General features: G+C 66.5%; 55 protein-coding genes (2 of these 55 cut by a window edge). 23 read left to right on the top strand and 32 right to left on the bottom strand.

Annotation, left to right across the window (positions count from 1 at the left end):
- The 4 genes from ACORJG_RS04320 to gyrA all read right to left on the bottom strand — a co-directional run.
- Positions 1–471: the 5' portion of a peptidylprolyl isomerase gene (locus ACORJG_RS04320; RefSeq protein WP_427791924.1), read on the bottom strand. Its footprint begins 369 nt before the window's first position; only the first 471 of its 840 coding nucleotides appear in the window; it begins with the start codon at positions 469–471; the stop codon falls past the left edge of the window.
- Positions 472–479: 8 nt separating this feature from the next.
- The gene (coaD, locus tag ACORJG_RS04315; RefSeq protein WP_427791922.1) at positions 480–965 is read right to left on the bottom strand and encodes a pantetheine-phosphate adenylyltransferase; all 486 of its coding nucleotides are present in this window, start codon (positions 963–965) and stop codon (positions 480–482) included.
- Between the two features lie 54 nt (positions 966–1,019).
- Entirely contained in the window at positions 1,020–1,817 is a 798-nt protein-coding gene (locus ACORJG_RS04310) for an aminotransferase class IV (protein WP_427791920.1), read from the bottom strand.
- Positions 1,818–1,965: 148 nt separating this feature from the next.
- A complete protein-coding gene (gene gyrA, locus ACORJG_RS04305; RefSeq protein ID WP_427791919.1) occupies positions 1,966–4,740 on the bottom strand; it encodes a DNA gyrase subunit A in 2,775 nt (924 codons plus the stop codon).
- Between the two features lie 121 nt (positions 4,741–4,861).
- On the opposite strand from gyrA, the gene ACORJG_RS04300 reads away from it, so the two are divergent.
- Positions 4,862–5,473 carry a superoxide dismutase family protein gene (locus tag ACORJG_RS04300; RefSeq protein WP_427791918.1) on the top strand — a complete coding sequence of 204 codons (612 nt, stop codon included), beginning with the start codon at positions 4,862–4,864 and terminating at the stop codon, positions 5,471–5,473.
- A 6-nt stretch (positions 5,474–5,479) separates the two neighbouring features.
- On the opposite strand, the gene ACORJG_RS04295 is transcribed toward ACORJG_RS04300, so the two are convergent.
- Positions 5,480–6,388 carry a DMT family transporter gene (locus ACORJG_RS04295; RefSeq protein ID WP_427791916.1) on the bottom strand — a complete coding sequence of 303 codons (909 nt, stop codon included), beginning with the start codon at positions 6,386–6,388 and terminating at the stop codon, positions 5,480–5,482.
- A gap of 110 nt (positions 6,389–6,498) precedes the next feature.
- On the opposite strand from ACORJG_RS04295, the gene ACORJG_RS04290 reads away from it, so the two are divergent.
- Positions 6,499–7,065 (top strand): nucleoside 2-deoxyribosyltransferase domain-containing protein, encoded by a 567-nt coding sequence (locus ACORJG_RS04290; protein WP_427791914.1) that lies wholly within the window; start codon positions 6,499–6,501, stop codon positions 7,063–7,065.
- A gap of 66 nt (positions 7,066–7,131) precedes the next feature.
- Here the strand turns inward: ACORJG_RS04290 and ssb are convergent, their stop codons facing one another.
- From ssb to ACORJG_RS04225, 13 genes are all read right to left on the bottom strand, one after another.
- Positions 7,132–7,638, bottom strand: coding sequence for a single-stranded DNA-binding protein (gene ssb, locus ACORJG_RS04285; RefSeq protein ID WP_427791912.1), 507 nt, complete (start codon positions 7,636–7,638; stop codon positions 7,132–7,134).
- 87 nt (positions 7,639–7,725) lie between these two features.
- On the bottom strand, positions 7,726–8,145 hold the full coding sequence (locus tag ACORJG_RS04280) for a hypothetical protein (RefSeq protein WP_427791911.1): 420 nt from the start codon (positions 8,143–8,145) through the stop codon (positions 7,726–7,728).
- Positions 8,146–8,150: 5 nt separating this feature from the next.
- Positions 8,151–8,822, bottom strand: coding sequence for a hypothetical protein (locus tag ACORJG_RS04275; RefSeq protein ID WP_427791910.1), 672 nt, complete (start codon positions 8,820–8,822; stop codon positions 8,151–8,153).
- Positions 8,823–8,901: 79 nt separating this feature from the next.
- Positions 8,902–11,613: a transcriptional regulator gene (locus tag ACORJG_RS04270; protein ID WP_427791909.1), complete on the bottom strand. Its 2,712-nt coding sequence runs from the start codon at positions 11,611–11,613 to the stop codon at positions 8,902–8,904.
- Between the two features lie 243 nt (positions 11,614–11,856).
- On the bottom strand, positions 11,857–12,756 hold the full coding sequence (locus ACORJG_RS04265; RefSeq protein WP_427791908.1) for a flagellin: 900 nt from the start codon (positions 12,754–12,756) through the stop codon (positions 11,857–11,859).
- Between the two features lie 135 nt (positions 12,757–12,891).
- Entirely contained in the window at positions 12,892–13,173 is a 282-nt protein-coding gene (locus tag ACORJG_RS04260; RefSeq protein WP_427791907.1) for a flagellar protein FlaG, read from the bottom strand.
- A 95-nt stretch (positions 13,174–13,268) separates the two neighbouring features.
- Positions 13,269–14,084 carry a flagellin gene (locus ACORJG_RS04255; protein WP_427791906.1) on the bottom strand — a complete coding sequence of 272 codons (816 nt, stop codon included), beginning with the start codon at positions 14,082–14,084 and terminating at the stop codon, positions 13,269–13,271.
- A gap of 226 nt (positions 14,085–14,310) precedes the next feature.
- Entirely contained in the window at positions 14,311–14,463 is a 153-nt protein-coding gene (locus ACORJG_RS04250; RefSeq protein ID WP_427791904.1) for a hypothetical protein, read from the bottom strand.
- A gap of 31 nt (positions 14,464–14,494) precedes the next feature.
- Positions 14,495–14,917: a hypothetical protein gene (locus tag ACORJG_RS04245; protein ID WP_427791902.1), complete on the bottom strand. Its 423-nt coding sequence runs from the start codon at positions 14,915–14,917 to the stop codon at positions 14,495–14,497.
- Entirely contained in the window at positions 14,914–15,297 is a 384-nt protein-coding gene (locus ACORJG_RS04240) for a M15 family metallopeptidase (RefSeq protein ID WP_427791901.1), read from the bottom strand. The genes ACORJG_RS04245 and ACORJG_RS04240 overlap by 4 nt, the downstream gene beginning before the upstream one ends.
- Entirely contained in the window at positions 15,294–15,566 is a 273-nt protein-coding gene (locus ACORJG_RS04235; protein ID WP_427791899.1) for a hypothetical protein, read from the bottom strand. The genes ACORJG_RS04240 and ACORJG_RS04235 overlap by 4 nt, the downstream gene beginning before the upstream one ends.
- Positions 15,563–15,748, bottom strand: a complete 186-nt coding sequence (locus ACORJG_RS04230; RefSeq protein WP_427791897.1) for a hypothetical protein — start codon at positions 15,746–15,748, stop codon at positions 15,563–15,565. The genes ACORJG_RS04235 and ACORJG_RS04230 overlap by 4 nt, the downstream gene beginning before the upstream one ends.
- 5 nt (positions 15,749–15,753) lie before the next feature.
- Positions 15,754–17,241, bottom strand: coding sequence for a DUF2793 domain-containing protein (locus tag ACORJG_RS04225; protein WP_427791895.1), 1,488 nt, complete (start codon positions 17,239–17,241; stop codon positions 15,754–15,756).
- Positions 17,242–17,466: 225 nt separating this feature from the next.
- On the opposite strand from ACORJG_RS04225, the gene ACORJG_RS04220 reads away from it, so the two are divergent.
- Complete coding sequence (locus tag ACORJG_RS04220; protein ID WP_427791893.1) at positions 17,467–18,414, top strand: endonuclease/exonuclease/phosphatase family protein; 948 nt, start codon at positions 17,467–17,469, stop codon at positions 18,412–18,414.
- Here the strand turns inward: ACORJG_RS04220 and ACORJG_RS04215 are convergent.
- The 6 genes from ACORJG_RS04215 to ACORJG_RS04190 are packed head-to-tail and all read right to left on the bottom strand — an operon-like array spanning position 18,395 to position 23,293.
- A complete protein-coding gene (locus tag ACORJG_RS04215; protein ID WP_427791891.1) occupies positions 18,395–19,603 on the bottom strand; it encodes a CCA tRNA nucleotidyltransferase in 1,209 nt (402 codons plus the stop codon). The genes ACORJG_RS04220 and ACORJG_RS04215 overlap by 20 nt on opposite strands.
- Positions 19,600–20,274: a CoA pyrophosphatase gene (locus ACORJG_RS04210; protein WP_427791890.1), complete on the bottom strand. Its 675-nt coding sequence runs from the start codon at positions 20,272–20,274 to the stop codon at positions 19,600–19,602. Before ACORJG_RS04210 ends, ACORJG_RS04215 begins: the two co-directional genes overlap by 4 nt.
- Positions 20,271–20,837 carry a DUF1285 domain-containing protein gene (locus ACORJG_RS04205; RefSeq protein ID WP_427791888.1) on the bottom strand — a complete coding sequence of 189 codons (567 nt, stop codon included), beginning with the start codon at positions 20,835–20,837 and terminating at the stop codon, positions 20,271–20,273. The genes ACORJG_RS04210 and ACORJG_RS04205 overlap by 4 nt, the downstream gene beginning before the upstream one ends.
- Positions 20,838–20,885: 48 nt before the next feature.
- Positions 20,886–21,398, bottom strand: coding sequence for a GNAT family N-acetyltransferase (locus ACORJG_RS04200; protein ID WP_427791886.1), 513 nt, complete (start codon positions 21,396–21,398; stop codon positions 20,886–20,888).
- Between the two features lie 51 nt (positions 21,399–21,449).
- On the bottom strand, positions 21,450–22,223 hold the full coding sequence (locus ACORJG_RS04195) for an enoyl-CoA hydratase (RefSeq protein WP_427791884.1): 774 nt from the start codon (positions 22,221–22,223) through the stop codon (positions 21,450–21,452).
- Positions 22,220–23,293, bottom strand: a complete 1,074-nt coding sequence (locus ACORJG_RS04190; protein ID WP_427791882.1) for an MBL fold metallo-hydrolase — start codon at positions 23,291–23,293, stop codon at positions 22,220–22,222. Before ACORJG_RS04190 ends, ACORJG_RS04195 begins: the two co-directional genes overlap by 4 nt.
- Before the next feature lie 113 nt (positions 23,294–23,406).
- Between ACORJG_RS04190 and ACORJG_RS04185 the strand changes: the two genes are divergently transcribed.
- From ACORJG_RS04185 to ACORJG_RS04165, 5 genes are all read left to right on the top strand, one after another.
- On the top strand, positions 23,407–24,324 hold the full coding sequence (locus tag ACORJG_RS04185) for a hypothetical protein (RefSeq protein ID WP_427791880.1): 918 nt from the start codon (positions 23,407–23,409) through the stop codon (positions 24,322–24,324).
- Between the two features lie 108 nt (positions 24,325–24,432).
- Complete coding sequence (gene xth, locus ACORJG_RS04180; RefSeq protein ID WP_427791879.1) at positions 24,433–25,218, top strand: exodeoxyribonuclease III; 786 nt, start codon at positions 24,433–24,435, stop codon at positions 25,216–25,218.
- 3 nt (positions 25,219–25,221) lie between these two features.
- Positions 25,222–25,764 carry a hypothetical protein gene (locus tag ACORJG_RS04175; RefSeq protein ID WP_427791877.1) on the top strand — a complete coding sequence of 181 codons (543 nt, stop codon included), beginning with the start codon at positions 25,222–25,224 and terminating at the stop codon, positions 25,762–25,764.
- A gap of 73 nt (positions 25,765–25,837) precedes the next feature.
- The gene (locus tag ACORJG_RS04170; protein ID WP_427791875.1) at positions 25,838–26,758 is read left to right on the top strand and encodes a cobalamin biosynthesis protein CbiG; all 921 of its coding nucleotides are present in this window, start codon (positions 25,838–25,840) and stop codon (positions 26,756–26,758) included.
- A gap of 48 nt (positions 26,759–26,806) precedes the next feature.
- The gene (locus tag ACORJG_RS04165) at positions 26,807–27,634 is read left to right on the top strand and encodes a hypothetical protein (protein WP_427791873.1); all 828 of its coding nucleotides are present in this window, start codon (positions 26,807–26,809) and stop codon (positions 27,632–27,634) included.
- On the opposite strand, the gene recN is transcribed toward ACORJG_RS04165, so the two are convergent.
- Both recN and ACORJG_RS04155 read right to left on the bottom strand, forming a co-directional pair.
- Complete coding sequence (gene recN, locus ACORJG_RS04160; RefSeq protein ID WP_427791871.1) at positions 27,591–29,288, bottom strand: DNA repair protein RecN; 1,698 nt, start codon at positions 29,286–29,288, stop codon at positions 27,591–27,593. The genes ACORJG_RS04165 and recN overlap by 44 nt on opposite strands.
- 92 nt (positions 29,289–29,380) lie before the next feature.
- The gene (locus ACORJG_RS04155) at positions 29,381–30,241 is read right to left on the bottom strand and encodes an outer membrane protein assembly factor BamD (protein ID WP_427791870.1); all 861 of its coding nucleotides are present in this window, start codon (positions 30,239–30,241) and stop codon (positions 29,381–29,383) included.
- Positions 30,242–30,452: 211 nt separating this feature from the next.
- Between ACORJG_RS04155 and ACORJG_RS04150 the strand changes: the two genes are divergently transcribed.
- The 4 genes from ACORJG_RS04150 to pth all read left to right on the top strand — a co-directional run bounded on the left by ACORJG_RS04150 (position 30,453) and on the right by pth (position 34,043).
- Positions 30,453–31,388, top strand: a complete 936-nt coding sequence (locus ACORJG_RS04150; protein ID WP_427791868.1) for a ribose-phosphate pyrophosphokinase — start codon at positions 30,453–30,455, stop codon at positions 31,386–31,388.
- A gap of 108 nt (positions 31,389–31,496) precedes the next feature.
- Positions 31,497–32,549, top strand: coding sequence for a hypothetical protein (locus ACORJG_RS04145; protein WP_427791867.1), 1,053 nt, complete (start codon positions 31,497–31,499; stop codon positions 32,547–32,549).
- Between the two features lie 150 nt (positions 32,550–32,699).
- The gene (locus ACORJG_RS04140) at positions 32,700–33,311 is read left to right on the top strand and encodes a 50S ribosomal protein L25/general stress protein Ctc (protein ID WP_427791865.1); all 612 of its coding nucleotides are present in this window, start codon (positions 32,700–32,702) and stop codon (positions 33,309–33,311) included.
- 126 nt (positions 33,312–33,437) lie between these two features.
- Entirely contained in the window at positions 33,438–34,043 is a 606-nt protein-coding gene (gene pth / locus ACORJG_RS04135; RefSeq protein ID WP_427791863.1) for an aminoacyl-tRNA hydrolase, read from the top strand.
- A 45-nt stretch (positions 34,044–34,088) separates the two neighbouring features.
- Here the strand turns inward: pth and ACORJG_RS04130 are convergent, their stop codons facing one another.
- A complete protein-coding gene (locus ACORJG_RS04130; RefSeq protein WP_427791861.1) occupies positions 34,089–35,717 on the bottom strand; it encodes a DUF4139 domain-containing protein in 1,629 nt (542 codons plus the stop codon).
- Between the two features lie 4 nt (positions 35,718–35,721).
- On the bottom strand, positions 35,722–37,137 hold the full coding sequence (locus tag ACORJG_RS04125) for a DUF4139 domain-containing protein (protein ID WP_427791859.1): 1,416 nt from the start codon (positions 37,135–37,137) through the stop codon (positions 35,722–35,724).
- 130 nt (positions 37,138–37,267) lie between these two features.
- Here ACORJG_RS04125 and ACORJG_RS04120 point away from each other — a divergent pair, with 130 nt between their 5' ends.
- The 8 genes from ACORJG_RS04120 (at position 37,268) to ACORJG_RS04085 (ending at position 47,749) form a co-directional block, all read left to right on the top strand.
- Positions 37,268–37,654: a DUF2946 family protein gene (locus ACORJG_RS04120; protein ID WP_427791857.1), complete on the top strand. Its 387-nt coding sequence runs from the start codon at positions 37,268–37,270 to the stop codon at positions 37,652–37,654.
- A gap of 75 nt (positions 37,655–37,729) precedes the next feature.
- On the top strand, positions 37,730–39,799 hold the full coding sequence (locus ACORJG_RS04115) for a TonB-dependent receptor family protein (RefSeq protein ID WP_427791855.1): 2,070 nt from the start codon (positions 37,730–37,732) through the stop codon (positions 39,797–39,799).
- Positions 39,799–41,193 (top strand): PepSY-associated TM helix domain-containing protein, encoded by a 1,395-nt coding sequence (locus ACORJG_RS04110; RefSeq protein WP_427791853.1) that lies wholly within the window; start codon positions 39,799–39,801, stop codon positions 41,191–41,193. Before ACORJG_RS04115 ends, ACORJG_RS04110 begins: the two co-directional genes overlap by 1 nt.
- 14 nt (positions 41,194–41,207) lie before the next feature.
- Positions 41,208–41,702: a copper chaperone PCu(A)C gene (locus ACORJG_RS04105; RefSeq protein WP_427791851.1), complete on the top strand. Its 495-nt coding sequence runs from the start codon at positions 41,208–41,210 to the stop codon at positions 41,700–41,702.
- 73 nt (positions 41,703–41,775) lie between these two features.
- Positions 41,776–42,873, top strand: a complete 1,098-nt coding sequence (gene ychF, locus ACORJG_RS04100; RefSeq protein ID WP_427791849.1) for a redox-regulated ATPase YchF — start codon at positions 41,776–41,778, stop codon at positions 42,871–42,873.
- A gap of 130 nt (positions 42,874–43,003) precedes the next feature.
- Entirely contained in the window at positions 43,004–44,275 is a 1,272-nt protein-coding gene (locus ACORJG_RS04095) for an O-acetylhomoserine aminocarboxypropyltransferase/cysteine synthase family protein (protein WP_427791847.1), read from the top strand.
- 112 nt (positions 44,276–44,387) lie between these two features.
- A complete protein-coding gene (locus tag ACORJG_RS04090; RefSeq protein ID WP_427791845.1) occupies positions 44,388–46,037 on the top strand; it encodes a M28 family metallopeptidase in 1,650 nt (549 codons plus the stop codon).
- Between the two features lie 107 nt (positions 46,038–46,144).
- On the top strand, positions 46,145–47,749 hold the full coding sequence (locus tag ACORJG_RS04085; RefSeq protein ID WP_427791843.1) for a M28 family peptidase: 1,605 nt from the start codon (positions 46,145–46,147) through the stop codon (positions 47,747–47,749).
- A 144-nt stretch (positions 47,750–47,893) separates the two neighbouring features.
- On the opposite strand, the gene ACORJG_RS04080 is transcribed toward ACORJG_RS04085, so the two are convergent.
- Genes ACORJG_RS04080 through petA form a run of 3 tightly spaced genes read right to left on the bottom strand, consistent with a single transcriptional unit; the run spans position 47,894 to position 50,645 of the window.
- Positions 47,894–48,769, bottom strand: coding sequence for a cytochrome c1 (locus ACORJG_RS04080; RefSeq protein ID WP_427791841.1), 876 nt, complete (start codon positions 48,767–48,769; stop codon positions 47,894–47,896).
- A gap of 5 nt (positions 48,770–48,774) precedes the next feature.
- The gene (locus ACORJG_RS04075; RefSeq protein WP_427791839.1) at positions 48,775–50,073 is read right to left on the bottom strand and encodes a cytochrome b; all 1,299 of its coding nucleotides are present in this window, start codon (positions 50,071–50,073) and stop codon (positions 48,775–48,777) included.
- A 17-nt stretch (positions 50,074–50,090) separates the two neighbouring features.
- Positions 50,091–50,645, bottom strand: coding sequence for a ubiquinol-cytochrome c reductase iron-sulfur subunit (petA, locus tag ACORJG_RS04070; RefSeq protein ID WP_427791838.1), 555 nt, complete (start codon positions 50,643–50,645; stop codon positions 50,091–50,093).
- Positions 50,646–50,841: 196 nt separating this feature from the next.
- Between petA and ACORJG_RS04065 the strand changes: the two genes are divergently transcribed.
- Positions 50,842–51,297, top strand: coding sequence for a tRNA (cytidine(34)-2'-O)-methyltransferase (locus ACORJG_RS04065; protein WP_427791836.1), 456 nt, complete (start codon positions 50,842–50,844; stop codon positions 51,295–51,297).
- 342 nt (positions 51,298–51,639) lie between these two features.
- On the top strand, positions 51,640–53,916 hold the full coding sequence (locus ACORJG_RS04060; RefSeq protein WP_427791834.1) for a hypothetical protein: 2,277 nt from the start codon (positions 51,640–51,642) through the stop codon (positions 53,914–53,916).
- A gap of 30 nt (positions 53,917–53,946) precedes the next feature.
- On the opposite strand, the gene traA is transcribed toward ACORJG_RS04060, so the two are convergent.
- On the bottom strand, positions 53,947–56,151 hold the full coding sequence (gene traA / locus ACORJG_RS04055; protein WP_427791832.1) for a Ti-type conjugative transfer relaxase TraA: 2,205 nt from the start codon (positions 56,149–56,151) through the stop codon (positions 53,947–53,949).
- A gap of 204 nt (positions 56,152–56,355) precedes the next feature.
- On the opposite strand from traA, the gene ACORJG_RS04050 reads away from it, so the two are divergent.
- A protein-coding gene (locus tag ACORJG_RS04050; RefSeq protein WP_427791830.1) for a MucR family transcriptional regulator crosses the window boundary here: on the top strand, positions 56,356–56,663 show its 5' portion. Its footprint extends 133 nt past the window's final position; 308 of the gene's 441 nt are visible here — the first part of the coding sequence; the start codon lies at positions 56,356–56,358; the stop codon falls past the right edge of the window.

Below are 56,663 nucleotides of genomic sequence, written 5' to 3'. Positions count from 1 at the left end.
GAACAGCCCCTGGGCCGAGGTCTTGAAGTCGGCCGTCACGAACATCTGGGCGTCCGGTTGAGTCACGATGGGGATGGAACCCATGATGCCGCGCAGGCCTGCGCCGCTGTTCTCGACCGGGGCGAAGCCGCTGTCGCGGCCGCGCCGGAAGGTGAACTCGCCCTTCATGTCCGGCAGTTCGCTGCCGCCTGCCCCGGTGCCCTGGGGGTCGCCGGTCTGGGCCATGAAGTTCGGGATGACGCGGTGGAACTTCAGCCCGTCATAGAAGCCCTGATTGGTCAGGGTGCGGATGCGCTCGATGTGGTTCGGCGCCACGCGCGGCTCCAGCTCGACCAGAACGCGGCCCTTGACCGTATCGATCACCCACAGATTCTCAGGCGACACCGTGCGCCAGTCACTCGACTGAGCAACTGCTCCACCGGCCAGCAGGGTCACGCCCGCCGCCAGCGCCATCAGAGACTTGATCTTCAAACCCGACCTCAATCCTTCTTGACCTTGGCCAACACGCTCGCGGCGACTGCGGGGCTGACGAAGCTGTCGATCCGGCCGTCCAGCCGGGCGATTTCCTTCACCAGTCGCGAGGCGATGGCCTGATGCCGCGGATCGGCCATCAGAAACACCGTCTCTATGTCGCTGTTGAGGCGCTGATTCATCGCCGTCATCTGGAACTCATACTCGAAATCGGCGACCGCGCGCAGACCGCGTACGATGACGCTGGCGTCCAGTTCCTCGGCGAAATGCATCAGCAGGCTGGAAAACGGCCGCACTTCGATGTCGGCGTTGAAACGCGCGACCTCGGCCTTGATCATCTCGACCCGTTCGGCCGTCGAGAACAACGGGCCCTTGTCGTCGTTCTTGGCCACGCCGATGACCAGCCGGTCCACCAGCTTGACCGCCCGCCCGATGATATCGAGATGGCCGTTGGTGACCGGGTCGAAGGTGCCCGGATAAAGTCCGATACGCATGGCCGTCGGCCTCCCCATCGTTTGGGTTCGTTTAGCAGGTGCGAAATGAACGGCCTAGATTTTCTGACGCGGCTGTGATCGCCAAAGGGCGTTTAGATGCTGCACTGCATCAGCGGCGCCGCTGAAAACATGGTCGTCGATGGCGGCGATCCCGGCCGCAGGCGTAGCGCTGTTGCACAGAAAAGCGCCGTCAAAACGGGTCAGGTCGGTCAACCGCACCACCGCCTCACGCTGCGGCGATCCAGCGCGGTCCAGCGCCTCGCGAATCAGGGTCTGGGCCACGCCGTCCAGCATGGGCGCGTCGGGCCAGACCACCGCATCGCCCTGAATAAAGCCGACATTCCACAGAGAGCCTTCGGAAATCAGCCCCTCCGCGTCCACGAACAGGGCGTCGTCATAGCCTGCCAACCGCGCCACCCGCCGCGCTCGTAACAGGCCCATGGTGGCGACGTGTTTCAGATGCGGCGCCTCTCGCCCATAAACCTGGCTCTGCAGCCGCACCCCATCGGGCAGAGGCGACGGCGGCGGCGCAACGCTGATCATCACCTGCGGCGCGCCGATCCAGTCCGGTTGGCGCAGGGACAGTTCGCGGAAGAACAGGCTGACGCGCAGCCATGCATCGTCCCTCCCGGCCAGAGCGGTCCGAATCTGATCGCGCAGCCGATCTTCAGCGACGGCCTCGCCGAACAGTTCAACCGCCGAACGGTTCAGGCGGTCCAGATGCCGATCCAGCCCGCGCACGCCCCCCTCCTCCACGGCGAAGGAGGTCAGGGCGCCGTAGTTGATCAGGGCCTGATGGCCCAGATCCTCAATTCCAGCAGGACGGCCGTCGATCCAGAGTTCAACCGCCATCAAATCCTTTCCTCCCCGTCATTCCCGGCCTTGTGCCGGGAATCCATAGACACAACGGCTGAAGGTTCAGGTGCGGCGCCCAATTGGCGACGCTGGCGGTTATGGATCCCCGGGACAAGCCCGGGGATGACGTAAAGCAGCGAGAAACCTAGCCCTCGCCCCCCTCAACCGCCGGGGCCTCGCCCGCGCCGTCGTCTTCATCATCGCCGCCGGAATCGGCCAGACGCTCGACCGAGACGACCTTCTCGTCCTTGCCTGTGCGGAAGATGGTCACGCCCTGGCTGGAGCGGCCGACGATGCGAACCTGGCTGACCGGGGTGCGGATCATCTGGCCGCCGTCCGTGACCAGCATCAGGTCGTCCGTGTCCTCGACCGGGAAGGCGGCGGCCAGGCGCGTGCCTGCGCGGCCACCCAGACCATGGGCCGTCAGCCCCTGCCCGCCGCGACCCGTGCGGCGATACTCATAGGCCGAGGACCGCTTGCCGAAGCCGGTTTCCGTGACCGTCAGGATGAACTGCTCGGCCGCGCCCAGTTCGGCGATACGCTCCATAGACAGGGTGGCGTCGCCGGCCTCTTCGTCATCCGCCTCGACCGTGACGCCTTCGTCTTCTGCATCGGCCCCGGCAAGCGCCTTACGCATAGCGTTGGCGTGTTTGACATAGGCGGCGCGTTCTTCCGGCGTGGCGTCCACACGGCCCAGAATGGCCATGGAGATGACGGTGTCGCCGTCCTGTAGGCGAATGCCGCGAACGCCGGTCGAATCCCGGCCCTTGAACACGCGCACGTCGTCGGCCTTGAAGCGGATGGCCCGGCCCAGCGCGGTCGTCAGCAGGACATCGTCCTCGGCCGTGCACAGGCCGACGCCGACCATGCCGTCGCCGTCTTCCAGCTTCATGGCGATCTTGCCCGCGCGGTTCACCGTGGCGAAGTCGCTGAGCTTGTTGCGGCGCACGTCGCCCGAGCGGGTGGCGAACATGATGTCGTAGTCGCCCCAGGTCGTTTCATCTTCCGGCAGGGGCAGCACGTTCATGATGCTGTCGCCCGGCTCGATCGGCAGCAGGTTGACGAAGGCCTTGCCCCGCGACTGCGGATTGCCCAGCGGCAGGCGCCAGGTCTTCAGCTTATAGGCCTTGCCGTTGGTGGCGAAGAACAGGACCGGCGTGTGGGTCGAGGCGCTGAAGACGCTGGTGACGACGTCCTCATCCTTCATCGACATGCCGCTGCGGCCCTTGCCGCCGCGATGCTGGGTCCGATAGGCGTTCAGCGCCACGCGCTTTACGTAGCCGGTGTGGGTGACGGTGACGACCATGTCCTCGCGCGGGATCAGGTCTTCGTCTTCCATCTCCGCGTCGCCCTCGCCGATCAGGGTGCGGCGCTCGACCCCGAACTGCTCCTTCACCAGCAACAGGTCTTCGCGGATGATGGCCAGGACGTTGGCGCGATCCGACAGAATGGTCAGGTGGCCCTGGATGGTGTCGGCCAGAGCGCGCGCCTCGCCGAAGATGTCGTCGCGGCCCAGACCGGTCAGACGCGACAGCGTCAGGGCCAGGATGGCGCGGGCCTGTTCGTCCGTCAGACGGATCTTGTCGCCCTCGACCAGCACGGTGCGCGGGTCGGCGATCAGTTCGACCAGGGCCATCATGTCCCCGACCGGCCAGGCCTTGGCCTGCAGCCGCTCGCGCGCCTCGGCGGGATCGGCCGAGCTGCGGATGATGTGGATGACTTCGTCGATGTTGGCGACGGCGACGGCCAGACCGACCAGGACGTGGCCGCGATCGCGGGCCTTGGCCAGTTCGAACTTGACCCGGCGGACCACCACTTCCTCGCGGAAGTCGAGGAAGATCTGCAGCAGGGCGCGCAGGCCCATCTGCTCAGGACGGCCGTGGTTCAGCGCCAGCATGTTGACGCCGAACGAGGATTGCAGCGCCGTATAGCGATACAGCTGGTTCAGGATCACATCGCCCGAAGCGTCGCGCTTCAACTCGATGACGATGCGCATGCCCAGACGGTCCGACTCATCGCGGACGTCAGCGATGCCTTCCAGACGCTTTTCGCGCACCATTTCGGCGATGCGCTCGATCAGGGTCTGCTTGTTCACCTGATAGGGCAGTTCGGTGATGATGATGGCGTCGCGATCCTTGCGGATCTCTTCGATCGAGGCCTTGCCGCGCACGATGACCGAGCCGCGCCCGTCGCGCAGGGCGTTGCGCGGGGCGGTGCGGCCCATGATCTCGCCGCCGGTGGGGAAGTCCGGCCCCGGCACGATATCCAGCAGGGCGTCGTCCGACACGTCCGGGTCGTCCAACAGGGCGACCGCAGCGTCGATCACTTCGCTCAGGTTGTGCGGCGGGATGTTGGTCGCCATGCCGACGGCGATGCCGCCCGCGCCGTTGACCAGCAGGTTCGGAATCCGCGCCGGCAGGACGACAGGCTCAAGTTCCTTCTCGTCGTAGTTCGGCTGGAAATCGACGGTGTCCTTGTCGATGTCGGTCAGCAGGGCCACCGCCGCCGGGGCCATCCTGGCCTCGGTGTAACGCATCGAGGCAGGCATATCGCCGTCGACCGAGCCGAAGTTGCCCTGACCGTCGACCAGCATCAGCCCCATGGAGAAGTCCTGGGCCATGCGGACCAGGGCCATATAGACCGAGGCGTCGCCGTGCGGGTGGAACCGGCCCAGCACGTCGCCGACCACGCGGGCACACTTGGAATAGGCGCGCTCGGGCGTCATGTTCAGGTCGTGCATCGAATACAGGATGCGCCGATGCACCGGCTTCAGACCGTCGCGCGCGTCCGGCAGGGCCCGGCTGACGATCACGCTCATGGCGTAGTCGAGGTAGGAGCGTTTCAGCTCATCCTCGATGGTGATGGTCGAAATATCGCCCGGCGCCGAAGGGGCGGCGTTTTGATAGCTGTCGTCGGTCAAGGAAATCAGGCTTTAAATGGCCGGAATCGGAACGTGATCCGCTGTTCCGGTTTCTAGCATCCGGGGGCCGTGGTGGCAAAGAAACGCCGCTGAAATCCCCATGTCGTAAAGGAAGAAAGCCATGCGCCCGATCTCTTCGCCTCTGATCCTCTCAGGCGTGTCCGCCGCGCTGCTGATGGCGAGCGCCGCCTGCAGCCAGCAACCCGCCGAACACGCCGCCGCGCCGGACGCCGCGCACAACGCCTCGGCTCCGGCCGAGCGCGCGACGCCGGGCCAGACCGCGCAGGTCTCCATCATCAACGGACAGGGCGCAGAAATCGGCAAGGCCACCCTGACGCAGGGGGCCACAGGCCTGCTGGTCAAGGTCGAGGCCACCGGCCTGACGCCCGGCTGGCACGGCATCCACTTCCACGCCACGGGCCAGTGCGAAGCGCCCTTCACCTCGGCCGGCGCCCACATCAACCACGGCGATCCGAAGCAGCCGCACGGCCTGCTGAACGCCGAAGGCCCCGATGACGGCGACCTGCCCAACGTCTTCGCCGACGCCCGCGGCGCCGTTCACGCAGAAGTCTTCACCCCTCGCGCCCGTCTGGCCGACAAGGGTCCGGGCCAGTGGCTGCTGGACGACGACGGCTCGGCCCTGGTCATCCACGCCAACGCCGACGACCATTCCAGCCAGCCGATCGGCGGCGCGGGCGACCGCGTGGCCTGCGCCGTCATCAAGGCGCCGTAAGCATCCTCAAACCTTGGCGGGAGCGCCGGCGCGAAGGCCGCGCTCCCCCAGGGCCACGGTGACGACGCCCAGCAATGCGATCGCCACCCCGGTCATGATCTGCGGCGTCAGCACATCGCCCATGAACAGCCAGCCGATCAGGATGGACACCAGCGGCGAGCCCAGCAGATAGGGCGTCACCCGCCCGGCCTCGCGCCGCTGGACCAGCCAGAACATCAGGCTGGTGGCGAACACCGACGACACCAGCCCTGCCCAGAACAGCGTGCCCCAGACCAGCGGCGGCGCGGCCTTGGCCGCCTCCCACTGACCCGTCTCGAACAGGGCCGACCCCAGCGTCAGCACCGGAAAGGCCATCAGCGCCAGCAGCCCCTGCATCTTCAGCGGCGGGATCGAGGTCGTCCGCCGTGCGATCACCGTCGTCAGCGCCCAGGCCGATGCGCCCATCGCCCCGACCAGAATGGCCTTCCAGTCCTTCAGCGCGTGCGGGTCCAGCGTCATCCACGCTACGCCCAGGAAGGCGATCACCAACCCGGCCGTCGCCACCTTCGATATACGCTCGCCCAGCAACAGGAAGGCGAACAGCGACGTCAGCGGGATCCACAGCTGGGTCGACACCGTCACCGGGCTGACGTCATTGGCCAGCCAGAAGGCCAGGTAGATCAACCCATAGTGGATCGGACCGCCCACCACGGCGATAATCAGCAAACTCTTCCAGTTCGGAAAAGGCGGCCGCACGAACCACACCAGACAGGCGGCGGCGATGGCGAAGCGCAACGCCCCTGTCATCAGCGGCGGCAAGGCCTCGGTGGCGATCTTGGCGGCGGCGTTGTTCACCCCCCAGATGACCAGAACGGCCACGATGGCGGCGATCTCAAGCGGCGTCAGCGCGTGCGGGGAGGAAGAGGAGCTGGACACATCTCATGCTTGCCACAAGGCGCGACGTTTCGCCTCTCACGAAGCATGACCGCAGGTTACCCTGCACAACCGGCCTGCCCCACGATCGCGAACGGGCTATAGAGGCCGCCATGAAGACCCCTGCCCTGCTGTCCGCCCTCGCCGTCCTGACCGCCTGCGTCGCCGCTGCGCCCGCGCTGGCCGAGCCGACGATTGTCGTCTCGCCTCAGCCCCTGCCGATCGACGACGCCCGACCGCGCGTCTTTCTGGGCGGCAGCATCGACATGGGCGGCGCGCCGGACTGGCAGGCGGCGCTGACGGCGGCCCTGTCCGACATGGACGTCACTGTCCTGAACCCGCGCCGTCCCGACTGGAACCCCGCCTGGCGGCCCGAGGCGGACGAGCCGGAGTTCCGCCGCCAGGTCGAGTGGGAGCTGGCCGCGCTGGAAAGCGCCGACGTCATCGTCATGTATTTCGCCCCGGGGACGCAAAGCCCAATCAGCCTGCTGGAAATGGGCCTGCACGCGCGCGGGGATAAGCTGATCGTGCTGGCCCCCAAAGGCTTCTGGCGCAAGGGCAACGTCGACATCACCGCCCGCGCCTATGGCGTGCGTCAGGTGCAGACCATGGACGAACTGACCGCCGCCGTCCGTCAGTCCCTGACCGAAGCCGCCGCCAAGGGCCGCTTCGCGCGCTGACACCCATATGAAAAAAGGCCGCGCCCCCGGCAGGGACGCGGCCTTCATATTCCGGCTGATCTAACCTTAGAACGGAATGTCGTCGTTCAGGTCGTAGCTTTCCTTGGGACCCGAAGGCTTGTTCGCGCCGCCGGTCGAGAAGCCCGAAGAATAGTCGTCGTCGCGACCGCCGCCGCCTCCGCCGTAACCGCCGCGATCACCACCGCCGCCCTGGCTGTCGCTGCGACCGCCCAGCATGGTCAGCTGGCCGTTGAAGCGCTGGATGACGATCTCGGTCGTGTATTTCTCAACGCCCTGCTGATCGGTCCATTTGCGGGTCTGCAGCGAGCCTTCGACGTAAACCGTCGAGCCCTTCTTCAGATAGTTCTCGGCCACCTTGACGATGTTGTCGTTGAAGATGACGACCGAGTGCCACTCGGTCTTTTCCTTGCGCTCGCCCGTGGCCTTATCGCGCCAGGTTTCCGAGGTGGCGATACGCAGGTTGGCGACGCGGTCGCCGTTGTTCAAAGAGCGGATTTCCGGGTCGCGACCCAGGTTGCCGACCAGAATGACCTTGTTGACGCTGCCCGCCATGACCGATGTCCTTTTATTCGTCTTGTCGCCTGCTCCTTAATCGAAACAGGCGAAATGTTCCAGTTTTGTTCACCCAAACAGGGTGGATCAGTTCGGCGCCACAGCGATGGGGCGACCATCGATTTCACGCTGGATGGCGCCGGGTATGGCCAGGCGGCCGTCCCCGGTCCGCGTCAGGGCGATGAACCTCGCGCCGTCCAGGCTCTTGCTGAAGCGCACGCCCGTGCGGTCGATGAATATGTACTGCCCCTGATAGGCGCCGGTCACTTCCGTCTTGCTGCCGCCCATGCGCAGGAAGTTCAGGCGCATCTCTTCCAGTCGCGCGGCGCAGAACTCGATCTGCGGCTGATCGCGGGCGACCACGTTCAGGAGCGGCTTGCCGTCGACGACCTTGCCGACATGGTAGCAGACGCCCGGATCCAGCGGCGCCTTGTGCGGAGCCTCACCACAGGCCGACAGCGCCATCGCGCCCGCCGCCAGCCCCGTCGCGGCCATGAGAAAACGCATCTTCGTCACAGCTCCGGGAACTGACAGTTGCGGTCCTGTTGAGCCAGGGTGCGGAAGCGGTTGTTATCGGTAGACTGCTCCACCCGGCGCGGCACCAGACGCAGGGTCGTATCGCCCCAGCGGCCATACTGAGCGTCGCCCGGACGCACGCACGTCCCTGAATACAGCGCCTGAACACAGGCCCCCAGGCTCATGTCGCCCGACACCTGACGCCACTCCGACCCGGTGTGGCGCAGGCAGGCCGTGCCAGAGGTCGCCGCAGGCGCAGGCCGCGCACCCGCGTCCGCACCGGCCTGACCAGCGGGCGGCGCCTCAGCCATGGTCACGACGGGCGCTTCGGGCGGCGGTGCGAACGAAGCCGTCGGCGCCGCCACCAGCGAACCGGTGGAGTCCAGACCGACATCCAGGGCGCTGGTCGCCACGCCGTTACGCTTGGCGCAGTCGGCCAGGGTGGCCATGCCGACGAACTGTCCGTCGACGAAGCAACGCAGTTCACGCGTCGGCTCCAGGGTCGGAGCCTCGGCCACGTCGATGGTCAGGCCGCCCTTTGACGCCGGCGGCGCCTCCGTCGGTTTGTCGCGTCCCCCGCTGAACACCAGGGCGGCCGCCACGGCGCCGACGACGGCCAGGCCGGCGCCGACGATCAGGACCATACGATTGTCTTTGGAAAGGGCCATGCCGCTCTCAACGCTGAAGAAGGCCCCACTAACCCCGTCACCCCCACAGCCGTCAACCGAAAGCGCCGTTCGCCGCCCCCTAGCCTGTGAGTCGCGCCAGCGCCGCCTGATAGTTGGCCAGCTGCGCCTGCAGATAGGCGGGCGCCTTGCCGGTGACGGCCGGCTTGGACGCCTCGGGCGACAGGGCGCGATAGGCGTCGCGCATCGCCTTGATGGCCAGTTGCACCTGATCCTTGGACTTGGCGATCGCCTCCGTCGTCGACAGATTCAGCAGCGGAGACAGGTCCACGCCGAAGGTCTTCTTCTTGTCCGCCGACTTGCCGATGAAGCCCGGCGACAGACCCAGCCCTGCCAAAGCGTCCCGCCCCGCTTCGCCCGGAATCAGCACCGCGCCCGCTCGCCCATCGGCGCTGGTGATCGACAGACGCTGGACCCCGCCGCTGGTCAGGCGGGTGTCCCCGTCCAGCCCGGTCAGATAGTCGCGATCCGTCTTCAGCGTGACCTTCAGATGACGGCCAGAGGCCAGTTCGATCTTGCGCGCCAGCGACTGCAGCGTGTCCTTGGCGTCGATCGTCACCGCCGTCTTCCGCCCCGTCGTCGGGTTCTGGACATAGAAGCGATCGCCCGCGCGCAGGGCTGTCGCGTCCACCAGCGTCTTGGAATCGCTCTGGCTGATCTCGCCCTGCGGCAGGCCCAGACGGTCCAGCACGCTGGCGCCGCCGGACGACACGGTCAGGGCCAGCGGCTTCGCCTGCCCTTCCGCCGCCGTCCAGGTCTGGCTCCACTCCACCTGACCGGTCTGCACGTCCAGCCGCGCCAGATAGCCGCGCGAAGGGTCTTCCGCCTTGGCCCCGATCGGGCGGTCCGAAATACCCGTCAGCCAGACCTTGCCGTCATGCACCTTGACGTCGGCGGCGCTGTCGTCGCCCGCCCCGCCGTAATAGGTCAGCCGATCCGCGCCCGAGGCCGCCAGATCCGTCGACAGCACGGCGACGAAGGCGTCCACGCCCCCGGCATGGGCGTTGGCGACCTGACCGGCGTTCAGGCCCGCATTGCGCGTCGCGCCCGAGACGACCAGCCGCCCGTCCGCCACGGCCAGACCTGCGATCTCGCCGCCCTGAGATGTGCCCAGATCACGCACGCTCAACAATTCTGGCGCGCCCGTGGCGCCGACGCGGAAGTGACGCAGGACGAAGGACCCGTTCTCGACCCCAGCGGTATAAAGATTGTCGCCATCGACGGTCATGGCCTGAACATTGTCATCGCCCGCCGTGCCGAACTGGGCCATGCCGGTCGCGGTCGCCGTGACCGGCGCCAGACTGTGGACCTGACTTTCGCTGAAGGCCTGAACATAGCCGTCCCAGCCGCCCACGGCGACTGCGCCCGGCATGGCGGATTTCGCTCGCCCGGCCACATAGACCCGGCCATCCACGCCGAAGGAGACAGCCGTGGCCTCGTCCTCGGCCTTGGCGCCGCGCCTCTGCGTCCACTGTTCGCGGCCGTCGGCGTCAAAGACGGTGACAAAGCTGTCCGCCGTTGTGGCCGAAGCCCCGCTCTCGCCCGGAAACAGAGCGCCGACGACCGATCCAGCCACCGCCACCCGCCCGTCCGCATCCACGGCGATGGCGTAACCGCTGGCGGTCGAGGCGGCTCCCAGCGCCCGGCTGACCACCACATGACCTGCTGAATCCAGCTTCATCAGGACAACGTCCGCCTGCCCCTTGATCGGCTGGGTTGCAGAGCCTGCTTTGACGTCCGCCACGATCCACATCGAGCCGTCCGACCCTGCGGCGCTGGCGCGCACGGTCTCGACGCCCTGCGGCAGGCTGAACACGCCGCTGCGGCCCTCGACCCAGAACCCCTCGCCAGAGCCCGCCACAGGGTTGCCGTCCGGGTCGAACTTCAGCACCTCATGGCCGCCCTTGGTCCCGGCCTCCTGCACCACCTGCACGGAATTGCGCGCCTCAGCCGGGACGAAGCTGACTGTTTCAAGGGAATCGCCGTTGACCGTCAGCCCCCAGCGCGTCGGCCCCGCCGGCAGGGTGATGGTCTTGTCGCCCGCCTTCACCGTACGCGATTCGGCTTCGATCATCTGGCGATGGATACGGGTCGAAACGCCCGCCGCCTCCAGCTTGCCGTTGATGTGCTGCAACACGTTTTCCATCGTGCGCGGCGCGGCGCCCATTTCAGCCAGATCGATATCGACGGTGCGGACGCCCGCGCTGGTCTTCACCTTGACGCCAAAGCGCACATCGCCCTGAAAAGCAGCGACTTCATCGGTCAGGGCGCCGTCATGGATCGGGCCGGTCAGATATTTCGGATTGTCGCGCGCCACCGCCGCGCTGGACTGGCTCTGAGACGCCGAGACACCCTGCACGACCCGCACGCCCTCGAACTGCGCCGACGCCAGAAAGCTTGTCAGCTCCGCTACGCCCGCCGAAAAACGACGGTTCAGCTGCTCGGTTTCCATGCGCGTTACGCCACGCTCGCCCGCCCGCGACGTCAGCGCCTCCAGCATGGTCAGGCCCTGATACAGGGCGAAGATCTTGCGGTAATCGCCGGACGAAGCGCCTTTGACGTCCAGAACAGCATTGTCTTCGTTGACGAATTTTCGCCCGCTCAAAGCCGAGCGCAGCAGGTCGGACTGGCTGGGCTTTTCCTTGGCCGTCAGGGTCCACGGCGCGGTCGGCTGCGTCTTGGGCTTGGGCGCAGGCGTCGCCGACGGCAGGGCGCCCATGCCGTTTCCAGCGCCGAAAAGACCGAGCAGATAGCTGTTGTTGATCGCCGCCACGCAAACCTCCGCCCGTCATCATCGCCTGTCGCTGTAACAAACTGTTTAACAGCCGTCAGGAACAGCCGTTTGACCCTGCCGTTCCCGTCTCATCACAGCCGAAGGTGAGACTTTCCATGTCACGCGTGCGCTGGATACTGATGCGACTGATCAGCCTGTACGGACTGGTCCCACGACCACCGCGCCGTCGACCGACCGGCCCGCCACATCGTCCGATCAGTCAGCGTCCGGGCTGACGCCCCATCATCCCTTGAACAGCGACAGGATGATGTTCGGCGCCTGGTTTGCGATCGACAGCGCCTGCGCGCCCAGCTGCTGCTGGACCTGCAGGGCCTGCAGGCGGGCGCTTTCACGCGCCATGTCCGCATCGACCAGATTGCCGACGCCGACCTCCAGCGAGTCCATCAGCTTGGTGACGAACAGGGTGTGCTTCTCGATCTGCTTGGACTGGGCGCCCAGTTCCGCCAGCTTGGCGCTGGCGCCGGTCAGGGCGGTTTCAACCAACGCCAGCGCAGACTCAGCGCCCGCCTGTGTCAGCAGTTCAGGCGTAACATCCGGATCCGTCGGCGTGGCGCCCGCGACAGCTAGGCCAAGCCCCCGCAACGACATGTCCTGTCGGTTCATAGTGATGGTTTCGGTCGCGTCCGCATTAGCCAAGAAGTTAAGCGGAGTCAGTGTCGTAGGAGGCGTGGCTGAGGGATCGGGGCGCGAACCATTCACCTTGCCGTTCAGGATATTCTCGCCATCAAAGGAGGCGTTGTCCGCAAACGACTGCAGCGACTTCAGCAGCGTCTGGAACTCATCATTATAGGCCTTGCGGGTCGCCGCTGACGCCGACGGATCAGCCGCTGCGGTCGCCTTCTGACGCAGTTCGACCAGGATGTCCGAAATCTGTTGCCCTGCCGCCAAGGCCACGTCGGCAACCGACGTCGCTCGGTTCAGACTGGTCTTGACCGATTCCAGCGCATTCATATCGGCGCGCTGGTTCTGGGCGATGGCCCAGGTGGCGGCGTTGTCGCGCGCGCCCTGAACCTTCAGGCCCGTATTCACCCGGCTCTGGGTCGACGCCAACTTGGAGTTGGTGGCGTTCAGGTTCTGAAGCGCGATCAGCGCCGACGCATTGGTGATTACGCTGTTGGTCATGGCTTTCTCGCCTCAGATCCGATTCTGGCGAGGATTAATGACCGTGATTCCTGAGCGTATGGTTAACGCCGTCGCAACGCCTGTTAACGCCGCCCGGCCATGCCGAGGGGCGTCATCTCGTCAACGTCCGAGATTTCAGACCTCGGTCTTGATGACCTTCCCGACGTCATAGGCCGGGCTGTGGCGCAGTTTCAGCACGTCTTCACGCGGGAACTGACGGATCACTTCACCCGTCACGCGATCGAGGGTCTTGTAGACATATCCTGTCGCCTCACGCTCGATCGTCAAGCGATAGCGGCCAGCTTCAGCAACATCGTCGACCGCCTGCTGCACGACCGGCATCGGTTCAACCGCAGCGCCCTGCGCTTCTCGGTTCAGATAAATTAAACTGGATACGCCTGTGACATTGTCAGTCATTTCCCTCTAACGCGAACCTGCCGCGCCTCCCGTGTCAAACGACGCGCCGAAAAAGGACGGACCTGGCGGCCCATCCCTTCCCGAACTGCGTCGGATTAGCGGAACAGACCCAGCAGAATCGAGCTGGACTGGTTCGCAATAGACAGCGCCTGCACGCCCAGCTGCTGCTTGGTCTGCAGAGCCGTCAAGCGGGCGCTTTCCTTGGCCAGATCGGCGTCGACCAGGTTACCGATGCCGGTCTCCAGAGCGTCCTGCAGCTTGCCGACAAACGTCAATTGACGGCCGATCGACTTGGACTGGGTGCCGAACGTCGACAGTGCGTCCGTCACCGCCTTGATCGCCTTCTGCACGTTGTCGGCCGTTGCGGCGGTGGCAGCGGTTGCGCCTGTTACGGCGGTAATGTCCGCATTGGCGTTCGTAGCAGCGGTAGTGCCCAGCACCATGGTGTTGCCCGTTGCAGCCGTGCTCTTGGTCACAGTCGTGGTTGTGCCGGAAGCCGTAGTCCACAGGTTGACGCCATCAAAGGTCGCCCCAGACATGGCGTCCGCAACCTCCTTACCTAAGGCCTGGAAATCCTTAAAGTATGCAGCTTGCGTGTCACCGGTTGTAGACTGGATATTGACCGCCAGCGCCTTCATTTCTTCCAGCGCCGAAGTGATGGTGTCGCCAGCAGCCAAGGCCACATCGACGATTGATTGACCGCGTTGCAGGGAGTTCTTGACCGCATCCTGAGCGGCCATATCAGCGCGCTGGGTAGTGGCAATGGCGAAGATAGCGCCATTGTCCTTGGCCGAAGAGACCTTCATGCCGGTATTGACGCGATTTTGGGTTGTTTCGAGCGCCTTGTTGGTGGCGTTCAGATTCTGCAGCGCAATTTGGGCGCCGTAGTTCGTATTGATGCTGTTAGCCATTTTGGCTGTCCTTTGTCTTCAGACGATGTCCGACGCCATTTTGGCTGCCGGGAGCTTTCTGCTCGGAGATGTCATCCGCAAGGCTCGGGCCAGCCGCCGCACGCAGCCTAGCCGACCCAAAGCCCTGTTTTTTCACCGTTAGATTTTGATAACCATGCCCATGACCCGGCACATTCTGCCGATCCCCCAGGGCATGAGGCATATTTTGCCTGCCTACCCAGCAATATCAGCCGGGTCCGCGCGCCCAGGCCTCGATCAGGAGCCGTTCGGCCTCCAGCGTTTCAACCGCCAGACGGCGGGCGGCGTCACATGCCGCCAACTGGGCGCCGCGCCGCACATAGGCCGCCTCAAGGTCAGCCGCCGTCGGACGGGCAGGCAACCGGGCCAGTTCGCACGGCTGGCGGACGGACTCAGCCAGCGTCAGTCGCGGCGGCGCAACCGGCGACGGCAGGCGCGAGGCGGCACAGCTCGCGGTCATGGTCACGCAGGCGGCCAGCGCGATCAGCATCCAGAGGCGTATCGGCGTCATCAGCGTTCCTCGCTCGAATTTCGGCCGCAACGGCCGCCGCCGTCACAGCCCGGTTGTTTTGGTGAAAGGCGTCCAGACTCTCGATCTGACGCCCGCGCGCGGCTGCCTCCTGTGCGCGGACGCCTGCCTCGGCCTTGGCTCGACCCAGACGCTGTTCCGCCGCCTCCAACCGGCGCGCCTGCAACTGCAGCGGATCCCAGCGCAGGCCCAGTCCACGCCCCACGACGATCAGCACCGCAACGAGCAACAGCATCGTCGCCAACCACCCCAGCGGCGTCAGCACACGCAGAAAACGCCCCGTCACGGATAGGCCCGCCGATCCAGCTCAAAGTGCGGACCGTCGCGCAAGCGCGGCCAGTCTCCGCCCCAGATCAACGGCGCGCCCGCAGCCGCAGCCGCCGCCTTGAACGCCTCGGCGATACGCGGATACAGCGGCCAGTCCCAGCGCACCTGACCATCAACCCAGGCGGCCACATCCACCGCATGACCCGTCAGGTGACGCGAGTTCAGCGTCCGGCTGGCCCCGGCCCGCACCAGTTCCGCCTGACGCGCGGGCGTCCGCAGTCCCTCTGTGATCATGAAGTCCACCGGCGTCAGCAGAATCGCCGCCTCGACCACGGCGATCAGATCGGGATGGACGCCCTTCAGCCGCTCGCGCGAGCGTTGCGACAGACGAAAGCTCATGGCCTGCCTCCCGCACGCAGCCGCGCCAGATTGACGATCTGCTGGGCGCTGGGCGCCACCAGATAGAGCAGCAGCATCAGGGCGATCAGCCCCATCAACCCCTCGGCGATGCGCGGCAAGTCCGTCGCCGCCGCCCGCGTCACCGCCAGCCGCAACAGCAGCCACAGCGCCAGACTGGCCGCATAGACATACAGACGCCGCCACAGCCAGCGGCCCTCGGCCAGTTCAGCGGATTGCGCCCCCGGTTTATCGTGATGCGTAAGGGTCATCGCCCGTCCTCCGGGTCATGGGGCGCGGCCGAACTTCGCCAGTCGCCGCCCAGATGGTCGAAACAGTCGTCAGCCGACAGGCGATCGGGCGCAGCCCAGACCTCCTCATCCAACAGCGGCTCCAGCTCGCCGAGCGACAAGGCCTCCTCGGCGTCGATGATGCGGTGCAGGCGTCGGATCATGGCGCTCACCCCACCGCCGTCAGCCAGACCACGCCCGCCGCGCCTGCGCCGCCTGCGCCCGCCGCCGTCACGCCCGCGCCGCCGCCGCCGCCGCCGCCGCCATGAAGGCCGCCCGGTCCGCCTGCGTGACCGGCGCCGGACGTCCTCGCACCGCCGCCTGAGCCGCCGCCTCCGGCCCAGTGAAGGTCAGGCCAGGGCGCCGCCTGCCCCGCTGCGCCAGCCGACGCACCGCCTGCCCCGCCCGCCGCCTTCAGGAGCAGCATCGCGCCGTCGCCGCCTGCGCCTGACGCCTGCGCCGCATTGGCCGTGCTGAGACCGCCGCCCGCGCCGCCCGCACCGGGCCCGTCAGGGCGCGCCGTCGTCTGCCCGGCGCCGCCCGTCGCCGAAACGGACGACGCGCCGCCTGCGTTGGAGGGCGGCACGCCGCCGCCGCCAGCGCCGCCGACGCCTGACGCCGCAGAACCGCCCGCACCGCCGCGCCCACCCTCGCCCGTCAGCAGGATCTGCGCGCCGGTTTGCACGAGGCTCGCGGCGCCCTGACCGCCCGCCGCGCCTGATGCGACGCCGCCTGCGCCGCCCGCCCCCACCGTGATATCCAGCCCTCCCGTCAGGTTCACGGCCGGCCAGCACGCGGTCATGACGCCGCCTGCGCCGCCGCCGCCGCCGCCATGACGCGCCGTGCCGGACGCTCCGGCCAGACCGGCCCCGCCGCCGCCGCCCCCGCCCACGCACACCACCTCGATCCAGCGCGCCCAGACCGGCGGCGTCCAACTGGCCGAGGTCGTCAGCACCGTCGTCTCGCGCCGTGTCGCGCCCTGACCGAACCAGGCGCGGCCTGTGGTGCGGTCGATCCGCAGCGCCTCCCGCCAGGCGCCGCCGTCGGGGCTGACCTTCAGCGTCAGGTCGTCATCGCCGACCAGACCCAGTTCGGCCCGCCCGCCCCAGCCGCTCTGGAACAGCAGGGACAGGACGTCGCCCGCCCCCTGCTTGTTGAAGGTGAAGCGCAAGTCGCCGTCGCCGCCGCTTTCGCTTTCCAGCGCAGTCCACAGCGCCTTGTTAGCCCGCACGGCGACGACGTTCGTCGCGTCCGCCGTCGTATTCACGCCCAGGCGTGTGATCTGCTGGATCTCTTCAGGCAGGCCGAAGGACAGGGGCGTCCAGACGCTTGCGCGGCGGACCAGTATCTCCTCACTGTCCAGCACCACGGCCAGCAGGCCGTCCGGCGCCGGAACCGGCAGCCAGCCGCCTCGCTCATGCCGTAACAGGCTACCCGCCGGATGCGCCGCCCAATCCGCGCCCGTCGCCGCCTCCGGCAGGATGTAGAGCGCGCCCTCAGCCGGATCCGCGGGCTGGTCGCTCGTCGTGCGGCTGACCACCGCCGTCTGGATCAAGGCGTCCAGACGGGTCAGGGCCTCGTTCAGAGTCACATGTTTCTGCAGCTGTCCGGCCGCCAGATAAGGCAGGCCCAGCCGCGCGCTGGCGTCGTCGTTCATGGCGGTCTCCAAAGATTGAGACCTCAGTCTGCTCAGGCGCCGAACCCCGGCGCGCCGATCCGCCCCGAACCACGCCAAAGCCGGGAATTTTCAGAGATTGGCCGCGTCTGACGCGCTATCGCACCGCCCTCCGCCCGCGCATTCGGCCGCATGAGGCCACGCTCGACATGCCCGGCGCCGACGCGCTAACCGGTGCGTCCGCCCGCTCTCTTCAAAGGCCGCAGCATGACCCTGACACAGGCCCTGATGCGACTGGCCGCCCTGGCTTTGCTGGCGCCGCCCGGCCTTGTCGCCGTTTCGGCGCTCAGCCGCATCGGCCACCGCCTGCCTGACCTGCTGACCCAGTTCACCGCGCCCGCCCTGATCGCGACCGTCATGCTGTGCGGGCTCTTCCTGCTGTTCCGCCTATGGGACATGGCGGCGTTGGGCGCAGGCGTAGCGGGGCTGCTGCTTCTGGCTGTCTGGCCGCAATGGATGCCGGATCGAGGCCGCCCCGCCGGGCCGCAAACCCTGACCGTCTACGCCGCCAATCTGTGGGCGCGAAATCAGGATGTGGCGGCCATCGCCCGCTCCATCGAGCAGGCCGACGCCGATGTGGTCATGCTGATCGAACTGGGCGACGCCCCGGCCGCACAACTCGACGCGATCCTGAGCGCCTATCCGCATCGCGTCGCCACGCCTCGTAAGGACCGGCCCAGCGGCGCCGCGCGCTCAGTGATTGCTTCACGCCTGCCGCTGCATCAGATGCGCGACGCCGATGGTCAGGGTCTGGCCGCCCTGGTCGCCCGGGCCGAGACGCCGCTGGGGCCGGTCAGCCTGATCGCCGTCCACATGACGCGGCCCTGGCCCTTCCAGCATCCCTATGGCCAGATCAGTCAGGCGCAACGGCTGGCCGGACTGCGCGCCGGGCTTGAGGGGCCGGTCATCGTGGCGGGCGACTTCAACAGCGTCTCCAGCGGCCGTATCGGCCGCCAGATCAAGACTGAAACCGGCCTGATCCCCGCCCCCGCCTGGCCCGGCACATGGCCTTCAGCCCTGCCCGCCTTCCTCGGCATCACCATCGACCACGTCTGGCGCTCGCCTGATCTGGCCCTGGCCGAGCGGCGGTTGGGTCAGAAGACAGGTTCGGACCACCGCCCGGTGATCGTGCGCCTCAGCCGGGCCCAGCCATAAGGGCCTTCAGCCTCTCCTCATGCCCGTGGTCGGGGAAATCGTCGGCGATCCAGCCCTCTTCAAAGGCCTTCAGCAACCGCCCCGTCTCCGGCCCCGGCGACAGGCCCAGCCGCGCCAGATCCTTGCCCCCGACCGGCAGCTTCGGCGGCGTCCAGTCCGCCGCCAGCGCCAGCAGGCGCTGCACCGCCCCGGCATCCGCGCCTGAGGCCAATACGCGATACAGCCGATCCTCGACCGCCTGACGCCCTGTGCGCCAGACGGCGGCGCGCGCCTCGGCCTCGCTCATCGCCGGATCAATATGTTCGCCGACGGCCTCGACCAGCCGGTCCCTTTGAGCGTTCGACAGCCGCAGCCTCAAGGCCGCCGCGCGCACGGTCTCCGCGTCATCCGGCAACAGGGCCGACAGACGCAGCACCGGGTCCGGGCTGACCCCCACCATCGCCTCGAACAGCGTCAGGCTCTCCGGCTGCGGCATCACCCGCCCCAGCGCGCCCGCCTGATCCATCAACCGCACCGCCGCGCGCGGATCAGGCGCGGCCAGCAGTTTGAGCAGTTCTTTCGACACCCGCTCGGCCGACAGCCGTTCGACCCCTTCGGCCAGAGCGGCGCAGGCTTCCACCGCCGCCGCATCCGGCGCGCCGCGCCCGTACCAGGCGAAGAAACGATAGAAGCGCAGGATGCGCAGATAGTCCTCTCGGATGCGTTGTTCCGGCTCGCCAACGAAGACGATCCGCCCGGCCAGAGCGTCCTCATACCCCGCGCCCGTCGGGTCGAGGATCAGCCCGTCCGCATCGGCATAGAGGGCGTTCAGGCGGAAATCCCGCCGCGCCGCATCCTCGGCCCAGTTGTCGGTGAAGGCGACTGTGGCGCGCCGCCCGTCGGTCGACACATCCCGACGCAGGGTGGTGATCTCGAACGGCTGACGCTCCGATATGGCCGTCACCGTGCCGTGCTCCATTCCAGTCGGCACGCTCTTCAGGCCCGCCGCCTTCAACGCCCTGACCACCACCTCGGGCGTCAGGACAGTGGCGATATCCACATCGTCGATAGGCGCGCCCAGCACGGCGTTGCGCACGCATCCGCCGACGAAGCGGGCGCAATCCGCCCCGCCCGCCGCCGCCAGCGCGGCCATAACCGCCTGCGTCGCGCTGGCCGTCAGCCAGGCCTGCCCTGAAAGGACGCGGCTCATTCCACGCGCTCGGTCGCGTCAGCCTCAGCGGCCCTGTGCGGCGCGGCTTCCTCGCCATAGAGCCGGTTGAACAGCCCCTTCAGAATGCCCGCCGTCACGCCCCATATGTAGCGCTCGCGATAGGGCATGGCCCAGAACCAGCGGCGCGGCCCGTTCTCCTGATCATAGTAGTCGCGGCGATGATTCACCGGGTCCATCAGGAAGTCCCACGGCGCCTCGAACACTTCGGCCACCTCGGCGGGCGACGGCGTGACGACCGGCGGCGCCGTCAGCCAGCCGACCACCGGCGTCACCAGAAAGCCCGTGCCCGTCTCATAGGGATCGCCCAGACCCAGCGGCTCGACCACGGCGGGGTCCAGCGCGATCTCTTCCCACGCCTCGCGCAAGGCGGCGTCCAGCGCCGTCTCGCCCGGATCCAGCCGTCCGCCCGCAAAGGCGATCTGTCCCGTATGGCTGGCCAGACTGTCGGATCGGCGGGTCAGCAAGACGCTGGGCCCCTCCTCTCGCGCGATGACAGGAATCAGCACGGCGGCCGGTCTCAGCTTGACCTTCGGGCGGCTGAAGTCGGGGTTCAGGTCATAATCAGACCGCACCGCCACACGCTGCGGCGACCACGCCGACACCCGGTCCAGCCTCTGTTGCAGCCGGGCCTTCAGGCCGGAACAGGTCAAAGCCCCGCCCCTTCCGGCCCCAGCGGGAACACTACCCCGCCCGACCGTACAGCCAGCCGTCCGTCCGCCTCCTGCGCTCGCTCGACCAGTTCATAGAAGACAGGCCGCGCGATCCGCGCCCACAGGTCGCCCCGCACATGGACGCGCGGCGCAGGCTCGCCGGTCGCGGCGTCCGTCTCGACGATGATGGCGTGGTCGGGACCGGCGGCGGCCTCATCGCCCTGATCCGTGGTGAAGACCAGCGCCTCGCCCTCTTGGCGCACCGCCACGGCGCGGAACGGCAGATCTTCGACCGCGATCTTCAGCTTCTCGACCGGCGTCACCAGATGATAGCCGTCCGGGTCATTCCTCAGCACCGTCGAGAACAGCCGCACCAGCTCGGCCCGACCGATGGGCGAGCCTTCATGCATCCACACGCCGTCGGCGCGGATCAGGATGTCGATCTCGCCGCAATGTTCGGGATGCCACAGATGCACGGGCGGCAGACCTCGCCCCGGCGCCTGACGCGCGGCCTCGGCCACGCTGGCCAGACCGGAGCCGGACGATGTCGGTGGGTTCGTCATATCCGAACTATGGGATGCGTCGCCTTGCAAAGGAAGGCCGCGCCCGGCTCAGACGTCGGGGCGAACCGCTCCGACCGGCGCCGCTGCGGTGAAGGGCAGCCACATCACCCGACGCTGGTCCACCGGCCCCGACAGCATGGCGTCCGGCGCAGGCACGAAGCCGAAGCGCGAGAAGTAAGGCGGATCGCCGACCAGAAGGATGCCGTCCAGCCCCAGCGCCTTCGCCTCTTCGATGCAGGCGCGCACCAGTTCGCCGCCCAGCCCCGTGCTGCGGCTGGATTTATCCACGGCGATCGGCCCCAGAAAGACCGAACGCGCCTCGCCTGTCATGATCGACCACAGCCGCACCGAGCCGATCAGACGCCCGCCCTCATACAGGCAGAAGCCCGCCGTCAGCGGCGCGCGCTCACGCAGGCGCTCGGCCGTCTTGGCGAAGCGGCCTGGGCCGAATGCGGCGATGACCAGGGCGTCGACGGCGGCCGCATCGGCCGTCGTCTCACGCGTGATCGGCCCCACGATCTGCGGGTCGTCTGAAGGGGCGGAGGCGGGCGCGGCGTTCATGCGCGGCCCGTAGTCCCCCGCGCCCCTCGAATCAATCGCGATTTCGCGACATCAGCCCTGTTTGGAAAAGTCCGGCGCCCGCTTCTGGCTGAAGGCCATGAAGGCTTCCATCGCCTCGGGGCTGCGCATCTGCGAGCCGAACGCCTTGGCTTCAAGTTGCATCACGCTCCACAGAGCCTCAGCGTCGCGCATCAGGGCCTTCGTCTTGCGGATGGAGTTGGGCGCACGCGCCGCCAGCTTGCCCGCCAGCTCCGTCGCCGTCGCTTCGACCTGATCGGCCGCAACCGCGCGGTTGGCCAGGCCCCAGGCCAGCGCCGTCTTGCCGTCGATCGCCTCGCCAAGGGCGAACAGCTCGAACGCCCGCTGATGCCCCAGAACGCGCGGCAGCAGCAGCGACGACGCCGCCTCCGGCGCCAGCGCCAGATTGACGAAGGGCACGGACAGCAGGGCGTCCTCGGCCACCACCACCATGTCGCAATGCAGCAGCAGCGTCAGGCCGATCCCCACCGCCCGGCCGCGAACCGCCGCCACGGCGGGCTTGTCCAGATCGGCCAGCGCCTTCAGGAAGCGGAACACCCCCATCTCGACCAGATCGCCTTCGGTCTGGCCGATGGCGATGAAGTCGGCGATGTCATTGCCCGCCGAGAAGGAATCCCCCTCGCTGCGGAACAGGATGACACGCACGGCGTCGTCCGCCTTCGCCTTTTCCGTCGCATCGGCCAGCGCCGTATACATGGCCTGGGTGATGGCGTTCTTCTTGTCCGCGCGGTCGAAGACGACCGTCAGGACGCCGCCGTCCAACTGGGTCCGGATATGCTCGCTCATTGGCCTGTCTCCAAAAGGCTCCACCAGTCCACGCCGTCTCCGTCCCGCACGCGGCGGACCCGTCCCTGACGTTCGAGATAGTTGAGGTGCGCCAGCGCCTCGCCGGTCGCCATGCCCAGCACGGCGTCGCCGACCGGCCGCGCGAACAGGGCGCCGAACACGTCCACGGCGCGGCACGGCGTCCGCAGCGTCTTCTCCAGCCGCTTCAGCGCCACCTCATGACCGCGAATCAGCGCCTCCAGACGCAGGGTCACGCCGTAGAACGGCTCCCCGTGCGACGGCAGCACCAGCAGATCGCCCGGCAGCCGGTCCTTCAGCGCCGCCAGCGACCGCAGCCAGTCGCCCAGCGGATCCGCCTCCGGCTCCGTCGGCCAGATCGAGATATTCGAGGAAATGCGCGGCAGGATCTGATCCCCCGCGATGAAGACGTTATCCTTCTGGCGCCACAGGCAGACGTGTTCAGGGCTGTGCCCCTCGCCGATCACCACGCGCCAGTCATCGCCGCCGATGGTCAGGACATCGTCGTCCTGCACCCGGAGATAGTCGCGCGGGAAATCCTGAACCATGCGACCGAAACCGCCATAGCCGTCCCGCCAGCGCGCCACCTGTTCGTCCGACCAGCCCGCCGCGCGATAGAAGCTTTCGGCGCGCGCCGGCGGCCCCAGCATCTCATCCGCGATCAGCATCCGCGCCATCACATATTCCGTCCGCGACATCAGCAGCGGCGCGTCGAACCGCTCGCACAGCCAACCCGCCAGCCCGATATGATCCGGATGCATATGGGTGCAGATCACGCGCGTGACCGGCCGCGCGCCCAACACGCCCGCCAGCGCCGTCGTCCAGTCTTCCCTCGATGCGTCCGTCGCCAATCCGGCGTCGACGACAGCCCAGCCGTCGCCGTCCTTGATGGCGTAGAGATTGATATGATTCAGCGCCATCGGCAGCGGCAGGCGCAGCCACAGCACGCCGGGCGCAACAGTTGTCGCCGCGCCGGCAGAAGGCGCGCCCTCAAAGGGGTAAGTCAGGCCGCGTTCCGTCCGGGAACTTGTCAGGGTGTCGCCGTCAGCCAAGTCCGTCTCCAATTGCAACCGTCCTTTTAGATGGCCTTTTGCACGCCGTCCATTCTTGACCCGGCCCGATACCGCCGTCAGGGATAAACTCTCTGTTCAATTGGAGCGTCCCCGTGTCTCGCAATGCCCGCACCTTCGTCGCCCTGAGCGCGGCGGTCCTCATCTCCGGCCTCGCCACCCCGTCGTTCGCCCAGCGCACCGCGCAAAACCCGAACGGTCCGGAAGTGACCGAATCCTCGGGCGGTCGCGCCGCACGCGGTCGCGTGCGCCAGCCGCGCGCCGCTCAGGCGCCCACGCCCGAGCAGGTCCAGGCCGCCGCCCAAGGCGTTCTGACCGCCACCAACACCAACTGCCAGATCACCGAATCGAAGCTGCTGGGTCAGTCCGCCGCCAAGGAGTCGCTCTACGAAGTCTCCTGCGCTGCCGGCCCCGGCTATCTGCTGCTGACCTCGAACCCGCCGCAGGCCACCGACTGTCTGGTGCTGGCCGCCTCGGCCGAGCAGACGCGCGCGCGTGATCCGGAAGCCGACGTCGGCTCGCAGTGCACCCTGCCCGCCAACGACAACGCCATGGCTGTCTTCACCGCCTTCGCACAGGAAGCGGGCCTGAAGTGCACCGTCGATCAGGGCGCGGTCATCGGCGCCAAGCCGGGCGGTGCTGTGGTCTATGAGATCGGTTGCGCAGGCGTCGACGGCGCCCAGATCAACAAGGGCGCCTCGGGCTGGGAAGTCGCCTCGTGCATGGAGTTGGTCTCGGCCAACTCGACCTGCCGCTTCACCACCCCCGCCGAACAGGCCGCGACGCTGAAGGGCTGGCTGGCTGGTTCGGAAGCCGCCGCCTGCGACGTGACCCAGGCCCGCTACATGGGCAAGAACGCCAACGGCTCCTTCTACGAAGCCGTCTGCAACGGCGCCGAGGGCATGATCGTCCGCTTCGACACGGCCCAGGCCGTCCAGCAGGTCTACGCCTGCTCGGTCGCCCAACAGGTCGGCGGCGGCTGCAAGCTGTCCTCGACCGAGCCGAACAGCTGATCCTGATTTCAGCCTGAAGTTTCAGACGCCGTCGGAGCGATCCGGCGGCGTCTTTGTTTTGCCTGTCCCTCTTCCCGAACGCAGCGGCTCACCTTAGCCTTGCGTCCCATGCGCATCGCCACCTGGAACGTGAACTCGGTCAACGCCCGCCTGCCTACAGTGCTGGAGTGGATTCAGGCCGCCAACCCCGACGTCGCCTGCTTCCAGGAGATCAAATGCGTGGACGAAAAGTTCCCACGCGAGGCCTTTGAAGACCTGGGCTACAACGTCGAGACGCACGGCCAGAAGAGCTACAACGGCGTCGCCCTGCTGTCGAAATACCCGCTGTCGGACGTGCGGCGCGGCCTGCCCGGCGACGATACGGACGAACAGGCCCGCTATCTGGAAGCCCTGATCGAGGCGCCCCGCCCGATCCGCGTCGCCTCCATCTACCTGCCCAACGGCAATCCGCTGGGCACCGAAAAATTCCCCTATAAGCTGGCCTGGTTCCAACGCCTTCAGAACCATGCGCGCGAGTTGCTGGCGCTGGAAGAGCCGCTGGCCCTGTGCGGCGACTACAATGTCATCCCCGAGGCCGAGGACGCCAAGAACCCCGCCGCCTGGGCCGAGGACGCCCTGTTCCAACCGGAAAGCCGCGAGGCCTTCCGCGCGCTGAAATGGCTGGGCCTGGCCGATTCCCACGAACTGGGCCGCGAGCCCGCCGGAACCTTCACCTTCTGGGACTATCAGGCGGGCGCCTGGCAAAGGGACCACGGCATCCGCATCGATTTCGCCCTGCTGTCGCCCCAGGCCGCTGACCGCTTCCGCGCCATCGAGACGCACCGCGACGCCCGCGACATGGAAAAGCCCAGCGATCACGTCCCCGTCGTGGTCGACCTGGATCTGGAGGCCTGATCCATGGGCGACACGTTCAGGGCCATTCTGCTGATCGCCCTGATCGCCGCCTTCCTGACCACCGGCGTGTTGTTGTTTTCCTGGTGGATGGAGTCCGAGCGGCGACTGCGGCGGGCGATGAAGAAGGCGCTGGGGGCGACGGCCGACACCGTGGCCCTGTCCGCCCATGAAGGCCGCGCCGCCGGGCTGGACCTCGACGGCGGCCAATTGGTGATCCTGTGGAAGCGGGGCGCAATAGGCCTCGTCTACGCCTTCGAGGAAGTGCTGGGCGCCGAGATCATCGTCGACGGCCACCTCGTCGCCCGCGTCCTGCGCGGCCAGATGCGCAAGGAGATCGACCTGGACGCGCCCGACGCCGAACTGGTCGTGCTGCGGCTGATCTTCAGCGACCCGCACAACGCCGAGTTTGAGCTGGCCCTGTGGAACGGCACGCGCAACGCTCCCGCCTCCGAGGCCGAAAAAACCAGCGGCGCCCGTTCGCCGGGCGAGGGCCTGCGGCTGGGGCGCCGCTGGTTGTCGCACGTAGAAGCCCTGATGCAACGCTGATCGCCCTTCACGGCTTGAGTCCGGGCGGCTAGAACCCCTCGTCCTGCTTTTGCTTCTTTCTTCAGGAGCCCCCGTGGCCCGCCTTTTCGACGCCTATATCATCGCCAACTGGACCGCCGCCGAAGGCAAGAAGCTGGGCGAACAGACCCTGTGGGTCGGCGTCGCCAAGCGCGACGTGCGCTTCCGCCTGTATGCCGAGACGCACAACGTCGCCACGCGCGCCGAGGGCGAAAAGCTGATCGCCGACCTGCTGGCCGAACACCGCAAGCGCGGCGACCGCGTGCTGGTGGGCTTCGACTTCGACTTCGGCTTCCCGGCCGGAACGGCTGCTCGGCTGAAACTGGACGGCCGCCCGTGGGACGCCATGGGCAAGTTCCTGACCGCCAACATCGTCGACAAGGCCGACAACTCGAACAACCGCTATCAGGTCGCGGCCAAGATGAACCGCCTGATGACGGACGAGCCCTGGCCCTTCTGGGGCGCGCCCGCCAGCCAGGCCCAGCGCTGGCTGACTACGACCAAGCCGCCCGAAGGCGCCGGCGCCGACATCCCCGAGTTCCGCGCCACGGAACTGGCCGCGCGCAAGGACAAGCTGCCGCCCAAAAGCGTCTGGCAGATGCACGGCGCGGGCGCGATCGGCGGCCTGACGCTGGTCGGCGTGCCTATGCTGCGCCGCCTGCTGGACACGCTGGGCGCCTCGGCGGCCGTCTGGCCCTTCGGCACCGGCTGGCGCGAACTGACCGAGGCCGACATCGAACCCCTGTCGGCCGTCATCGTCGAAGTCTGGCCCGCCCTCCATGAAGCCAAGCGCGGCGTGAACGCCGAAGGCGTCAAGGAATACAAGACCCAGGCCCAGGTCCGCGCCGCCGCCGAAGCCTTCGCCCGCATGGACGACGCCGGCGACCTGCAGAAAGCCTTCGCGCCGCCGAAGGGCGCAGACGAAGCCCTGATCGCCCAGGTCGAAAGCGAAGAAGGCTGGATCCTGGGGGTCTGACCACCACAGCTGATTGAGACTGATGGCGTTGTGTGTTCACTTCGGGAAATGAACGAACGCCGTCCTTTCATCATCAAGCTCATGATGCACTGGGCCTGCCTCCTGCTGGCAGTAGCGCTGACGTCTGCGCTTCCAGCAACCGCTCACGCTGACGACGAACATTGCCGCCAGGATTCGCCGACCGTTTTCGTTATCCAGGGCGAGATCGACGATGTGATGGCCGCCTGCGTAAAGGCCCGCTTTCAACCAACAACGACTGAGTTGCTTTTGAACAGCAGAGGCGGCTCAGTCGAAGCTGCGATCACAATCGCGCAGCATTTCGAGGGACATGGCCTCAAAATGCGTGTTCTCAATGAATGCAGTTCCTCATGCGCGAACTATTTCCTGCCCCTTGCAGGTCAGCTGATCGTTGAGCCCGGCGCGCTGATCGTGATTCATGGGGGCGCAGACCCCATGCTGGTCGAAAAAATGCGCGAGGAAGGCGAACCTGAACGGGTCGTGGCGGCTTTGTCTCAACTGGCCGAACAGCAAATGGACTTCGCCAGACGAAATGGGATCCATCCGGGCTGGCTTCTATATCGTCGGTCCGGACAAGCCTCATCCGACGCGCTGTCCGGCGACTGGGAGAGCGCCTCCGCCGCAATCCGCGCTTATGTCGTCGAAGAAAGGATGGCGCGTAGTTGTCTGATCGGGGTTGAAATCCTGCCCTTTCAGGATTCACTGGACGAAGGTCTTCTCAACCCCTCTCGCGCTCAGAAGCTGCATCAGCAGGGCATCGTCCGTTCTGGCAGCATCGTCTGCAACAGCATGGGTTGGGAGGACGTGATCGCCCCTACCCGATCAGAACTCTTGCCGCCGCCCGCGCTTCATCGGTGATCTCGGCGCCCGACAGCATCCGCGCGATCTCTTCCTGACGCGGGCCTTCCTCCAGCACGTCGATGGAGGTCCGCGTATGGCCCTCGACATCGGCCTTGCGGACCTTCCAGTGGGCGTGGCCGCGCGCGGCGACCTGCGGGCTGTGCGTCACGACCAGCACCTGCGCGCCGCGTGACAGGCGTTGCAGGCGTCCGCCCACAGCCTCGGCCACGGCGCCGCCGACGCCCTGATCCACCTCGTCGAAGATCATGACCGGCTGGCGCTGGTCCTCACGGCTGGCCAACGCCGCTTTCATCGCCAGCGCAAAGCGCGCCAGTTCGCCGCCCGAGGCCACCGTATCCAGCGGTCCGAAGGCGGTCCCGGCGTTGGTCGCCACCTCGAACCGCACCGTCTCGACGCCCAGCGGACCGCGACGCCCCTCGACCGGCTCCAGCGTCACACGGAAACGCGCCCGCTCCAGCTTCAGCGGACCCAATTCATCCATGACCGCCGCGACCAGACGATCCCCGGCCGCCTCGCGCGCCGAGGTCAGCAGCATGGCCGCCACATCATAGGCCTCGATCGCTATGGCGACATCGCGGCGAGCCTTGGTCAAGGCCTCTTCGCCGTCCTCAATCAGGCGTAGCTGCTCGCGCAGACGCACGCGCAGCGCCGGCAGGGCCTCAACCGTCGTGTGCAGTTTCCGGGCGGCGGCGCGCAGGGCAAACAGCCGTTCCTCCGCCTTGTCCAGTCGGCCCGGCTCGAAGTCGAAGGCGTCGGCGGCGGCGTCGACGCAGGCCACGGCTTCCGTCGCCTCGACCAAGGCGCGATCCACCGCCTCGGCGGCGAGACCCAGTTTGGCGATGATGGGGTTGTCGCCCTCGGCGCCCGCCTGAACCGCCCGCTGACGCGCGTGTTCGACCGCGCGCAGGGCCGAGGCCAGACGCTGGCTCAGCTTGTCCCCGCCCAGCAGATTGCGCGCATCGGCCAGATCGGCCACGGCTTTTTCCGCAGCGCCCAGAATGGCGCGTTCGCCCGCGAGTTCTGTTTCTTCGTCCGGCTTGGGATCGAGGGCGTCGAGGTCCGCCAGATTCAGCGTGATCTCTTCGGCCTTGGCGGCGGCCTCGGCAGCCGACGCCTCCAGCTCATCCAGATGCGCCTGCGCCGCCTTCAGGCGCTCGGCCGCCCCGGCCACGCCCGCCAGTTGCGGTTGCAGCCCGCCGTAGTTGTCCAGCAGCGCCCGGTGCGTCTTCCAGTCCAGCAGGCCGACTGTCTCATGCTGACCATGCACCTCGACCAGCAGGGCGCCGATCTCACGCAGGGCCGTCACCCCGGCGGGCTGATCGTTGACATAGGCGCGGCTGCGGCCGTCGGCCGACACTACCCGGCGCAGGATCAGTTCCTCGCCCGGCGCGACCTCGAAACCGCGCTCGGCCAACAGGGCGATCAGGGCTTCATCATCGGGTGCGGTGAAGACGGCCGTGGCCGAGGCCTGTTTGGCGCCGTTCCGCACCAGCCCGGCGTCAGAGCGCGCGCCCAGCGCCAGGCCCAGCGCGTCGAGGATGATGGACTTGCCCGCCCCCGTCTCGCCGGTCAGCACGGTCAGGCCGTCCTCGACCTCAAGGTCCAGGGCGTCGACAAGCACGATGTCGCGGATCGAGAGGGTGGTCAGCATGGGCGATCTGATTCGATGTTTCGCCACACCTTAGCCGGAAACAGAAGGGGAACGCAGCGTCTTATTCGCCCCCCTTCCATCCGGCGTGCGGATCAACCGCCGGGGATCAGGCGCTTCAGCCAGGATTCGCGCTTGCCCTCAGGCTCGACGCCCGGGTTCTCGCCGCGCTCGCGCAGCAGGGCGTAGGCCTCGGCGTACCAGGCGCTGCCCGGATAGTTGTGACCCAGCACAGCGGCGTTTCGGGTCGCCTCTTCGGCCAGACCCAGGCTCAGATTGACCTCGACCAGACGATACAGGGCCTCGGGCACGTGCGAGGTGCGCTGGAAGTCCTGATTGTTCACCACCGTCTTGTAACGGTTCAGCGCCCCCAGCGGCTGGTTGGCGCGCTGGTAATAGCGGCCGACGGTCATTTCTTTGCCCGCCAGCTGGTCGTTGACCATGTCGATCTTGACCCGCGCGTCGGTGGCGTAGGTCGAACCCGGATAGCGGCGCACCACGTCGCGCAGACCCGCCAGGGCGGCCTCGGCATAGCCCTGGTCCCGGCCCACGTCGACGATCTGCTCGAAGTTGCAGACGGCCTTCATGTAGAAGGCGTAGCTGGCCGACGGATTGCCGGGGAACAGGGCGATGAAGCGGTCCGCCGCCGCGATCGCATCCTGATAGTTGTTGTTCTGATAATAGGCGTAGACCTGCATCAGGATCGCCCGGCGCGCCCACTCCGAATAGGGGTGCTGGCGTTCGACTTCCTGGAAATAGTCGACGGCGTCCATCCAGCGCTTGGACTGCAGGCGCTGATAACCGGTGTTGTAGAGCGCCTCGACCGGGCGCTCTTCGTAGGCCAGCTTCTGGCGCGGCTTGTTGCCCGCGCAGGCGGACAGGGACAGGGCCGCGACAGCGACCGTCAACAGGGTCAGGCCGGTACGAGACTTCGAAGCGGGCAAGGGCGACCTCATCAAGATGCCTTCGGGACGCGGACACGCGACACGCGCCCTCGTTAGCAGGATGCGTCCTCTATAACAGCGCCTGCGCCCAAGCCAATCAGGTGAAATCGCAGATACGGCCGGAACACGGCTGGACGCCGCACCGTTCGCCGCCTAGAGAGCGCGTCCAGAAACGCATCCGCGAGTATTGGCGGGGCGATGACGGCGAAAGGATGACCGGTCAATGAAGCTGCTCGCAGGCAATTCGAACCGGAGTTTGGCCCAGGCCATCGCGGCCCACCTGGACATGCCGCTGACCAAGGCTCAGGTGAAACGCTTCGCCGACAATGAAGTGTTCGCCGTGGTCGAGGAAAACGTGCGCGGCGAGGATGTTTTCATCATCCAGTCGACCTCCTATCCGGCCAACGACAACCTGATGGAAATGCTGATCATGACTGACGCGCTGGTGCGCGCCTCGGCCCGTCGCATCACCGCCGTCATGCCCTATTTCGGCTACGCCCGTCAGGACCGCAAGACCGGCGGCCGCACGCCGATCTCGGCCAAACTGGTGGCCAACCTCATCACCCGCGCGGGCGCCGACCGCGTCCTGACCATGGACCTGCACGCGGGTCAGATTCAGGGCTTCTTCGACATCCCGACCGACAATCTGGTGGCGACGCCGGTTCTGGCTCAGGACATCAAGGACCATTATCCGCGCGGCGACGATCTGATGATCGTCTCGCCCGATGTCGGCGGCGTCGTTCGGGCGCGATCGCTGGCCAAGCGCCTCGACGCCGACCTCGCCATCGTCGACAAGCGTCGCCCCAAGGCGGGCGAAAGCGAAGTCATGAACATCATCGGCGACGTCGAAGGCCGCCGCTGCATCCTGTTCGACGACATCGTTGATTCGGGCGGCACCCTGGTCAATGCGGCTCAGGCGCTGATCGATCGCGGCGCGACCGAGGTTTCAGCCTACATCAGCCATGGCGTCCTGTCCGGCCCGGCCGTCGACCGCGTCACCAACGGCCCGCTGAAGGAGCTGGTGATCACCGACTCCATCGAACAGCCTGACGAAGTTTTGAACTGCTCGAAAATCCGTCGCGTCTCCGTTGCGCCGCTGATGGGCGAGGCGATCCGGCGTATCGCCAACGAAGAGTCCGTCTCGAAACTCTTCGATTAAGGTTCGGCTAACCATTTTCTCGACGATATAAGGGCTACGATGCGGAGGCGCGCCATGCTGCGCGTCGCCGCGCTTTGTGCGTATCGCTTTATCAAGGGAAGATCGCCGATGCCCCAGGCCTTCTTGCGCCGCGGCCTCTCCGTCGCCGCTGTCGCCGCCGCCGCTGTCCTGGCCAGCTGTTCGACGCCTGAACCGGAAGCGCCGCCGCCGCCGCCGCCGCCGCCGCCGCCTGTTCTGGCCCTGAATCAGAGCGTCGCCGAGGCCGCCTCCGTTTATGTCGCGTTCGTGCGCGAAGTGAATTCGATTCGCGCAGACTTCCCCGACGCCGAATCCATTCAGGCCGCCGTCCGCAAGGGAGCAGCCGTCGAGGCCGCCCAGCTGTCGCGCGGCATGATCGCCTATGGCGCCATCCTCGCTCTGCAATCGCCCGAATATGTCGCTGGCGTGCGCCAGTTCGCCGCCGATCCCGAACAACGCCAGCAGATGGTGGCGCGGATCGTCGCCGACCCGGCCTATGCCGCCACCCTGCCAGGCGCCGACGCCGCAGCAGGCCTGATCGCCAACACCATGGGCCAGGACGCAGCCTCCATGCTGGCGCTGGCCGAGGCGGTTGAAAACGACGCCTACACCATTCAGGGCCGCCAGGACCCGCGCCGTCGCTGGGCCACCCAGCCCGTCGCCGACCGCAACGGTCGCCTGGAAGGCGCCAAGAGCCTGTCCGCCTCGCCGCGCCTGCCCTCGGCCGAGGACAGCGCCCGTCTGTTCGCCGCCGCGCACAACGGCACGGGCCTGAACCTGACCGCAGCCCAGCGCGGCGCGCCCTTCACGCCCGCCGTGGTCAACTCCCTGGCCATTGCAGCCCTGGCGGCGCTGGGCGCGGCAGGCGAAGAGGCCAAGGCCAACACCGACGCCCTGACGACCGAATCGAACAACGAGTTCTGCCTCAATATGTCCAAGCTGATGCTGTTCCAGTGTCTGGCGGCGGCCAAGCCGAACTATGAGGACATCTTCTGCGCCGGTCGTCACATCGTGCGCGACATGGCCCAGTGCACGACCCAATATACCGGCCCCATGCCGACCATCACGGTCGCCGTGCCCGGCCCGACGCCCATGGCCCAGGCCGAGAACCAGTCCTCGGCCGCCGCCGCACCCAACGGCTGAGGCTGAATATCGCTGTGGGCTGAGCCGGGGCGGTTGCGTCCGCCCTGTGTTCCGTGTAATAGCCCGCGCTCTTGAATTCGAAGGGTTCATCACCCCGCCGCGCGGGACCCGGTTCTGCGCAGGCGTTTACTTGTATTGAAGGCGAGCCCGATGGCTGAGATCATTCTGAACGTTGATGTCCGCGAAAACGTGGGCACCGGCGGCGCCCGCGCCGCGCGTCGCGAAGGCGCCGTCCCCGGCGTCCTGTACGGCGGCGACAAGGCCCCGGTGGCCATCTCCGTGAACGAGCGTGAGTTCCGCAAGTCGCTGTACACCGGCAAGCTGATCGGTCACCTGGTGACCCTGAAGCACGGTAAGGAATCGCAGCCGGTCATCGCCAAGGACATCCAGTTCGATCCGGTCACCGACCGTCCGCTGCACTTCGACCTGATGCGCGTCGGCGCCAAGGAAGAGATCAAGATCGAAATCCCGGTCGCCTTCGTCAACGCTGACGAGGCCCCCTACACCCGTCAGGGCGGCATGCTGGAAGTCGTGCGCCACACGGTCGAGATCCTGGTCCGCGCCGACCGCATCCCGGCTGAACTGGTCGTCGACCTGAAGGGTCGTGAGATCGGCGAGAACATCCGCATCTCGGACATCCAACTGCCGGAAGGCGCGACGCCGACCATCGGTGACCGCGACTTCATGATCGCCGCGATCAAGAACTCGGCCGCTGGCCAGTCGGACGCCGGCGACACCACGACGGAAGCCGAAGAAGCCTGATAGGCTTTTGCTTCCCCTATCGCCCTGCGCACGGCGCAGAGCGGCTTCAGGGGATCAGGAAATCAGCCCCGCCCGGTTCGCCCGGCGGGGCTTTTCTTTGCCTGACGCACGGGGCATGAGAACCGCATGATCATCATCGCAGGCCTGGGCAACCCCGGCGCCAAATACGAAAAGAACCGCCACAACATCGGCTTCATGGCCGTGGACGAGATCGCCAGCCGCTGGCGCTTTGGCCCGTCGCGCGCCAAGTTCCAGTCGATCGTCGCCGACGGCGAGGTCGAGGGGACCAAGGTCCTGCTGATGAAGCCCCAGACCTATATGAACGAGAGCGGCCGGGCCGTCGGCGAGGCGGCGCGTTTCTACAAGGTGAAGCCCGAGCACGTGATCGTCTTCCACGACGAGATCGACCTGGCACCCGGCCGCTTCCGCATGAAAAAGGGCGGCGGCGCAGCGGGTCAGAACGGCGTGCGCAGCCTGATCAGCCACCTGGGCGCCGACTTCCGCCGCGCCCGCATGGGCATCGGCCACCCCGGCGAACCCCAGCTCGTCCACGCCCATGTCCTCGGCGACTTCCACAAGGCGGACAAGCCCTGGCTGGACCCGATGCTGCAGGCCTGCGCCGACGCCCTGCCCTTCGCAGTGAATGGCGACGACGAACGCTATCAGGGCGAGGTGATGCGTCTGGCTCCGGCCCCCAAGTTCAGTCCAAGACAGGCCGCCAAGGGCGAATAATGCGCCGCCTCTCCCTCCCCGGGACGGGGAGGGAGAATCACAGCCTCAGTCCGTCGTCGTCCACGCGGCCTTCAGCGTCGCCGCGCCATTCGCGGGCACGATCAGCGTCCAGACCGGATAGCCGGTGTCGTCCACACGGCTGCGCACGGACTGGTTGCGAATGCGGAAGCCGCGCTGCATGGCGGCGGCGGCGACCAGTTCGACCGTCACAGGCTCAGAGCGGGCGTTGGTGACTATGGCCTCGATCTCAGTGCGTTCGGTCGTGACGGCGCCGCGCGTCGAACTGCCGGACTTCACCAGCCGCGTCTGCACCCGCACGTCCGGCGATTCGCCGAAGGTCAGCCGCACCGGCAGGCCCACGCCCTTGTCCTCGAACCGATCCTGACCGGCCAGCAACACGCCGCCCGCTCCATCCGGCTGCATCACCGCCACCGACCCGCCCGGCAGTGCAACGCCCAGCCCGGCGCTCTCCTCGTTGCGCAGCTTCATGATGATGCCGGTAGATTGCGATTCTTCGTCCGGGTTCATCACCCCGGCGCGATAGACCCGCTCATAGGCCACACCCTCGCGTTCCAGAAAGCGCACCTGCTTGGTCTGGCGCGCGGCGACCGTCGTCAACTCCGGCAGGGTATAGATCTTGTAGTCGCCCAGTTCGCCCTGACGCGCGACACGGCTGCCGGTGACAACGATGTCGGCCACCATCCGCGCTGCCGATGGTGCCGGCAAGGGCGGACCACTGTATTCAACCCGATCTTCCTTACGGGCGCCCCCTACATACGCATTGCTAAAGTCCAGCCCCGACCCGAGCGTCGTCGTCCCTTGCGGCCAGCACTGGTTCTGCTGATAGCGGACCAGCGGCTCGACAGGCGTGGTGCCTGCGTCCTTCCTCAACGTGCCCGCCACCACCTGCACCGGCGCGTCGGGGAATCCCGTCCCGCCGAAGTTGGCCAGCGTCACCCAGCCGGTCAGATCCAGCGTGCCGTCCGTCGGGTCCAGACGCGCCACATAGTCGGCCGACCACTGCAATCCTGTGGTCAGATAGGCCAGCGTCACCGTGTGCCGCCCCGCACGCTCGGCGCGTGTGCGCACCGACAGGGTCGGCTGGTCGCCCAGCCCCTCGGGCACACGATCGAATACGACCCGCTCGGTCTGGCCCGAGCAGTCCAGCGCCTCGAACCGACCGTCGATCTCCAGCACCGTCCCTTGGGCGCCCGCGCGGATGACGGCGGCCTTTTCGACCTGTTCGCCGGTCGCGGGATTGGTGCGGACGACGCGCACCACCTCGCCGATGGATTTCTCCATCAGGCTGGCGGGCGACAGCAGGTCGAAGTCGGCGTTGCGCTCGACCACATGGGCGGGAAGGCCCTCCAGCACGGCGCTCTGTGGTACGACGCCGGTGGCCAGTCCGCGAAAACGGATGATCCCCTCGCCCGCCGGAAGATCGACCGTGCGCGTCTCCACGATCAGGGCCAGCCCTTGCCGGTCCAGCCGGCTCCACGGCTGGCGCGACTGTTCCATCAGTTGGACCGTATCGACCGGCCGGTCGCGATAGATCACCACAGTCGCCCCATCCGGACGCGCGGACACGCTCTCCGTCTGCGCCCATGCCTTGGGGGTCCAGGCCGTGGGCGCCAGAAGGCTCAGCGCCGTGGTGATCGCCAGAAGGCGGCGCATGGGATCAACCGCCCGTGGTGATGGTCGCGGTCAGCTTGTTCTCGCCGTTGGCAGGCACCGGCACGCGCCAGACGACGGTGCGGGCGTCACGCATCTCACCCGTGATGCTCTGATCCGTCAGCTCCGTATCGCGGCCCAGACCGCGCTGGCGCACCTCGACCGTCACCGCCTCCGGGCGGGCGTTGCGGACCGTGTATTCCATCGCATAGCGGGTGCGGAAATAGTCGACCAGACGCTTGGAGGTGCGCTCCGACGACACCAGACGCGGCTGCACCGTCACATCGAAGGCGTCGCCCGTCGTCACCACGATTTCGGACCCGGCGGGCGAGTGGTCGACCTGGCTTTCGCCGATGAAGCGCGGCTCGCCCGCCTCATCCTTCACATAGACCCGGATCACGCCCGCAGGCAGGGCGCGGGCCGCGTTCCCCGATCCGTTGGCGAAGATGACGCCGACTTCCGCTGCGATCGGCTCCTCGGCGCTGTAGAAGCCGTCGACGACCCGTAAGTAGCGCTTGGTCGCGGGCACGCCTGCCGCGTCGATCAGGCCGACCTGTTTGGTCTGGTTGTTGGCGACCGTCACGGCCTCGGGCAGTGGATAGACATAGACGTCGGCCAGAGCGCCCTGCCCACCCGACTGGGTTCCATTGCCGCGCAACGAGCCGCCCCCGCGAACCGGCTGTCGCGGATTATAGCCGCCCTGATTGATCAGGTTGACGTCCCCTGCCACCACCCGCGTCTGGGCGTTGCTGAAGGTCGCGCCCGAGTTGTTGGTCAGCGTCACCCAGCCGGTCAGATCCAGCTTGCCTGCCTTCTCGTCGAAACGGGCGACATAGTCCGCCTTCCACGTCAGACCGCTGGTCAGATAGGACAACGTCGTCTCGCGCCGACCGGCCCCTTGGGCGTCCAGCGTCACGCTGAGCGTCGGGCGCGGGCGCAGGTTCTGCGGCACCTGGTCGAAGATGACGCGCGTCGGCACGCCGTCATCGCGCAGCACCTCGATGCGATTGCCGATCTGCAGCACCACGCCCTGATTCGCCGCCAGCACGCGCGCGCGCTCGGTCGATTGCGCGCCCGAACCGGGGTTGGTGCGGACGATGCCGATCTCATTGCCGACGGCGCTTTCCATCAGCTTGCCCGGCGTCAGCAGGTCATAGTCGAAGTTCTGCTCGACCACCGACAGGCCGCGCCCCGACAGGCCGACCGTCTCGGGCCGGATGCTGGCCGAAACGCCCGGAAACTCCTGACGCGAGCGCCCGGCGGGCACGTTCAGGTTCCGCACGTCCTCCACCAGGGCGATGTTCTGATTATAGACCGTCAGGGAGATGCGGTCGGGACCGCCCGGCCCCTCCTCGACCTGTTGCGCGTTTGCGGGCGCCGCGAGAAGCAGGGCGAGAGCGAAAGGTCCGATGGCGCGGATCATGCGTATCCTCGATGGCTGTTCGACCGCTACGCTGGCACGGGTAAAGCGGTATTGTCGAGGCGCCGCGCGACCGTCGGTCGCTCCGCATGGTCTGGCTTCCCCGTATGGGAAGGTTTAAGGGGCCTGCATCGTGACCCGCTCTCAGGCAGAAAACTGGTCGACCTGGCGCTCGCTGGCCTTCCTGGCCGCGACGTTCGCCATCGTGATCGGCAGCCTGATGCCGTTCGCGGCGCTGGCGGCCTCTACGCCCGGCCAGCCCATCGTCATCTGCTCGGCCGATGGTCCCCAGACCATCCAGTCCGGCGGCGTCGACGGCCCGATCAAGGAGCACATGGGCGCCAAGTGCGCCGCCTGCGTCATGCCGCTGCTGGCGGCCCTGCCCGCGCCCGCCGCGCCGGAACCGGCGCCGGTCGTGCGTCTGACGCAGGCCGTCGTCTACACCCCCTTCATCGCCAGCCCCCCGCCCCCGGCCCGCGCCCCGCCGCGTCCGCCGTCGCGCGCCCCGCCTCACGCCTGAAAACCAGACCCACCGACGCCGCGCGCCTGCTGAAGGCCTGCGCGGCCTTGCTTCTGTTTTCAGGATTTCATCTCCATGTCTCTCAAGACCGCTGCGGCGCCGTGCGCCCTGCTGATCGGCGCCTGCCTGGCGCCCGCCCTTGCTCACGCTGACAGCCTTCCGGGTGCTGACAGCCCTACCGTCGTCGACAGCATCATCGTCACCGGTCGCCGCAACGCCGAAGATCCGACCGTCGTGGCCGAGGCGCGCGACCGTCTCAGCCGCACCCCCGGCGCCGTCGCCGTGGTGTCGGCCGAAAGCTACTCCGACCGCTTCGTGCAGGGGTTCGCAGACACCCTGCGCAACGTCCCCGGCGTGCTGGCGCAAAAGCGGTTCGGCGAGGAAAGCCGCCTGTCCATCCGCGGCTCGGGCATCGCCCAGGGCTTCCACCAGCGCGGCGTCCTGTTCGCCCAGGACGGCGTGCCCTTCGCCGACGCCGACGGCTTTTCCGACTTCCAGAGCGTCGATTCCCTCAGCGCCCGCTATGTCGAGGTATGGAAGGGCGCCAACACCCTGCGCTTCGGCGGGGCGCAACTGGGCGGCGCCATCAACCTCGTCACCCCGACCGGCCGCACGGCCCGCCAGCGCGCCCTGATGCAGGTCGAGGGCGGCAGCTACGGCTTCGTGCGCGCCCACGGCGCCGTCGCCGAGACCTATGGCGACTGGGATGTCTATGCCGCCGCCACGGCCATGCAGGGCGACGGCTGGCGCGACCACAGCAAACAGTCGCAAGGCCGCCTGACCGTCAATGCGGGCCGTTCCTTCGGCGAGGACCGCGAGGTGCGCCTGATCGCCCAGGCCGCCGACATCAAGCAGGACATGCCCGGCTCGCTGACACTGAACGATGCGCTGAACAAGCCGCGCAAGGCCTCCGCCAGCGCCCTTTCCGGCGATCAGGCCCGCGATCTGACGGTCAAGCGGCTGACGCTGCAGACCCGCTGGCGTTTCAATGAATCCACCCTGTTCGAGGGCGCCGTCTGGGGCTGGGAGAAGTCGCTTTATCACCCGATCTTCCAGGTGATGGATCAGGACAGCGCCACGCGCGGCGCCTTCGCCCGCATCGACTGGACGGACCAGATCGGCGGCCTGCGCGCCGACGCCTTCTACGGCTTCTCGTGGCGCGAGGGAGAGGTCGAGGCCCTGCGCTATGTGAACCTGGCGGGTCAACGCGGCGCCGAGACCGCCGACGCGCGTCAGGACGCCTCCGGTCTGGACGTCTTCGCCGAAGGGCGGCTGTTCGTCACCGACCAGCTGGCCCTGGTCGCAGGCGGCTCATGGGGGCGCGCCACGCGCGACTATCTGGACCGCATGACCCCGGCCAATAACGCCAGCCGGGACTATGAGTGGTTCTCTCCGCGCATGGGCCTGTTGTGGGAAGCGGAAAGCGGCGCCCAGGTCTTCGCCAACCTGACCCGCTCGGTCGAACCGCCGACCTATGGCGCCCTTGTGCAGGCGCCGCTGACCGGCTTCACCCCGGTCGAGGTTCAGGACGCCTGGACCGGCGAGATCGGCACGCGCGGCCGTCATGGGCCTCTGGCCTGGGATCTGGTCGCCTATCGCAGCCGGATCGAGGGCGAGATGCTGAACTTCATCACCAGTCCCGATATTCCCGCCGCCACTTTCAACGCCAAGAAGACCATCCACCAGGGCATCGAGGCCGGGCTGGACTGGACCCTGCCGGTCGAACTGGCGGACGGTTCGCTGATGCTGCGTCAGGTCTATAACTGGAGCGACTTCCGCTTCGACGGCGACGCGCGCTGGGGCGACAACCGCCTGCCGGTCGTGCCGCAGCATCAGTATCGCGCCGAGCTGACCTGGCGCCACCCGACGGGCGTCTTCGTCACCCCGTCGGTCGAGTGGCGGCTGTCCAGCCCCTATGTCGACTACGCCAACACCATGAAGGCGCCGGACTACGCCGTGCTGGGCCTGACGGGCGGTTTCAACATCAACGCCAGAACCTCGGTCTACATCGACGCGCGCAACCTGACTGACAAACGCTACGTCGGCGAGTTCTCGGCCGTGACCGACGCCAGCAAGGTGCAAACCGGCGTCTTCTACCCCGGCGAGGGTCGTTCGATCTCCGTCGGCCTGCGGCTGGCCTATTGATGGGCCGTTCCGCCTCAACACAGGCCAAGGCGCCGGACGTGATGTCCGGCGCCTATCGGGCCGTCTGGCGCTGGCACTTCTACGCCGGGGTGCTGGTCATGCCGTTCCTGATGCTGCTGACGCTGACGGGCGGCCTCTATCTGTTCAAGGACGAGATCGACCACGCCGTCTATCGCTCCATGATCGAGGTTCCGGTCAGCGCCCGGCAGGCCGATCCCGATCAGTGGCTGGCCGCCGCCGCCCGCGCAGGCGAAGGCCGGGCGGCGAACGTGCTGGTGCCTGACCGCGCCGATCAGGCCGTGCGCGTTCGCGTCGACCAACCTGACGGCGCCCAGCGCACCGTCTTCGTCGATCCGCACACAGCCAAGGTCACAGGCGTCACCGCCTATGGCGGCGTAACCGAGACGATCAAGGCGCTGCACTCCCTCAGCCTGTTCGGCGGCCCCATCGGCACGGCGCTGAACATTCTGGTCGAGATCGTCGCGGGCTGGGCCATCATCCTGTGCGCCACCGGGCTCTACCTGTGGTGGCCCCGCCGCCGCACCGGCGCCGTGCTAAAACCCAGCGAGACCGACGCTAGCCGCCGTCCCTTCTGGCGCGACGTTCACGCCCTGACCGGCTTCTATGTCGGCGGGGTGATCATCTTCCTTGCGGTGACAGGGATGCCGTGGTCGGCCGTCTGGGGCGATCAGTTCATGGGCGTCATGCGCGGCACAGGTCTGGGTCGCCCGCCCGCGCCCGCCGCCGCCAGCCCCTGGAGCCACGCCAAGCCCCACGACGCCCCGGCGGGCGTGGGCTGGACGCTGGAGAACGCCGTCCTTCCCTCCCACGATCACGGCCATGGGCATGACCATGCGGCCCCCAGCCTGAACCGCGTGCTTCAAACGGCGCGCGAACAGGGCCTGCCGCGCCCCTTCACCGTCAGCATCCCCCAATCCTCCGACCTCGCCTGGACCGTCGCCCGCCAGACCCGCAAGGCCGAGGACGCCCGCAGCCTGTATGTCGACGGCGTCAGCGGAGCGGTGAAGGCCGACCTGCGCTGGAGCCAGTTCGGCGTCATGGCCAAGGGCTTTGAATGGGGCATCGCCGTCCATCAGGGGATGCAATACGGCTGGATCAACCGCATCGTCATGCTGATCGGCTGCATCGCTGTCTGGCTGCTGGCGATCAGCGGTCTGGTCATGTGGTGGAAGCGCCGCCCGCCCAGCCTGTCACGCCGCCGCACCGGCGCACCGACGGCGCCGCCCGGCCCGCGCGCGAGAATCGCCGTGCTGTGCATCGTCATCCCCCTGTCCATCCTCTATCCCTTGACGGGACTGAGCCTCGTGGCCGCCCTGCTGCTCGACCGAGCCGTGCGTGCGTTCACCGGGTCCAAGCCCGTCGCAGCCTCTTGATAAGGAGCTTCAACATGAAACGTCTGTTCGCCCTGACCGCCCTGTCGGCCGCCGCCCTCACCCTTGCCGCCTGCGGCCAGCCCGCTGAAAAATCGACCGAAGCCGCCAAGGACGCCACGGTCGCGCCCGGCACGGTCCAGGTCGCCGACGCCTGGTGCCGTCCCACCCCCAACGGCGCCAAGGCCGGGGGCTGCTACCTGTCCCTGACGGCAGGCTCCGACGACCGTCTGGTCAGCGTCTCCACCGCCCTGGCCCAGTCGGCCGAGGTGCATGAGATGAAGATGGAGAACGGGGTCATGAGCATGGCCCACCTGCACGACGGCCTGCCCCTGCCCGCCGGAACCCCGGTCGAGCTGAAGCCCGGCGGCAACCACATCATGCTGATGGGCCTGCGCGATCCGCTGGTCGACGGCAGCGTGGCCTCCTTCACCCTGACGTTCGAGAAGGCCGGCCCCATCGGCGTCCACGCGGCGATCAAGCAGCCGCCGGTGGTGGATTCGGAAGAGTAAAACCCTCTCTTGGCGGCGCGAGCCTGACAAACCGGCCCGAACCGGCTAAAGGCTCGCGCTCACGAGGAATACCATGGCTCTTAAAGTCGCGATCGTCGGCCTGCCCAACGTCGGCAAGTCCACCCTGTTCAACGCCCTGACCAAGACGGCGGCGGCCCAGGCGGCCAACTATCCGTTCTGCACCATCGAGCCGAACACCGGCGACGTGGCCGTGCCGGAACCGCGTCTGAACACCCTGGCCTCCATCGCCGGGTCCAAGGAGATCATCCCCTCGCGGATCACCTTCGTGGACATCGCCGGTCTGGTGCGCGGCGCGTCCAAGGGCGAAGGGCTGGGCAACCAGTTCCTGGCCAACATCCGCGACTGCGACGCCATCGCCTTCGTCGCCCGCTGCTTCGTCGATGACGACATCACCCACGTCGAGAATCGCATCGACCCGATCTCGGATCTCGAGATCATCGAGACGGAACTGATGCTGGCCGACCTTGAGAGCCTGGAACGCCGCCGCGTCCAGATCGAGAAGCGCGCCAAGGGCGGCGACAAGGAATCCCAGCTGAACCTGAAGCTGATCGACGCCGCGCTCGAAAAACTGCGCGACGGCAAGCCCGCACGTCTGGCCGAGGTGTCCAAGGAGGACAAGAAGGCCTGGGACATGCTGCAGTTACTGACCGCCCTGCCCGCCCTCTATGTCGCCAACGTCGAGGAAGGCTCGGCCGACAAGGGCAATGAGCTGTCCGATCTGGTCGCCAAGCGCGCCGCCGAGGACAACGCCAACTCCGTCGTCATCTCGGCCCAGATCGAGTCCGAAATCGCCGTCCTGGACGACGATGAGCAGAAGGAGTTCCTCGAGACCCTGGGTCTGGAAGAGCCCGGCCTGAACCGCCTGATCCGCGAGGCCTACAAGCTGCTGGGCCTGCAGACCTACTTCACCGTCGGCCCCAAGGAAGCGCGCGCCTGGACCATCCCCGTCGGCGCCACTGCGCCGCAGGCGGCGGGCGTGATCCACACCGACTTTGAAAAGGGCTTCATCCGCGGCGAAACCATCGCCTTCGACGACTATGTCGCACTGAAGGGCGAAGCGGGCGCCAAGGAAGCGGGCAAGATGCGCGCCGAAGGCAAGGCCTATATCGTCAAGGACGGGGATGTGATGCATTTCCTGTTCAACAACTAGGTCATTTACTCAGGGCGGTTAGAAAATCTGACCGCCCTGACAGAATTACTGGAATTCCATACCCTTGCAGGTATCGACAAAGCCCTTGATGAATCAGCTCGACTGACGCTGAAAAATCTCCAGGGACGCCATGAAGTTCGATACCCTCGCCGTGCACGCCGGTTATTCGCCGGACCCGACCACCAAATCGGTCGCCGTGCCCATCTATCAGACCACCAGCTACGCCTTCGACGACACCCAGCACGGGGCCGACCTGTTCGACCTGAAGGTGGCGGGCAACATCTACACCCGCATCATGAACCCGACGTCGGACGTGCTGGAACAGCGCATCGCGGCGCTGGAGGGCGGCATTGCGGCGCTGACCGTGGCCTCGGGTCAGGCAGCGATCACCTATGCGATCCTGACCATCGCCGAGGCGGGCGACAACATCATCGCCACCTCGACCCTGTATGGCGGCACCTACAATCTGTTCGCCCACACCCTGCCGCAGTACGGCATCACGGTGCGCTTCATCGACGCCGCCGATCCGGCCGCCATCGCCGCCAATACGGATGAGCGCACCAAGGCGGTCTTCTGCGAGTCCATCGGCAACCCGCTGGGCAATGTCGTCGACTTCGGCGCCCTGGCCGACGCGGCGCACGCGCAGGGTCTGCCGCTGATCGTCGACAACACCGTGCCGACCCCCTACCTGACCCGCCCGATCGAGCATGGGGCGGACATCGTCATCCACTCCCTGACCAAATACATCGGCGGCCACGGCACCAGCATCGGCGGCGCCATCGTGGACAGCGGCAAGTTTCCGTGGGCCGAGCACAAGGCGCGCTTCCGCCGCCTGAACGAGCCGGAAGTCAGCTACCACGGCGTCGTCTACACCGAGGCGCTTGGCCCGGCGGCCTTCATCGGCCGGGTCCGCACCGTCCTGCTGCGCAACACCGGCGCCGCCATCTCGCCGTTCAACAGCTTCCTGATCCTTCAGGGGCTGGAGACGCTGGCCCTGCGCATGGACCGCCACGTCGAGAACGCCACCGCCGTCGCCCAGTGGCTGAAGGCCCACCCCAAGGTCGAATGGGTCAATTACGCCGGGCTGGAAGACCACGCCTCCAACCCGCTGATCCAGAAGTATTTCGGCGGCAAGGCGTCCGGCCTGCTGACCTTCGGCGTGAAGGGCGGTCGTGAGGCGGGCGCCCGCTTCCAGGACGCGGTGAAGATCTTCACCCGCCTGGTCAACATCGGCGACGCCAAGTCGCTGGTCTGCCACCCGGCCTCGACCACCCACCGCCAGCTGTCGCCTGACGAACTGAAGAAGGCTGGCGTGACCGAAGACACCGTGCGTCTGTCGGTCGGCATCGAACACATCGACGATCTGATCGCCGATCTGGACCAGGCGCTGGCCGCCGTCTGATTTAACGACCTGTCCCAGCCAGGCGCCCCTGACAGGGCGCTTGGCTGTCGACACCCTCGATCAGGCTCTTTACGGTCCCCCGCAGTTATACTTACCGAGGGGTTGAGCCTGCATGCGTCTTTCATCTTCCGTCGCCGTTCTGGCGTTCGCTGTCGCCCTGGGCGGCGCAGTCGCCGTTCAGGCGCAAACGACGCCCGCCTTTGACGCCGCCCGCATTTCCGAACACATCCGCATCCTGTCGGACGACAGCTTCGAAGGGCGCGGCATCGCCACCCCGGCCGAGCAGAAGGTCATCGACTATCTGAGCCGTGAATATGCGGCCGCAGGCTTCGCCCCCGGCGGCGAGAACGGCGGCTGGACCCAGGCCGTGGGCCTGAACCGCTTCACCGTCTCCAACGTCTCGGGCCAGCTGAAGCTGGGCGACTGGAGCCAGTCGCTGACGCAGGGTCAGGAAGTCACCATCACGACCCGCCTGCCCAGCAACGGCGTCGACCTGAAGGACAAGCCGCTTGTCTTCGTCGGCTACGGCATCAGCGCACCCGAGCGTGATTGGAACGACTTCAAGACCGACGTGCGCGGCAAGGTGATCGTCGTCCTGGTCAATGACGCCGACTTTGAAGACCCGTCGCTGAACACCTTCGGCGGCGAGGCCATGACCTACTACGGCCGCTGGACCTACAAGTTCGAGGAAGCCGCGCGTCAGGGCGCCGCGGGCGTGCTGATCGTCCACGAAACCAAGCCCGCCTCCTATGGCTGGACCACGGTCGCCAACTCCTGGGGCGTGCCGCAGTTCGACATCGTCCGCGCCGATCCGTCGGCCGAGCGCGTCGCCATGGAAGGCTGGATCCAGCGCGATCTGGCCGTGGACCTGTTCCGCCGCGCGGGCCTCGACTTCGAGCAGGAGAAGATCAAGGCGCGCAGCCGCGACTTCCAGCCGGTCGAGCTGAAGGGCGCCGCCATCGACGCCCACATGGACGTGAAGTCCGAACGCATCGTCACCCACAACGTCGTGGCCAAGCTGGAAGGTTCGACCCACCCGGACGAGACGATCCTGTACACTGCTCACTGGGACCACATCGGCATGGGCGAGCCGGACGCCACCGGCGACCGCATCTTCAACGGCGCCATCGACAACGCCTCGGGCACCGCAGCCCTGCTGGAGCTGTCGCGTCACTGGGCCGCCGGTCCGCGTCCTGAGCGCACCATCGTGATGATCAGCTTCACCGGCGAGGAAAGCGGCCTGCTGGGTTCGGAATTCTACGCCGCCAACCCGCTGTATCCGCTTGAGAAGACCGTCGGCGGCTTCAACCTCGACTCGGCCGCCGTCTTCGGCCGCATGAACAAGCTGGGCGTGACCGGCTACGGCCACTCGGAACTGGACGAGCCGGTGATCGCGGCGGCGGCGGCGCAAGGGCGCGGCTTCGTCGGCGACGCCGGGGCCGCAGCGGGCATCTACTTCCGCTCGGACCACTTCCCGCTGGCCAAGAAGGGCGTGCCGATGGCCTTCCTGTCCTCGACGGGCGAGTTCGTCGACGCCCCGATCGAACCGCGTCAGGCGCGCGCCGCCGACTACCGCGCCAACCGCTATCACCAGGCGGCGGACGAGTGGGAGCCGGACTGGGACTATCGCGGCATGATTCAGGACCTCGACGTCATGTTCAGCGTCGGTCAGGACCTGGCCAACAGCCGCACCTGGCCTGAGTGGAAGGCCGGATCGGAATTCGGTCCGGAACGCGCCAAGAGCGCCGCTCAGCGCCGCTGATCCTGGTCGATCACCGCAAACATGACAAAAAAGTAAGGGGCGGCCTCGCGAGGGGCCGCCCTAACACTATGCAAAAGGCCTCGTGGGGAAGGCCGAAAGGAAACGCCATGCATCATCGCTTCATCCGCGGCGTCGCGGCCGCCGCACTGCTTCTCGTCGCCGGCGCCGCCACGGCGCAGGACTTCTCGATCCAGCGCCTGTCCGACGACATCCGCATCATCAGCGCCGACGACTTCCAGGGCCGCTATCCGGGCACGGAAGGTGAGAAGAAGACGCTGGACTGGCTGCAGGCCCAGTATGAAGCCATGGGGCTGCAGCCCGGCGGCCCCAACGGCCAGTGGCTGCAGGCCATCGACCTGAAGCGTCTGACGCCCAAGGCGCCGCCCGCCCTCAGCTGGACCGGCGCGAACGGCAAGGCCACGGCCCTGACGCCCGGCGCCGACTTCACCCTGCGCGCCATGAACAGCGCGGCGCAGGGACGGTTGACCGACGCGCCCGTCGTCTTCGCCGGTTACGGCATCCATGCGCCCGAGCGCGGCTGGGACGACTATGGCGATCTGAATGTCGCAGGCGCCGTGGTGCTGGTTGTCGCGGGCGAGCCTGATGGAGAACTGTTCAACGGCAGCTACGCCACCAACTATCAGTCCGCCGCCTATAAGGCCGACGAGGCCAAGCGGCGCGGCGCCCTGGCCGTTCTGACCGTCACCGACGGCGGCGCGGGCGAGGCCGCCTGGCGGCGCGAACTGATGGGCGCCGAACGCACCCGCACCCTGACGCCCGGCTCGGCCGAACTGGACCTGAGCGGCGCGATCAATCGTGATGCCGCCGCCGCCATGGGCGTGGATCTGGCGACCATCACGCCGCGCCTCCAGACCGGCGACTTCCGCGCCTTCCCGATGGATGTGAAGATCACCGCCTCGGCCGAGGAGACGGTCGAAATCCTGCGCACCCACAACCTGCTGGCGCGGATCACCGGGACCGAGCGGCCGAATGAGGTCATCATCTACTCCGCCCACTGGGATCATGTGGGCGTCAACGAAGACGCGCCCGGCGACGACAAGATCTTCAACGGCGCCTGGGACAATGCGTCAGGCACCATCGGCGTGGTCGAAATGGCCCGCCAGTTGAAGGACGCGCCGACGCCGAAGCGCACTATCGTCTTCGCCCATATGGCGGCCGAGGAAATGGGCCTGCTGGGCGCCTACGCCTATGTCGCCGATCCGGTCTATCCGCTGGAGACGACGGTGGCCGACATCAATATCGACATGCTGCCCCTCAGCGGCCCGACCCGCGACGTGCCGATCTTCGGCAAGGGCCAGAACAGCCTTGAAGACAACCTTCAGGCGCTGGCCGAACAGGAAGGCCGCTATGTCTCCGACGACGGCCAACCTGAGCAGAACTTCTATTACCGCTCGGACCACTTCCCCTTCGCCCGCGCGGGTGTTCCGGCGCTGATGGCCTGGCACGGCGTGGACTGGGTCGACGGCGGCCGCGAGGTCGGTCTGGCCGCATGGAAGGCCAAGTTCGCCGCCGACTATCACAAGGTCAGCGATGAATGGTCACCCGACTGGGACCTGCGCTCGGCGGTCGAGAACCTGACCCTGATGTATCGCCTGGGTCTGGAACTGGCCAACGGCGACGAATGGCCGACCTGGAAGCCGACCTCGGAGTTCGGACAGGTCCGCGATCGCAGCGCCGACGCCCGCCGTTGAAGACGCCGCCCGGAGCGCTATTCAGGCGCTCCGGGCGGCACGGCGAGGCGGCCCCATCGCCCTCGTCGCACGGCTGAGCAGCAGACACGAAAAAGCCCGCCGGATCGCTCCGGCGGGCTTTCTTGTTTCCGATCAGGGATCGCGTTAGTGGGCGACGCCCTTCCAGATGCGGCGGTAGCTGGCGTAGGTCACGCCCGCGAAGGCCAGCAGGAAGATCAGCACGCCGAAGCCCATCTGCTTGCGCTCGACCATCTTCGGCTCGGAGGTCCAGGCGATGAAGGCGGCGACGTCCTTGGCCATCTGGTCCACGGTCGCCTCGGTGCCGTCGTCATAGGTGACCTGACCGGCGCTCAGCGGCGGCGGCATGGCGATGAAGCCGCCCTTGGGCACGTCGCCCTTGCCGGTCCAGAACGGCGTCATGTCCCCGGCCATATAGGGGTTGTAGTGCTGGGTCTCGGTCATCTTCAGGCCGGCCGGCGGGGCCGAATAGCCCGACAGCAGCGAGTAGATGTAGTTGGCGCCGTCGTGACGGGCCTTGGCCATGACCGACAGGTCCGGCGGCATCGCGCCGCCGTTGGCGGCAGCAGCCGCCGTCGGGTTCGGATAGGGGTTGGGGAAGCGGTCTGCCGTGGTGGCGTCGCGCATCAGGGCCTCACCCGTTTCCGAGTCGATATCCGCGACCTGGATTTCCTTGGCCAGCGCCTTCACGACTGGGTTGTCGTTCGGGTTCGAATATTTCGGATTCCAGAACGGCCCGTGCTTATCGCCCAGGTTGCGGAAATGCATCATGTCCATGCCGTGGCACGATGCGCAGACCTCGCGATAGACCTTGTAGCCGCGTTGCAGCTGGCCCTGGTCAAACGTTCCGAACGGCCCGTTGAAGCTGAAGCCGCCGTCGCGCGGATGCTTGGCGCCCCCGGCGGCCATCGCCGGAGCGGCGATGGCGACCAGGCCGACAGCGGCCGTCACTGAGACAAGGATCTTGCGGAAGGACACGGTCTTTTTCTCGTTGCTCATCATCGCGCTCAGGCCTTCTCGGCTGCGGTCGACGGGAGCACAGGCTCCGAGATCGTCGCCGGGATCGGCAGCGGCTTCTCACGCAGGCCGACAACCGGCATCAGCACCACGAAGAAGACGAAATAGTACGTCGTCAGGAAGCGCGTCAGCCACAGGTAGGAGTTCAGGTCGCCGTCGATCAGGGTGAAGGTCTTGAAGCTGCCGATGACCGGCGCGTCCGGCAGCTGCGCGCCGCACCAGCCCAGACCGAAGCAGACGAACAGGAAGATGATGAAGAAGGTCTTCATCGTCGGGCGGTAGCGCATGGAGCGCACCTTGGACGTATCCAGCCACGGCAGGACGAACAGGACGCCGATCGCCGCGAACATGGCCACGACGCCGCCGAACTTGTCGGGGACAGCGCGCAGGATCGCGTAGAAGGGCAGCATGTACCACTCAGGCACGATGTGCGCCGGGGTCTGCAGCGGGTTGGCCGGGATGTAGTTGTCGGCGTGGCCCAGGGCGTTCGGCTGATAGAAGACGAAGACCGCGAACAGGATCAGGAACAGGATGATCGCGAAGCCGTCCTTAACCGTGAAATACGGGTGGAAGGGCAGCATGTCCTTCTTGGCGCGGTCCTTCGGGATCAGGATGCCGACCGGGTTGCCCTGACCAGCAGCGTGCAGCGCCCACAGGTGCAGCACCACGCAGCCGGCGATGACGAACGGCAGCAGGTAGTGCAGCGAGAAGAAGCGGTTCAGCGTCGCGTTGTCGATCGCCGGGCCGCCACGCAGCCAGATCAGGATCGGCTCGCCGACGACCGGAATGGCGCCGATCAGGTTGGTGATGACCTCAGCGCCCCAGAAGGACATCTGGCCCCACGGCAGGACGTAGCCCAGGAAGGCGGTGGCGATCATCAGGAAGAAGATCACGCAGCCGACGATCCAGATCATCTCGCGCGGCGCCTTGTAGGAGCCGTAATACAGGCCCCGCAGCATGTGCAGATAGACGGCGATGAAGAACATCGACGCGCCGTTGGCGTGCACATAACGGATCAGCCAGCCGCCGTTCACGTCGCGCATGATGCGCTCGACCGAGGCGAAGGCCATGTCGACGTGCGGGGTGTAGTGCATGGCCAGGACGATGCCGGTGATGATCTGGGTCATCAGGCAGATCGCCAGGATGCCGCCGAAGGTCCACCAGTAGTTCAGGTTCTTCGGGGTCGGCAGGTTCGCATAGTCCATGCCGAAACGGATGATCGGCAGGCGGGTGTCCATCCACCGCTCAACGGCGGTCTTCGGGACGTAAGTGGATTCGTGATCGCTCATGGTTCCTCTGTCCGTCCTCAGCCGATCTTCACGCGGGTGTCGGACATGTATTCATAGTTCGGCACGATCAGGTTCAACGGCGCCGGTCCCTTACGAATACGCCCCGAGGCGTCGTAGTGCGAACCGTGGCACGGGCAGAACCAGCCGCCGTATTCACCGGCGTTGAAGGTCGGCACGCAGCCCAGGTGGGTGCACGAACCGATGACGACGAGATATTTCTCGTGACCGGCCTTGGTGCGCTCGGCGTCGGTCTGGGCGGGGCTGCCGACGGCGCCCTCGTCGATGACCTTCTTCAGCTCGGCCTCGGTGCGGTAACGCACGAACACCGGCTTGCCCTGCCATTTGATGACGACCTGCTGGCCTTCCTGGACCTTGGTCAGATCGAATTCGATCGACGCCAGAGCCAGGGTGTCAGCCGCCGGGTTCATCTGGTTGATGAGCGGCCAGGCCACCATCACGCCAGCGCCGGCCGCAGCCGCGCCCGCAGCAATGTGGATGAAGTCGCGGCGAGTGGCCTCGCCACCCCCGTGTTGGCCGTCAGGCCCGTCAGCATTCACGACCGATTCGGCCACGCGTTTCACCTCTGCATCGCCGGTCGCCCGCCCCGAGATGGGACGTCAACCGAATGGAACCCTATCATGCGATGGCAAACCCCTGCCCGTCCGGCCCCGGTTTCAACTGTTCCTGACAAGTCGCTGAAGCGATTTGCGAAACAGTCGCAACAAAAGCCGCGACAAGGCCCCGCCCCGCGCGTATGACGGCCTTAGAATGCGTCTCGCCCTTTTTCAACCTGACATCCCCCATAATGTCGGCGCCTGCATACGCTTGAGCGCCTGTTTCGGCGTGGAATTGCACGTCATCGAGCCTACGAGCTTCAATTTCGACGATCGCGCGATGAAGCGGGCGGCCCTCGATTACGGGCCTCTGTCCCATATGACACGCCATTCCAGCTGGGACGATTTCCAGCGCGACCGGGCGCCGGGGCGGCTGGTGCTGTTCACCACGCGGGCGGCCGAACCCCTGACCGATTTCGTTTTCCAGCCTGATGACGTTCTGTTGTTCGGCAAGGAGAGCGCGGGCTCGCCCGACTACGTCCATGCGGCGGCGGATGCGCGAATCTATATTCCGATCCGCCCGGAAACCCGGTCGCTGAACCTGTCGGTCAGCGCCGGAATAGGCCTGCATGAGGCGTTGCGGCAATTGCAGGAACTGCCCCAACGCTGACCCTTCTCCCCTTGTGGGAGAAGGGCGGTAGCTAACCTAGCAAAACGAGAGAGAAATTTCGACCTGTCGGCCTCTGTATAGCAACTGTGCAGTGTCATCGCGGGCGCTGTGTGACGCTGCGCAGTTCAAAGGAGATGCCGATTAGGGTCAGGCAGCGGGCGTGCCCGGTCGACGGGAGCGGCGACATGCACACGGCGTGCACGCGGTGATCGATTTGGAAGGTCGTTACACCCTGTCCAGCGGCGTCACCCCGGCGCTGGGGCCGACGATCTGCTGGACAACTACGGGGAGGACCAGAAGGGCGCGGTGAAGCCTCCTCTTTCTTCGGTCCCAAATCTACTGATGCCCTTGGTCGATAGCCTGTACCCTATCATCGCGGCGGGTTATTCGGAACGCGGCCGTTTCGTGAATCGTAGCTTGAAGCGTGCGGATAACGCCTTAGGGGACCGGATGGATAAGTTGAAAATCAACCTGGAGAATTGCTTCGGCATCCGGAAGCTGGATGTCGAGTTCAACTTTTCCAAATGCAAGGTCGCGGCTGTGTACGCACCGAACGGCGCGATGAAGTCATCGCTCGCGAACACCTTTCAGGCGCTAGCCGACGGCAAGCCGCCCATCGACCGGTTCTTTCCTGAGCGGGTCTCAACTTATTCCGTGACTGATGAAAGTGGCGCGGCCATTGACCCAGCCCATATTCTGGTCGTGCGCCCCTATGATGAAAGCCTGCAGCATTCGGCGAAGACTTCCGCGCTCTTGGTCAATGCGAATCTGCGGGCCGAATACGAGACATTGCACTCTGAACTGGAGGCAACAAAAGCCGATTTCCTGAACGCCTTGAAGGCGACGTCTGGTTCGAAGCGGAATTTGGAAATCGAGATTTCAAGTGCGTTCACGCCATCCGCTGACCGCTTTTACGATGCGCTCGCGCGAGTGAAAGAGGAGGTAACAGGGCTTAGCGAAGCGCCCTTCGGATCGATTGAGTACGACAAGCTGTTTGACGAGAAGGGGATCGCGGTCCTAACTCAACAGGATTCGAAAAACCTGATCGCGGAATACATTCAGAAGTACAACGAGCTTATTGATGGCTCGGCCTATTTCAAACGCGGCACGTTTAACTATTTCAATGCCGGTCAGATCGCGAAAAGCCTTGCCGACAACGGGTTCTTCAAAGCGGCGCATACGATCACCCTGCGCGGCGGCGAGGACGTTCATATTGCCAACGAACAAGAGTTGAAAGATATCGTCCAGAAGGAAAAGGACGCCATTACGAGCGATGAAACGCTGCGTAAAAAATATCAACAGCTTGCCGGGCTTCTAGAGAAGAATGCGGATGCTCGAAAATTCGAGGCATATCTGTCCGAGAATGAGAATCTTCTTCCATATATGTCCAATATCGCAGCCTTAAAGGAGGAAGTCTGGAAGTCGTATATTAAGATAAACGAGGCTCTCTATCTTAAGCTGCTCGATCAGCGCCAGGCCACGGAGAAGAGGCGGACGGAGATCGAACAGGCGGCCGCGTCGGAACGGACGCAGTGGCAGGAGGTCATCGACATCTTCAATGAGCGGTTTTCGGTGCCCTTCAAGCTAGCGCCGAAAAATCTGATCCAAGTAGCTCTCGCCAAAGAGCCTATCCTCGCCCTCGACTTCCTGTTCGAGGAGGGAGGCGAATCCGTCAGCGTGAAACGCGAGGCGCTTATGGAGGGGCTCAGCACGGGCGAGCGCAAGGCGTTCTATTTGCTCAACGTCCTGTTTGAGGTGGAGGTACGGCGTAAGCAGGGGGTGAAAACCCTTGTGATCGTTGACGACGTGGCCGACTCCTTTGACTACAAGAATAAATACGCGATCGTTCAATATCTTGGAGATATCGCAGACGACGACCTTTTCCGTCAGATAATCCTAACGCACAATTTCGACTTTTTCCGCACGATCAACTCACGCCAGATCGCATCCTACAATTGCTGCTTTATGGCTTCCAAAACTTCTGGCGGACTTAAAATATATCCCGCGCAAGGGATCAGCAACATATTCGTAAACGATTGGAAGATCGCCTTCTTCCAAGATGAGAAGAAGAGGGTTGCGTCGATTCCATTCATGCGAAATCTCGTGGAATTCACACGAGGCGTGGATGACCCCACGTTCCTCAAACTCACCGGCCTGTTGCATGTCAAACCGGGCTCGGAGAGAATCACGGAAGGCGAACTGGATGCGATCTACAACGGTCTGTTCGGCACCACAGGTACACACCCCCATTCTGACAAGGCCGTGTTCACGTCCATCGATGAGGCGGCGGCGCAGTGTCTCGGCGCTCCCGAAGGGATGAACTTCGAGAACAAGATTGTCATGGCGATCGCTGTTCGCCTGGCCGCCGAGCGCTATATGATCGCTACAATCGCCGACTCGACATTCACTGATGCCATCGTCTCAAGTCAGACGGGGCGGTTGCTTGGGCGGTTCAAGAAGGACCACCCCGATAAGGCGGCAGAGGTAAAAATCCTTGAACGTGTTGCGTTGATGACCCCGGAAAATATCCACCTCAACTCATTCATGTACGAGCCTATTCTGGATATGTCAGACGAACACCTGCGTCGCCTGTACCAGGACGTTTCGGCGCTCACGTAAACTTTGCGTCTACGGGGAGTTGACGGCTGGTCAACGACTACGCCCCCTCGAGGGCATGTCCAACCGTCGTTCCGAGGCCTTCTGTTTAAGCGAGCGTGCCAGCTCCTGCTGCCCCGCAAACTCCTCGCGGCCGTACCGCAAACTCACCGCATCCCGATGACGGCTCATCGCCACATAGGCCGCGTGGCGATCCATGTGCGAACTGGCCAGCACATAGGCCTTGTCGAAAGTCGCGCCCTGGACCTTGTGGATGGTGGCGGCGTAGCCGTGTGTCAGGTCCGCATAGTTCTTGCGGTCGAACCGCAAGGTTCTGGCGTCGTCCAGCCTCACCTCCAGCGCTGAGCCACTGATGCGGATCAGCGTGCCCAAGGTTCCGTTCTTCACCCCCAGCGACCGCTCGTTCCTGAGGAACATCACCCGGTCTCCGGCCGCGAACGCGACCGCCCCTCGCGTGGTCTCGACCACCTGATCCTCGGCCAAGGCTCGGTCAGCCCGCAGCGCCGCCCGCGCCAGCCGGTTGAGCTCGGCCACATCGGCGCGGGTGTAGGCCATCATCATCCGCGAGGCGGCCGGGTCGCGCTGTCGATCCTGCGCCCATTCCGCCACCAGCGCCTCGCGCGCATCGGTGCGGGTATCGTGGCCCGTGACCGCGCCTGCCTGCTCGTACCGCGCCAGCGCCTCGGCCGTCCGGCCCGTGGCCAGCTCGCGGGTCGCCTGCCGCTGCCAGTCGGTTCGCTGCCTGAGCACCTGAGTGATCTCGGCCGCGCCGTGGCGCTCCACCACCCTTCGGAACGGTGCGCCCGCCTCGATGGCCTGCAACTGCTCCGGATCCCCGGCGAGCACCACCTTGGCGCCAGAGAGCATGGCCTCCTTGAGGATGCGCGCCATCTGCCGCGTCCCCGCCATGCCCGCCTCGTCGATCACCAGCACGTCGTTGGTCGTCAACCGGTCCAGGTTCCGCGTCCACGCGTACTCAAGGCTGGCCAGCGTGCGCGAGGCGATCCCTGAGCCCTTCTCCAGACTCTCGGCGGCGATGCCGGACAGGGCCGCGCCCCGCACCCTATACCCTTGCGCCTCCCACGCCAGACGCGCCGCCCCCAGCATGGCGCTCTTGCCGGTCCCGGCGTAGCCGACCACGGCCGACAGGCCGTCGCGTTGAAGCACATGGCCCAAGGCCAGAACCTGATCCTCGGTGAGCGGCCGCTCGCTGTGTTGGACGACGCGCGCCGCCGCGCTGATGGCGCGTTCGCTGACCCGGTGATGGCTGCTGCCCGCGAGTCCATCGACGGCGCGGATTAGGGTGCGCTCCGCCCGCACCATTTCCGCGCTGGTGAAGCGCTCCCGGCCGCGTTCGTCCTCCCCCAGTCGCACCAGGGCGCGCGACGACAGGATGGCTCCCATGGCCCGGTCGAACTGATCCTTGCCGTCCGTTCGCGCGAACACGAACCGGGCCAGGTCATGACGGCTGAAGCTCGCCTGATTGTAGGTCAGGGCCTCCAAGGCGTGAGCCGGATCACGGATGATCAGATCGCCGTTGCGGCGGGCGACCGCCCGGTCATCCTCCACCCGTTCCGAGGCCCGGCCGCGCGCCTCCAACCGCGCGGCGGTCGGGCCGATCTTGGGCTGTGGCTCAAGGGCGATGCCTTGGTCTTCGAGGCTGCGATGATCGATGCGGATGTCCATGTCCAGTTGGGCCAGCCGCTCGTTCACATGCTCGGCCCACGCCTGGCGCCAGTGCTCCAGCAGGGCGGTGCTGTTCCAGTCCCGCACCTTGGCGCCGAAGCCGTCCTTGGTGACCTCGCGCATGGCCAGCATGACGTGAGCGTGGGGACGCGGCAGGCCGTCCTCGCCCACATCGCAATGGACGTTCAGGTCGGCTGCCATGCCCCGGTCTACGAACTCGCGCTGGACGAAGGACCGGGCCAGTTCGATGGCGTCGTCCGGGTGCATCTCACGCGGCAGGGCGAACTCGACCTCCCGGGCCAGCTGGGCGTCCTTGCGCTTCTCGCCCCACTCGACCTCGTTCCACAGCGCCTGCCGGTCCTGCCAGCGCTCGGGCGCATGCGCCGGCGCCATGATCTCCGAATGCAGCACGCCGGGTTTGCGCGTGTAGTCGCAGGAGCGCTCGGTGCGCTCGTCATAGAGCCGGGACGCCGACCGGTAGGCGGCCGCCGCCACGGCGCTGCGGCCCGCAGACCGGGCGATGACCTTGGCGGAGAAGTGGTAGATCGCCACCGGGGCTCTGCTCCGAAGCAAAGCGCACGTCGGAACGACGTATAAGCGCGCACTCCGGACAGCATGTCCGTCGTGACGGAGACTGGCGTCCCGCAAGTCTACGGAGGCGGAAAGCCGCGATCCTTCATCGCGTCCGGTTTCCAGGCATGAGGGGACGTGCAAGGCTGAGCCGTATTACTTCCCCCACCATCAGGACCTGAATGCATGGATGAGCTGACCGCCGAGACCGACCTGATCGGCATGACCGCCGATATCGTTTCGGCCTTCGTGTCGAACAACGCCATCGCCGCCGACGCCCTGCCGCGCCTGATCGCGGGCGTGCATGGCGCGCTTGCCGGCACGACGCAGGTTGCGGCGCCCGAACCCGAGCCGCAGGCGCCTGCGGTGTCGATCCGCAAGAGCATCACGCCGGACCACATCATCTGCCTGGAAGACGGCAAGCCCTTCAAGTCGATGAAGCGCCACCTGTTCAACAAGTACGGCCTCACCCCGGAGGACTACCGCGCCAAGTG

Source organism: Brevundimonas diminuta (genome assembly GCF_050310045.1).
GTDB classification, from domain to species: domain Bacteria; phylum Pseudomonadota; class Alphaproteobacteria; order Caulobacterales; family Caulobacteraceae; genus Brevundimonas; species Brevundimonas diminuta_F.
This window is presented reverse-complemented; position numbering and strand designations above follow the sequence as displayed.

Excerpts from the sequence above, each read along its gene's own strand:
- ACORJG_RS04220 (WP_427791893.1), top strand. The coding sequence starts at position 17,467 with ATGACCCTGACACAGGCCCTGATGCGACTGGCCGCCCTGGCTTTGCTG.
- ACORJG_RS04265 (WP_427791908.1), bottom strand. The coding sequence starts at position 12,756 with ATGACCAACAGCGTAATCACCAATGCGTCGGCGCTGATCGCGCTTCAG.
- ACORJG_RS04075 (WP_427791839.1), bottom strand. The coding sequence starts at position 50,073 with ATGAGCGATCACGAATCCACTTACGTCCCGAAGACCGCCGTTGAGCGG.
- ACORJG_RS04065 (WP_427791836.1), top strand. The coding sequence starts at position 50,842 with ATGCGTCTCGCCCTTTTTCAACCTGACATCCCCCATAATGTCGGCGCC.
- pth (WP_427791863.1), top strand. The coding sequence starts at position 33,438 with ATGATCATCATCGCAGGCCTGGGCAACCCCGGCGCCAAATACGAAAAG.
- ACORJG_RS04090 (WP_427791845.1), top strand. The coding sequence starts at position 44,388 with ATGCGTCTTTCATCTTCCGTCGCCGTTCTGGCGTTCGCTGTCGCCCTG.
- ACORJG_RS04195 (WP_427791884.1), bottom strand. The coding sequence starts at position 22,223 with ATGAGCGAGCATATCCGGACCCAGTTGGACGGCGGCGTCCTGACGGTC.
- ACORJG_RS04060 (WP_427791834.1), top strand. The coding sequence starts at position 51,640 with ATGCCCTTGGTCGATAGCCTGTACCCTATCATCGCGGCGGGTTATTCG.
- ACORJG_RS04280 (WP_427791911.1), bottom strand. The coding sequence starts at position 8,145 with ATGCGTTTTCTCATGGCCGCGACGGGGCTGGCGGCGGGCGCGATGGCG.
- ssb (WP_427791912.1), bottom strand. The coding sequence starts at position 7,638 with ATGGCGGGCAGCGTCAACAAGGTCATTCTGGTCGGCAACCTGGGTCGC.
- ACORJG_RS04310 (WP_427791920.1), bottom strand. The coding sequence starts at position 1,817 with ATGGCGGTTGAACTCTGGATCGACGGCCGTCCTGCTGGAATTGAGGAT.
- ychF (WP_427791849.1), top strand. The coding sequence starts at position 41,776 with ATGGCTCTTAAAGTCGCGATCGTCGGCCTGCCCAACGTCGGCAAGTCC.
- ACORJG_RS04215 (WP_427791891.1), bottom strand. The coding sequence starts at position 19,603 with ATGAGCCGCGTCCTTTCAGGGCAGGCCTGGCTGACGGCCAGCGCGACG.
- ACORJG_RS04235 (WP_427791899.1), bottom strand. The coding sequence starts at position 15,566 with ATGACCCTTACGCATCACGATAAACCGGGGGCGCAATCCGCTGAACTG.
- ACORJG_RS04155 (WP_427791870.1), bottom strand. The coding sequence starts at position 30,241 with ATGAGGTCGCCCTTGCCCGCTTCGAAGTCTCGTACCGGCCTGACCCTG.
- ACORJG_RS04200 (WP_427791886.1), bottom strand. The coding sequence starts at position 21,398 with ATGAACGCCGCGCCCGCCTCCGCCCCTTCAGACGACCCGCAGATCGTG.
- ACORJG_RS04105 (WP_427791851.1), top strand. The coding sequence starts at position 41,208 with ATGAAACGTCTGTTCGCCCTGACCGCCCTGTCGGCCGCCGCCCTCACC.
- ACORJG_RS04140 (WP_427791865.1), top strand. The coding sequence starts at position 32,700 with ATGGCTGAGATCATTCTGAACGTTGATGTCCGCGAAAACGTGGGCACC.
- recN (WP_427791871.1), bottom strand. The coding sequence starts at position 29,288 with ATGCTGACCACCCTCTCGATCCGCGACATCGTGCTTGTCGACGCCCTG.
- ACORJG_RS04095 (WP_427791847.1), top strand. The coding sequence starts at position 43,004 with ATGAAGTTCGATACCCTCGCCGTGCACGCCGGTTATTCGCCGGACCCG.
- ACORJG_RS04080 (WP_427791841.1), bottom strand. The coding sequence starts at position 48,769 with ATGATGAGCAACGAGAAAAAGACCGTGTCCTTCCGCAAGATCCTTGTC.
- ACORJG_RS04255 (WP_427791906.1), bottom strand. The coding sequence starts at position 14,084 with ATGGCTAACAGCATCAATACGAACTACGGCGCCCAAATTGCGCTGCAG.
- ACORJG_RS04175 (WP_427791877.1), top strand. The coding sequence starts at position 25,222 with ATGGGCGACACGTTCAGGGCCATTCTGCTGATCGCCCTGATCGCCGCC.
- xth (WP_427791879.1), top strand. The coding sequence starts at position 24,433 with ATGCGCATCGCCACCTGGAACGTGAACTCGGTCAACGCCCGCCTGCCT.
- ACORJG_RS04165 (WP_427791873.1), top strand. The coding sequence starts at position 26,807 with ATGAACGAACGCCGTCCTTTCATCATCAAGCTCATGATGCACTGGGCC.
- ACORJG_RS04240 (WP_427791901.1), bottom strand. The coding sequence starts at position 15,297 with ATGAGCTTTCGTCTGTCGCAACGCTCGCGCGAGCGGCTGAAGGGCGTC.
- ACORJG_RS04115 (WP_427791855.1), top strand. The coding sequence starts at position 37,730 with ATGTCTCTCAAGACCGCTGCGGCGCCGTGCGCCCTGCTGATCGGCGCC.
- coaD (WP_427791922.1), bottom strand. The coding sequence starts at position 965 with ATGCGTATCGGACTTTATCCGGGCACCTTCGACCCGGTCACCAACGGC.
- ACORJG_RS04110 (WP_427791853.1), top strand. The coding sequence starts at position 39,799 with ATGGGCCGTTCCGCCTCAACACAGGCCAAGGCGCCGGACGTGATGTCC.
- ACORJG_RS04150 (WP_427791868.1), top strand. The coding sequence starts at position 30,453 with ATGAAGCTGCTCGCAGGCAATTCGAACCGGAGTTTGGCCCAGGCCATC.
- ACORJG_RS04300 (WP_427791918.1), top strand. The coding sequence starts at position 4,862 with ATGCGCCCGATCTCTTCGCCTCTGATCCTCTCAGGCGTGTCCGCCGCG.
- ACORJG_RS04085 (WP_427791843.1), top strand. The coding sequence starts at position 46,145 with ATGCATCATCGCTTCATCCGCGGCGTCGCGGCCGCCGCACTGCTTCTC.
- ACORJG_RS04230 (WP_427791897.1), bottom strand. The coding sequence starts at position 15,748 with ATGATCCGACGCCTGCACCGCATCATCGACGCCGAGGAGGCCTTGTCG.
- ACORJG_RS04225 (WP_427791895.1), bottom strand. The coding sequence starts at position 17,241 with ATGAACGACGACGCCAGCGCGCGGCTGGGCCTGCCTTATCTGGCGGCC.
- ACORJG_RS04275 (WP_427791910.1), bottom strand. The coding sequence starts at position 8,822 with ATGGCCCTTTCCAAAGACAATCGTATGGTCCTGATCGTCGGCGCCGGC.
- ACORJG_RS04145 (WP_427791867.1), top strand. The coding sequence starts at position 31,497 with ATGCCCCAGGCCTTCTTGCGCCGCGGCCTCTCCGTCGCCGCTGTCGCC.
- ACORJG_RS04205 (WP_427791888.1), bottom strand. The coding sequence starts at position 20,837 with ATGACGAACCCACCGACATCGTCCGGCTCCGGTCTGGCCAGCGTGGCC.
- ACORJG_RS04125 (WP_427791859.1), bottom strand. The coding sequence starts at position 37,137 with ATGATCCGCGCCATCGGACCTTTCGCTCTCGCCCTGCTTCTCGCGGCG.
- ACORJG_RS04260 (WP_427791907.1), bottom strand. The coding sequence starts at position 13,173 with ATGACTGACAATGTCACAGGCGTATCCAGTTTAATTTATCTGAACCGA.
- ACORJG_RS04290 (WP_427791914.1), top strand. The coding sequence starts at position 6,499 with ATGAAGACCCCTGCCCTGCTGTCCGCCCTCGCCGTCCTGACCGCCTGC.
- ACORJG_RS04130 (WP_427791861.1), bottom strand. The coding sequence starts at position 35,717 with ATGCGCCGCCTTCTGGCGATCACCACGGCGCTGAGCCTTCTGGCGCCC.